51 protein-coding genes and 2 pseudogenes (1 of these 53 running past the window's edge) are annotated in these 57,671 nt (G+C 40.5%); 23 read left to right on the top strand and 30 right to left on the bottom strand.

Going from position 1 to position 57,671, the window contains the following annotated elements:
* On the top strand, window positions 1-342 hold the 3' portion of the coding sequence (locus tag CFY87_RS10145) for a DNA polymerase III subunit psi (protein ID WP_094947386.1). It extends 66 nt beyond the left edge of the window; 342 of the gene's 408 nt are visible here — the last part of the coding sequence; its start codon lies beyond the left edge, outside the window; the stop codon is at window positions 340-342.
* A gap of 2 nt (window positions 343-344) precedes the next feature.
* Window positions 345-788 carry a ribosomal protein S18-alanine N-acetyltransferase gene (rimI, locus tag CFY87_RS10140; protein ID WP_094947383.1) on the top strand — a complete coding sequence of 148 codons (444 nt, stop codon included), beginning with the start codon at window positions 345-347 and terminating at the stop codon, window positions 786-788.
* Window positions 789-836: 48 nt separating this feature from the next.
* Here rimI and CFY87_RS10135 read toward each other — a convergent pair whose 3' ends face one another.
* The 7 genes and pseudogenes from CFY87_RS10135 to CFY87_RS10105 all read right to left on the bottom strand — a co-directional run bounded on the left by CFY87_RS10135 (window position 837) and on the right by CFY87_RS10105 (window position 8,655).
* The gene (locus CFY87_RS10135) at window positions 837-2,174 is read right to left on the bottom strand and encodes a gluconate:H+ symporter (protein ID WP_094947380.1); all 1,338 of its coding nucleotides are present in this window, start codon (window positions 2,172-2,174) and stop codon (window positions 837-839) included.
* Between the two features lie 182 nt (window positions 2,175-2,356).
* Entirely contained in the window at window positions 2,357-2,998 is a 642-nt protein-coding gene (locus tag CFY87_RS10130) for a bifunctional 4-hydroxy-2-oxoglutarate aldolase/2-dehydro-3-deoxy-phosphogluconate aldolase (protein WP_094947377.1), read from the bottom strand.
* 24 nt (window positions 2,999-3,022) lie between these two features.
* Window positions 3,023-3,972: pseudogene (locus CFY87_RS10125) on the bottom strand (sugar kinase).
* Between the two features lie 17 nt (window positions 3,973-3,989).
* A complete protein-coding gene (gene uxaC, locus CFY87_RS10120; protein ID WP_094947374.1) occupies window positions 3,990-5,393 on the bottom strand; it encodes a glucuronate isomerase in 1,404 nt (467 codons plus the stop codon).
* Window positions 5,394-5,404: 11 nt separating this feature from the next.
* The gene (locus CFY87_RS10115) at window positions 5,405-6,829 is read right to left on the bottom strand and encodes a mannitol dehydrogenase family protein (RefSeq protein ID WP_094947371.1); all 1,425 of its coding nucleotides are present in this window, start codon (window positions 6,827-6,829) and stop codon (window positions 5,405-5,407) included.
* Between the two features lie 28 nt (window positions 6,830-6,857).
* Window positions 6,858-8,168: a TRAP transporter large permease gene (locus tag CFY87_RS10110; protein ID WP_094947368.1), complete on the bottom strand. Its 1,311-nt coding sequence runs from the start codon at window positions 8,166-8,168 to the stop codon at window positions 6,858-6,860.
* Window position 8,169: 1 nt separating this feature from the next.
* A complete protein-coding gene (locus tag CFY87_RS10105; protein WP_094947365.1) occupies window positions 8,170-8,655 on the bottom strand; it encodes a TRAP transporter small permease in 486 nt (161 codons plus the stop codon).
* A gap of 357 nt (window positions 8,656-9,012) precedes the next feature.
* Here CFY87_RS10105 and CFY87_RS10100 point away from each other — a divergent pair, with 357 nt between their 5' ends.
* A complete protein-coding gene (locus tag CFY87_RS10100; protein ID WP_094947362.1) occupies window positions 9,013-9,996 on the top strand; it encodes a TRAP transporter substrate-binding protein in 984 nt (327 codons plus the stop codon).
* Window positions 9,997-10,072: 76 nt separating this feature from the next.
* Window positions 10,073-10,846: a GntR family transcriptional regulator gene (locus CFY87_RS10095; RefSeq protein ID WP_094947359.1), complete on the top strand. Its 774-nt coding sequence runs from the start codon at window positions 10,073-10,075 to the stop codon at window positions 10,844-10,846.
* A gap of 158 nt (window positions 10,847-11,004) precedes the next feature.
* Here the strand turns inward: CFY87_RS10095 and uidA are convergent, their stop codons facing one another.
* Window positions 11,005-12,771: a beta-glucuronidase gene (uidA, locus tag CFY87_RS10090; RefSeq protein WP_094947355.1), complete on the bottom strand. Its 1,767-nt coding sequence runs from the start codon at window positions 12,769-12,771 to the stop codon at window positions 11,005-11,007.
* A 46-nt stretch (window positions 12,772-12,817) separates the two neighbouring features.
* Entirely contained in the window at window positions 12,818-14,233 is a 1,416-nt protein-coding gene (locus CFY87_RS10085; protein ID WP_236757417.1) for an MFS transporter, read from the bottom strand.
* 275 nt (window positions 14,234-14,508) lie between these two features.
* Here CFY87_RS10085 and uxuA point away from each other — a divergent pair, with 275 nt between their 5' ends.
* From uxuA to nrdG, 3 genes are all read left to right on the top strand, one after another.
* On the top strand, window positions 14,509-15,693 hold the full coding sequence (gene uxuA / locus CFY87_RS10080) for a mannonate dehydratase (protein ID WP_094947352.1): 1,185 nt from the start codon (window positions 14,509-14,511) through the stop codon (window positions 15,691-15,693).
* 295 nt (window positions 15,694-15,988) lie between these two features.
* Window positions 15,989-18,112 (top strand): anaerobic ribonucleoside-triphosphate reductase, encoded by a 2,124-nt coding sequence (gene nrdD / locus CFY87_RS10075; protein WP_094947348.1) that lies wholly within the window; start codon window positions 15,989-15,991, stop codon window positions 18,110-18,112.
* Between the two features lie 61 nt (window positions 18,113-18,173).
* On the top strand, window positions 18,174-18,638 hold the full coding sequence (nrdG, locus tag CFY87_RS10070; protein ID WP_094947341.1) for an anaerobic ribonucleoside-triphosphate reductase-activating protein: 465 nt from the start codon (window positions 18,174-18,176) through the stop codon (window positions 18,636-18,638).
* Between the two features lie 171 nt (window positions 18,639-18,809).
* On the opposite strand, the gene miaB is transcribed toward nrdG, so the two are convergent.
* Window positions 18,810-20,234 (bottom strand): tRNA (N6-isopentenyl adenosine(37)-C2)-methylthiotransferase MiaB, encoded by a 1,425-nt coding sequence (miaB, locus tag CFY87_RS10065; RefSeq protein ID WP_094947407.1) that lies wholly within the window; start codon window positions 20,232-20,234, stop codon window positions 18,810-18,812.
* A gap of 186 nt (window positions 20,235-20,420) precedes the next feature.
* Between miaB and CFY87_RS10060 the strand changes: the two genes are divergently transcribed.
* Window positions 20,421-21,593, top strand: coding sequence for an FAD-dependent monooxygenase (locus CFY87_RS10060; RefSeq protein ID WP_094947339.1), 1,173 nt, complete (start codon window positions 20,421-20,423; stop codon window positions 21,591-21,593).
* Between the two features lie 59 nt (window positions 21,594-21,652).
* Here CFY87_RS10060 and cpdA read toward each other — a convergent pair whose 3' ends face one another.
* The 11 genes from cpdA to thrA form a co-directional block, all read right to left on the bottom strand.
* The gene (gene cpdA / locus CFY87_RS10055; RefSeq protein WP_094947336.1) at window positions 21,653-22,483 is read right to left on the bottom strand and encodes a 3',5'-cyclic-AMP phosphodiesterase; all 831 of its coding nucleotides are present in this window, start codon (window positions 22,481-22,483) and stop codon (window positions 21,653-21,655) included.
* A 145-nt stretch (window positions 22,484-22,628) separates the two neighbouring features.
* A complete protein-coding gene (nudF, locus tag CFY87_RS10050; protein ID WP_094947333.1) occupies window positions 22,629-23,252 on the bottom strand; it encodes an ADP-ribose diphosphatase in 624 nt (207 codons plus the stop codon).
* A gap of 66 nt (window positions 23,253-23,318) precedes the next feature.
* A complete protein-coding gene (gene psiE, locus CFY87_RS10045) occupies window positions 23,319-23,744 on the bottom strand; it encodes a phosphate-starvation-inducible protein PsiE (protein WP_094947330.1) in 426 nt (141 codons plus the stop codon).
* Between the two features lie 15 nt (window positions 23,745-23,759).
* On the bottom strand, window positions 23,760-24,440 hold the full coding sequence (locus CFY87_RS10040; protein WP_094947327.1) for a M15 family metallopeptidase: 681 nt from the start codon (window positions 24,438-24,440) through the stop codon (window positions 23,760-23,762).
* A gap of 82 nt (window positions 24,441-24,522) precedes the next feature.
* Window positions 24,523-25,653, bottom strand: coding sequence for a succinyl-diaminopimelate desuccinylase (dapE, locus tag CFY87_RS10035; protein WP_094947324.1), 1,131 nt, complete (start codon window positions 25,651-25,653; stop codon window positions 24,523-24,525).
* Entirely contained in the window at window positions 25,650-25,997 is a 348-nt protein-coding gene (locus tag CFY87_RS10030) for an ArsC family reductase (protein ID WP_094947321.1), read from the bottom strand. Before CFY87_RS10030 ends, dapE begins: the two co-directional genes overlap by 4 nt.
* Before the next feature lies 1 nt (window position 25,998).
* A complete protein-coding gene (locus tag CFY87_RS10025) occupies window positions 25,999-26,436 on the bottom strand; it encodes a hypothetical protein (RefSeq protein WP_094947319.1) in 438 nt (145 codons plus the stop codon).
* 92 nt (window positions 26,437-26,528) lie between these two features.
* Window positions 26,529-27,803: a threonine synthase gene (thrC, locus tag CFY87_RS10020; RefSeq protein ID WP_094947316.1), complete on the bottom strand. Its 1,275-nt coding sequence runs from the start codon at window positions 27,801-27,803 to the stop codon at window positions 26,529-26,531.
* Window positions 27,803-28,297, bottom strand: a complete 495-nt coding sequence (locus tag CFY87_RS10015; protein ID WP_094947313.1) for a hypothetical protein — start codon at window positions 28,295-28,297, stop codon at window positions 27,803-27,805. Before CFY87_RS10015 ends, thrC begins: the two co-directional genes overlap by 1 nt.
* A 60-nt stretch (window positions 28,298-28,357) precedes the next feature.
* Entirely contained in the window at window positions 28,358-29,302 is a 945-nt protein-coding gene (gene thrB, locus CFY87_RS10010; RefSeq protein WP_094947310.1) for a homoserine kinase, read from the bottom strand.
* Window positions 29,303-29,316: 14 nt separating this feature from the next.
* Window positions 29,317-31,764: a bifunctional aspartate kinase/homoserine dehydrogenase I gene (gene thrA, locus CFY87_RS10005; RefSeq protein ID WP_094947307.1), complete on the bottom strand. Its 2,448-nt coding sequence runs from the start codon at window positions 31,762-31,764 to the stop codon at window positions 29,317-29,319.
* Between the two features lie 354 nt (window positions 31,765-32,118).
* Here thrA and CFY87_RS10000 point away from each other — a divergent pair, with 354 nt between their 5' ends.
* Entirely contained in the window at window positions 32,119-32,823 is a 705-nt protein-coding gene (locus CFY87_RS10000; RefSeq protein WP_094947304.1) for a YggS family pyridoxal phosphate-dependent enzyme, read from the top strand.
* 89 nt (window positions 32,824-32,912) lie between these two features.
* On the opposite strand, the gene CFY87_RS09995 is transcribed toward CFY87_RS10000, so the two are convergent.
* Window positions 32,913-33,542, bottom strand: coding sequence for a response regulator (locus CFY87_RS09995; RefSeq protein WP_094947301.1), 630 nt, complete (start codon window positions 33,540-33,542; stop codon window positions 32,913-32,915).
* A gap of 15 nt (window positions 33,543-33,557) precedes the next feature.
* Entirely contained in the window at window positions 33,558-36,074 is a 2,517-nt protein-coding gene (locus CFY87_RS09990) for a class I adenylate cyclase (RefSeq protein ID WP_094947298.1), read from the bottom strand.
* Window positions 36,075-36,308: 234 nt separating this feature from the next.
* On the opposite strand from CFY87_RS09990, the gene hemC reads away from it, so the two are divergent.
* The 6 genes and pseudogenes from hemC to CFY87_RS11830 all read left to right on the top strand — a co-directional run bounded on the left by hemC (window position 36,309) and on the right by CFY87_RS11830 (window position 41,788).
* The gene (gene hemC, locus CFY87_RS09985; protein WP_094947295.1) at window positions 36,309-37,241 is read left to right on the top strand and encodes a hydroxymethylbilane synthase; all 933 of its coding nucleotides are present in this window, start codon (window positions 36,309-36,311) and stop codon (window positions 37,239-37,241) included.
* An 11-nt stretch (window positions 37,242-37,252) separates the two neighbouring features.
* Window positions 37,253-38,002: a uroporphyrinogen-III synthase gene (locus CFY87_RS09980; protein ID WP_094947292.1), complete on the top strand. Its 750-nt coding sequence runs from the start codon at window positions 37,253-37,255 to the stop codon at window positions 38,000-38,002.
* 214 nt (window positions 38,003-38,216) lie between these two features.
* Window positions 38,217-39,554 (top strand): uroporphyrinogen-III C-methyltransferase, encoded by a 1,338-nt coding sequence (locus CFY87_RS09975; RefSeq protein WP_094947404.1) that lies wholly within the window; start codon window positions 38,217-38,219, stop codon window positions 39,552-39,554.
* Between the two features lie 12 nt (window positions 39,555-39,566).
* Window positions 39,567-40,847: a heme biosynthesis protein HemY gene (locus CFY87_RS09970; RefSeq protein WP_094947289.1), complete on the top strand. Its 1,281-nt coding sequence runs from the start codon at window positions 39,567-39,569 to the stop codon at window positions 40,845-40,847.
* A gap of 113 nt (window positions 40,848-40,960) precedes the next feature.
* Window positions 40,961-41,278, top strand: a pseudogene (locus tag CFY87_RS09965) (transposase).
* A gap of 258 nt (window positions 41,279-41,536) precedes the next feature.
* The gene (locus CFY87_RS11830) at window positions 41,537-41,788 is read left to right on the top strand and encodes a hypothetical protein (protein ID WP_094947286.1); all 252 of its coding nucleotides are present in this window, start codon (window positions 41,537-41,539) and stop codon (window positions 41,786-41,788) included.
* A gap of 34 nt (window positions 41,789-41,822) precedes the next feature.
* Here the strand turns inward: CFY87_RS11830 and serA are convergent, their stop codons facing one another.
* The 4 genes from serA to rdgB all read right to left on the bottom strand — a co-directional run bounded on the left by serA (window position 41,823) and on the right by rdgB (window position 45,590).
* Window positions 41,823-43,067, bottom strand: coding sequence for a phosphoglycerate dehydrogenase (gene serA, locus CFY87_RS09955; RefSeq protein WP_094947283.1), 1,245 nt, complete (start codon window positions 43,065-43,067; stop codon window positions 41,823-41,825).
* A gap of 19 nt (window positions 43,068-43,086) precedes the next feature.
* Entirely contained in the window at window positions 43,087-43,746 is a 660-nt protein-coding gene (rpiA, locus tag CFY87_RS09950; RefSeq protein WP_094947280.1) for a ribose-5-phosphate isomerase RpiA, read from the bottom strand.
* 76 nt (window positions 43,747-43,822) lie between these two features.
* Window positions 43,823-44,983 (bottom strand): radical SAM family heme chaperone HemW, encoded by a 1,161-nt coding sequence (hemW, locus tag CFY87_RS09945; protein ID WP_094947277.1) that lies wholly within the window; start codon window positions 44,981-44,983, stop codon window positions 43,823-43,825.
* A 10-nt stretch (window positions 44,984-44,993) separates the two neighbouring features.
* The gene (rdgB, locus tag CFY87_RS09940) at window positions 44,994-45,590 is read right to left on the bottom strand and encodes an RdgB/HAM1 family non-canonical purine NTP pyrophosphatase (RefSeq protein ID WP_094947274.1); all 597 of its coding nucleotides are present in this window, start codon (window positions 45,588-45,590) and stop codon (window positions 44,994-44,996) included.
* Window positions 45,591-45,754: 164 nt separating this feature from the next.
* On the opposite strand from rdgB, the gene CFY87_RS09935 reads away from it, so the two are divergent.
* Both CFY87_RS09935 and glmS read left to right on the top strand, forming a co-directional pair.
* Window positions 45,755-46,537, top strand: a complete 783-nt coding sequence (locus tag CFY87_RS09935) for a DeoR/GlpR family DNA-binding transcription regulator (RefSeq protein ID WP_094947271.1) — start codon at window positions 45,755-45,757, stop codon at window positions 46,535-46,537.
* Window positions 46,538-46,565: 28 nt separating this feature from the next.
* On the top strand, window positions 46,566-48,398 hold the full coding sequence (glmS, locus tag CFY87_RS09930; RefSeq protein ID WP_094947268.1) for a glutamine--fructose-6-phosphate transaminase (isomerizing): 1,833 nt from the start codon (window positions 46,566-46,568) through the stop codon (window positions 48,396-48,398).
* A gap of 125 nt (window positions 48,399-48,523) precedes the next feature.
* On the opposite strand, the gene CFY87_RS09925 is transcribed toward glmS, so the two are convergent.
* Genes CFY87_RS09925 through narQ form a run of 3 tightly spaced genes read right to left on the bottom strand, consistent with a single transcriptional unit; the run spans window position 48,524 to window position 51,591 of the window.
* The gene (locus CFY87_RS09925; RefSeq protein ID WP_094947265.1) at window positions 48,524-48,835 is read right to left on the bottom strand and encodes a DUF2322 family protein; all 312 of its coding nucleotides are present in this window, start codon (window positions 48,833-48,835) and stop codon (window positions 48,524-48,526) included.
* Between the two features lie 20 nt (window positions 48,836-48,855).
* Window positions 48,856-49,881: a UDP-N-acetylmuramate dehydrogenase gene (gene murB, locus CFY87_RS09920; RefSeq protein WP_094947262.1), complete on the bottom strand. Its 1,026-nt coding sequence runs from the start codon at window positions 49,879-49,881 to the stop codon at window positions 48,856-48,858.
* A gap of 3 nt (window positions 49,882-49,884) precedes the next feature.
* Window positions 49,885-51,591, bottom strand: coding sequence for a nitrate/nitrite two-component system sensor histidine kinase NarQ (narQ, locus tag CFY87_RS09915; protein ID WP_094947259.1), 1,707 nt, complete (start codon window positions 51,589-51,591; stop codon window positions 49,885-49,887).
* A 375-nt stretch (window positions 51,592-51,966) separates the two neighbouring features.
* Between narQ and CFY87_RS09910 the strand changes: the two genes are divergently transcribed.
* The 6 genes from CFY87_RS09910 to CFY87_RS09885 all read left to right on the top strand — a co-directional run bounded on the left by CFY87_RS09910 (window position 51,967) and on the right by CFY87_RS09885 (window position 57,525).
* Entirely contained in the window at window positions 51,967-52,248 is a 282-nt protein-coding gene (locus CFY87_RS09910; RefSeq protein WP_169711616.1) for a chaperone NapD, read from the top strand.
* Between the two features lie 32 nt (window positions 52,249-52,280).
* Window positions 52,281-54,764, top strand: coding sequence for a nitrate reductase catalytic subunit NapA (gene napA / locus CFY87_RS09905; RefSeq protein WP_094947255.1), 2,484 nt, complete (start codon window positions 52,281-52,283; stop codon window positions 54,762-54,764).
* 61 nt (window positions 54,765-54,825) lie between these two features.
* Window positions 54,826-55,581 (top strand): ferredoxin-type protein NapG, encoded by a 756-nt coding sequence (gene napG, locus CFY87_RS09900; RefSeq protein WP_094947251.1) that lies wholly within the window; start codon window positions 54,826-54,828, stop codon window positions 55,579-55,581.
* Window positions 55,581-56,444: a quinol dehydrogenase ferredoxin subunit NapH gene (napH, locus tag CFY87_RS09895; protein WP_094947248.1), complete on the top strand. Its 864-nt coding sequence runs from the start codon at window positions 55,581-55,583 to the stop codon at window positions 56,442-56,444. Before napG ends, napH begins: the two co-directional genes overlap by 1 nt.
* 4 nt (window positions 56,445-56,448) lie before the next feature.
* Window positions 56,449-56,904: a nitrate reductase cytochrome c-type subunit gene (locus CFY87_RS09890; RefSeq protein WP_094947245.1), complete on the top strand. Its 456-nt coding sequence runs from the start codon at window positions 56,449-56,451 to the stop codon at window positions 56,902-56,904.
* Window positions 56,905-56,919: 15 nt separating this feature from the next.
* The gene (locus CFY87_RS09885) at window positions 56,920-57,525 is read left to right on the top strand and encodes a NapC/NirT family cytochrome c (protein WP_094947243.1); all 606 of its coding nucleotides are present in this window, start codon (window positions 56,920-56,922) and stop codon (window positions 57,523-57,525) included.
* The last annotated feature ends 146 nt before the right edge of the window (window positions 57,526-57,671 follow it).

Here is a 57,671-nt window from a genome sequence, read left to right as displayed (position 1 = left end):
GTCCTAAAAGGGATCATTAATATACCGGTAGTGGCGCATATTCGCTTGATTATTATTGCCGAACAGGAAATCACGTCGCAACCGCTGCTAAGCGATATTTTGCACAGCCTAAATCTGCAAATCAGCGATTGTCTGCGCATTGATTTTGACTTTGTTCCCCATTTAAATTTACAACACCAAGTCGATTATTGGTTATTGAGCGATAATCAAGAAAAAATCGACCGCACTTTAAGCCAATGCCCACAAGCACAGCACCAATGGCAATCTCCGGCATGGCAAACCTTACGCCAATCGCCACAAGCAAAACGCCAATTGTGGAAACAACTGCAAAAAAGTAACTGATTATGTACACCATCTCTTTTATCGCCCCTCAAGATTTCGAGCAACTTTATGCCATAGAACAAGTGGCGCATAGCGTTCCTTGGTCTTTAGGGACGTTAAAAAATAATCAAGGCGAACGCTATCTTAACTTAAAACTTCAGCGACAAAATCAAATTATCGGTTTTGCTATCTGTCAAACGGTCTTAGATGAGGCAACCTTATTTAACCTCGCCATTCATCCTTCGTTTCAAGGTCAAGGCTTGGGAAGCCGATTATTGAGAGAGCTAATTAACCAACTTCAAACTAAAGGCATTGCTACGCTTTGGTTGGAAGTTCGAGAATACAATTTAACCGCGCAAAATCTCTACATTAAGCAGGGATTCCATCTAGTCGACATTCGTAAAAATTACTATCCAACAAAAGACGGTAAACGGGAAAATGCTGTAGTCATGGCATTACATTTATAAAGATGAACTAATTTAGTTTATTAAATCGGTTTTAGTCATCAATTCTCATTAGAGTATAAGACTTAATAATAAAACAATAATTAACCCAACTACGGAGTTTACAGCCTCCAATACGCCCCAAGTTTTAATTGTGTCTTTAATTGAGATCCCAAAAGACTGCTGATATAACAAAAAACCGGCATCCCACATTAATGTTGTGGTATTACTCCCCGTTGCACAAGCAAGCATCATTAACACCGGATTAACATCAAAAGCCTCTACCATAGGAGCAACAATTCCTGCGGCTGTAATTGCTGATACAGCACCTTGTCCCGTCATTAAGCGAATCAAAACGGTAATTAGCCAGCCTAGGATAAGTGGAGAAATAGATAGATTACCAATGAGTCTAACGATTTCTTGTCCTACATTAGCTTCAATAATGACCTCTTTCATTACTCCACCTGCTGCAATTACAATAATCACATTCGAAATGGCTCTTATAGCGTCACTTAAATGATTTGAGATCTCCTCTCCTGATAACCCCTGCTTGTAGCCAAAAAAATAGATCGCTGCCAGCAAGGTGATCAACATACTGATTTCTGCACTACCAAAGAAACTAAAAATCCGATAAAGCGTATCTGTGTTAGAACATAAATTTTTTACTACGGAAGAGATGATTATAATTATTGCCGGCAATAAAGGAACTAAAATGCTTATACCAAATGAGGGTAATTTCGCTTTAGGTAACCTATTTGCTGGTTTCATGACATCGCCTAACGGCATTTGCTCAAGTCCCGGAATAAACCGTTGAACCAAAACCCCTGAGGCAATAATTGTCGGAATAACCACAATAAAACCTAATACATAAACTTGCGACATATCTGCATTAAATGCGGATACCAATGCCATAGGACCGGGTTGCGGAGGAAAAATACTATGTCCCATCGTTGTACCGGCAATTGCAGGAATAACTAATTTCATATAGTGAATATTAGCTTCTTTTGCAATACTTAATACCAAAGGGATAATAATTAAAAAAGCAACTTCATAAAACATTGCCATGCCAAAGAGAGTGCCAATAATTAATAAAGCAAAGGGTAACATTTTTCCCCCCATAGATGAGACTATGGTATCGGCAATTTGCTGAGATGCGCCTGACTCTGTCATAAGTTTGCCGATAATTGCGCCAATGACAACGATCAAAGCTAAAGCTGATAATATCCCACCAACGCCGGTGCTAATGGTCGAGGCAATTTTTTCTATCGGCATACCTTCTGTTAAGGCAATAAAAAGGGCAGAAATTAGCAATGCGACAAAACTATGTAATTTAACTTTAACAATTAAGACAATGAGAAGAAAAATACCAATAAGAACCCATATGAGGGGAGATACAGTTGAAAAAAACATTTTATTAGTACTCCTTTAATACTAAATCATCAATGATTAGTACCAAGTTAGTTTATCACTACAAATATAATTAATTATGATGAAAATCAGCGTGTAAAATATTTCTGGTGTAATTAGAACACCATTAATGCCTTCCAATTACACCAATTATCAAACAATAGTATCTAAAAAATAATCTCTTATTATTTCTGAACTAAGCTTACCGCTTCTTGAACTAACTGTCCGATTTCATTCCATTTCTGACCATTGATCAACGATTTTTCTACAAACCATGATCCTCCGCAAGCAACAACATTCGGAATAGCAAGATAATCTTTAATATTATTTATATTGACACCTCCGGTCGGCATAATATTCAGATCACCATAAGGACCTAATAATGCTTTGATCATTTTTACCCCGCCACTTGCCTCTGCCGGAAAGAACTTAACAGCATTAATTCCCATTTCAAGTGCTGCCTCAATAGACATCGGGTTATTTACGCCAGGCATAACCGGCAACACTAAATCTTGACAAAGTTGTACAATTTTTGGATTAAATCCCGGCGTCACAACACAATCTGCGCCGGCATTTTTAGCGGCAAATAGTTGCTCTGTAGTTAAAACTGTACCGGCAGCAATCAAAATATCAGGATAATGTTGACGGGCTAATCGGATAGCCTGCTCGGCAGCAGCGGAACGAAACGTAATTTCCAACACCGGTAAACCGTTATCGGTTAATGTTTTTGCTAAAGGCAAAATATCTTCTGCTTTATCTAAAGCAATCACCGGAATCACTTTTAATTCTGCTAATTTTTTTACAATTTGTTCTGTTGTATAACTCATTTTTTCCTCTGTAATCCATATTAATTAAGACTGTGTATCATTAAATTGACAACGCAATGTGGCAGTCGCTTCCGGCGCAATAATAGCTCCTTTGTGTTGAATAATAATACCGGCTAATTGATTACCTTGTTGGCAACAATGTATGAGATCTTTACCCAATAAATATCCTTGTAAAAAGCCAGCGTTAAAAGAATCACCCGCCGAAGTGGTATCAACTACATGTTCCACCGGAGTTGTCGGCACAAAAGTTTGTTGTCCTTGTTGGCAAAAAACAGCCCCTGTTTGCCTTGTTTAACAACGATAAGCGGAATAGCAAAAGATTGCAAACGGTTGATCGTTTCCTGCTCATCATTATCGCCCCATAATACGGCTTCATCATCAAAAGTAACCAGCGCAATATCAATTAATGGTAATAATGCTTCATAATATTGTCTAGCTTGCGCCAGATTATCCCAAAGTTTAACACGGAAATTACTATCAAAAGCAATTTTTACCCCTGATTGTTTTAATTCACGCAATTGCTCAATAAATAAAGTGCGGTCATTTTCCGGTAAAATTGCAAAACTAATTCCACTAAAATATACCATGTCCATACTTTTTAATTGTTCAAACACCTTTGGGTAATCCGCATGCTGTAATAAATAACGAGCAGCAGATTGATTACGCCAATAAAGAAAAGTACGTTCGCCATCTGAATCCAGCTGGATTAAGTAAAGCCCGGGTTGACGTTCGGCATCAGTTAATACCCATTCTGTTTTGATGCCGTCTTGCTGCCAATGCTCCCTCATTCTCCGACTTAATTTATCCTCGCCCAAAACAGAAACATAATGCACATCAAGTTGTTCCGATTGGCTAATACGTACTAAATAGGTTGCCGTATTTAAAGAATCTCCACCATAAGTCTGGCGCATATTACCGAAAAGTTCACCATTTAGCTCTATCATACATTCGCCAATCAGTGCAATTTTTTTCATACGATTATCCTGTCGTTTTATTTAAAATAACGTTTCGCGTTGGTATAACAAATATCGCTAACCATGCCGCCAAGTAATTTCATATCATTTGGGGCTTCCCCCCGCTCGACCCAATTACCTAGCATTTCACATAAAATACGACGGAAATATTCATGTCGTGTATAAGACAAGAAGCTACGAGAATCCGTCAACATACCAACAAATTGGCTCAATAAACCAAGTTGGGATAACTGTTGTAATTGACGTTCCATCCCATCTTTTTGATCATTAAACCACCAACCGGATCCAAATTGGATTTTTCCCGAAATACCACCGGTTTGGAAATTACCGATCATTGAACCTAATACTTCATTATCACGTGGATTTAAGCAATATAAAATTGTTTTAGGTAATTGATCGGTTTGATCCATTGTATCTAATAAACGAGACAACGGTTCTGCAAATAAACGATCGCCGATAGAATCAAATCCACTATCCGCCCCCAATAACTTAAACATACGGGTATTATTATTACGAATCGCCCCAATATGCATCTGCATCACCCAATGACGTTTATGGTACTCCGTCCCTAACCACACCAAAAGTGCGGTAGAAAATTGTGCAATTTGCTCTTCACAAAGCACTTGTCCATCTAAGCGTTGCTGCAAAATTGCATCTAATACACTTTCTTCCGGAATTGGGGCGAAGCGGACAATTTCCATGCCATGATCCGCAGATTTACATCCCATTCGATCAAAATGATCCAACCGTTTTGTTAAGGCTTTTTTCAACCCATCAAAAGTCCGTATTTCTATATCGCTGACGTTTTCAAGCGTAGCAATATATTCATTGAATAATGGCAGCTCAATTTTAAAGGCGCGATCCGGTCGCCAACTCGGAACAACTTCTATATTGAAAGAAGGATCCTGTGCAACCTTTTGATGATATTCCAGTGAATCGACAGGATCATCTGTCGTTCCAACAAGCTCAACCTTCATTTGTTGCATTATGCCTCGTGCGGAAAATTCAGGTTGCTGCAACATATCGTTACATTGCTGCCAGATTTTATCCGCATTATTCGGACCAAATAATATATTAGTAATCCCAAAAGGACGACGTAATTCAAGGTGTGTCCAATGGTAAATTGGATTACCGATACATTTAGGCACAGTGTGAGCAAAAGCCAGATATTTACTGTAATTATCAGCTGAACCAGTAATTAGCTCTTCTTGCACGCCAGCTGAACGCATGGCTCTCCATTTATAGTGATCTCCCTCCAACCAAATTTCAGTTAAATCTTTGAATTGACGGTTTTCTGCAATATCTCTTGGATTTAAATGACAATGATAGTCAAAAATTGGCTGTATTTTGGCATAATCATGATAAAGTGTTTTAGCAGTATCAGTGGATAACAAAAAATCTTCATTCATAAACTGTTTCATCATTTCCTCACTTACGCATTAATGTAATTCGCTACCGTTTGTTTCGCGCCAACCTGAAGCAATGATGTAAACGCCGCTCTCACTTCTTCGACAAATAAAGTATTTGATGTTAATTCACTTGGGAAAATAGCCTCCAAGTTTAATAACTCATCTAATGCAGCCAATGTTAAACCGTGTTGAGCATATATTTGCTGAAATTTTTCTACCATAGGATCTTTGACATCAATAGGTTGATTTTGCTCATCAACACCGCTCACATATCTTGCCCAACCGGCAACACCCAATGCTAATAATTTAAATGAGGAACCTTTAGCAAGATGGTAACGAATTGAGGCCAACATACGAATTGGAAGCTTTTGGCTACCGTCCATCGCAATCTGCCAAGTGCGGTGTTTAATATTCGGATTTTCATAACGTTCAATTAATTGATTTGCATAACGGGTTAAATCAATACCTTGTGGCATACAAAGCGTTACCGCTTGCTCATTTAACATCAGTTGATACGCGGCTGTATGGTAATTCTTATCCTGCATACAATCAGAAATATGTGCATACCCTGCTAAATATCCCAGATAAGCTAAGAAAGAATGACTACCATTAAGCATACGTAATTTCATTTCTTCAAACGGACGAACATCTTCTACCAATTCTGCCCCAATTAAGTTCCACTCTGGACGACCGGAAACAAAATGATCCTCGATCACCCATTGGCGGTATTCTTCACAAACGACTCCACAAGGATCTGATTGACCTAAAACATCGGCAACTTCCTGTAAACTGTCGACCGTCATCGCAGGTACAATACGATCCACCATTGTACAAGGGAACGAGCTATTTTGTTCAATCCAATCAGCTAATGCCGGATCAAGATGACCGGCAAATCCTAATACTGCATTTTTCGCCACAAATCCGTTTTCCATTAAATTGTCACAGGACATAACGGAGAACGCCGGAATTCCCCGTTCTTTACGTAATTGTAATGCTCTTACGATATAGCCGATCGCAGAAACCGGAGCTGTCGGATTTTTTAAATCAACTTGAATCTCACGATTATTTAAATCCAATTTGCCGCTGGCAGGATCCAAGCAATATCCTTTTTCTGTGACCGTCAAAGACACAATAACCACTTCAGGATCCGCCATACGTTCTAAAATCGCATCAATCCCATCTAATGTCGGGTGATAAGCATATTCAATAACCGCTTTCACTTCTTTTAAACGTTTATTTTTTGCCCCTTTTTCCAAAACATGTAATTGGTAATTTTGCGCTTTTAATTGTTCAATGATTTCTGAATCATTACGCAAATTCACTTCATAATAACGCCATTGTTGCGTAGCTTGTTGATTCGTCTCTGCGGTATAAAGTAATTGGTGCGCACGATGGAAAGCACCGAAACCGAGATGAACAATTTTATTTGCTGTATTTAATGTAGTCATAATAAATCCTTAATTATCATATGAGTTATTACATTGGAACATAATTTAAAAGATATTTTGGTAAAAATAGGCTGATATCCGGTATATAAGTTACCAATAATAAAGTCGCTATTAATACTATAAAAAACGGCACTATTGGTTTTAATACACGATCAATACTTACGTTACCGACAGAGCATCCTACAAATAATGCACTACCAACCGGAGGAGTACAAATTCCGATACAGAGATTGAATGTCATCATGATACCAAAATGAATTGGATCTACACCTAATTCCGTTACTACAGGTAAAAAAATCGGTGTGAAAATCAATACCGCCGGAGTCATATCCATAAAGGTACCAATAATCAGTAAAATAACGGTAATAAATAATAAGATAACGAACTTACTCTCAGAAAAATACATTAGTGCATCTTGTATCATATAAGGTATATCTGCATTCGCCATTGCCCAAGACATGCCTGAAGAAGCACCAATAAGGAGTAAAACAATTGAAGTTGTTACACTGGATTCTAAAATAATACCCGGCAGCTCTTTTATTTTTACTTCTTTATAAATGCCTACGGCGAGAACCAACGTATATACTACAGCAATTGCGGAAGCTTCTGTTGCAGTAAAAATTCCTGCAATAATTCCACCAATAGCAATGACAATTAGTAATAAAGATGGAATAGCATCCAATGTTTTCATAAAAACATCTTTACAACTCGGTTTCGGAGCAAGTGGATAATTACGTTTTTTAGCCATAAACCCGGCAACCAACATCACTCCTAATCCCATAAGAATTCCCGGTAAATAACCACCTAAAAATAAAGCAGAGATAGACGTACCGCCAGAAACTAAAGAATATACAATCAATGTATTACTTGGAGGAATTAATAATCCTGTCGGACAGGAAGCGATATTCACTGCTGCAGATAGTTCCGGATCATAACCTTCTTTCTTTTGTAATGGTGACATAATTCCACCCATTGCAGCAGCGGACGCAACAGCAGAACCGGAAATAGAACCAAACATCATATTAGCTAATACATTGCAATGAAATAATGATCCCGGAAGTCTTGCCCCCAATACTTTTGCAAGCTCAATCAGACGAATTGCAATTCCACCGCGATTCATAATATTTCCGGCTAAAATAAAAAATGGAATCGCTAATAACGCGAAATTATCTAATCCGGATGCCATTTTTTGAGTAACTACCGTCAACGCACTATCAAGTGGCAAAGTAGTTGCAATCGTAATTAAAGTAGAAATTGCAATTGCAAATGAAATTGGTACAGAAAGTGCCAGCATAACAGCAAAAGTACCAAATAAAACGAGAATGATTGACCATTCCATATTATATTCCTTTTCTTTCAGAACTAAATTTACCAATCAAATCAATTAGTAAATAAAATAACATTATTGCACCTGATACGGGTAAACACAGATAAACCAATCCCATATCAATGCCCAATGAAGGAGATACTTGCCCTGTTAAGTGTGTATCCCACGCAAGATTACCGCCACCGTATAGTAAAATATACCCGGCAAAGAAAATCATCACCAAGAGGATAACCACCTCTAAACCGGTTTTATTTTTACCTTGCATTTTCAATAGCAATAAGTCAATCGCTAAATGACGTTTTAAACCGGTAGCATAAGCTGCGCCGATCAAACCAACCCACATAAATAAAAAACGAGCTAATTCATCGGTTACAATACTTGGCGCCCCCAATACATAGCGAGAAATTACCTGCCAAACAACACAGACAACCAAAACTGCAGATAGCAGCACAGAAAATATCGCCATAACTCGGTTTACCAATCTTACGATTTTACTCATAAAAAATCTCCTATTACAAATTTAAGTGCTAATTTTACGATAAATTCAACCAAAAAAATTAGATCAAGATCACACTTTTTTAAAGTGGCATTCCTATTTTCATATTTTTTGTGACATTGGTCTAACTTTTTGATTAATTGTTTTGACTATATACATAAAATAATGAATGATACGCGTATTGATGTATATCCAATTTAACTTGGATAGATTTGATTCGATATTATTAGTCGTTGCAAAGGCAAGAAACATAAAACACTTTTATTTCTTACTCACACGCAATATACGCAAATTTCTTAACAGCATAGCTGTTATAATATCGGTGTAATTGATTATTTTAAGTACTTTTGAGGACATACTATGAAATTAAAAAACAATTTTCTATTATCAACTTTGGCAGCAGCATTGACATTAAGTTTTTCCATTGCGGCAGATGCCACTACAACACTAAAACTTAGTCACAACCAAAATCGTACTCACCCAGTACATAAGGCATTTGAATTTATGGCAAAACGAGCATCTCAACTATCTGATGGTGAACTGAAAATTAGAATTTATCCGGATGCACAACTTGGTTCACAACGTGAATCATTAGAGCTGGTACAAAAAGGAGCAATTGCATTAGCAAAATCCAATGCGGCTGAACTTGAAGCGTTTAGTAAACCTTATGGAGTTTACAACTTGCCTTACTTGTTCACCAATAAAACCCAATACCATAAGGTATTGGAGAGTGCTGTCGGTAAAAACATCTTAGCCTCATCAAAAGATAACGGATTTATCGGTTTAGCCTATTTAGATGCCGGTGCACGGAGCTTTTATGCTAAAAAAGCAATTAAAACTCCGGCAGATTTAAAAGGGCTAAAAGTTCGAGTTCAACCTAGTCCTACAGCAGTAAATATGGTCAAATTTCTCAGCGGAAATCCAACGCCATTAGCATACGGAGAACTCTATACCGCATTGCAACAAGGGGTAGTAGATGCGGCGGAAAACAATATTCCGTCTTATACGTTAAGCCGTCATAATGAAGTCGCGGGTGTGTTTAGTGAAGATGAACATACAATGGTACCTGATGTTTTAGTCATTTCAACAAAAGTTTGGAATTCGCTCAATGAAAAAGATCAAAAAGCGTTACAACAAGCTGCGGATGAAGCCGCTGTCGAAATGCAAAAGCTTTGGAGTGCCTCAGAAAATGCAGAAAGAGAATCTGCTGTTAAACAAGGTGTGACGTTTGTTGAGGTAGATAAAACCGCTTTTCAAAAAGCAGTAGCACCTATGTATGAAGAATTACAAAAATCAGATCCGGAAATCTATAAAGTGCTAGAAGAAATCAGAAAAATTCAATAAATTATGATATAATCCAGTGGGTCGTCCCAATATTTAATATATTGGGAAATTTGTTAAATATTTTCGGAAATTCATTATGAATGACAATTATTTTAATCGATCATATAAAAAAATAGGAGAACAACTAAAAGAAGAATTACAGCAAGGCTTATATAAAATTGGCGAACGTTTGCCGCCTGAACGCGACATTGCTGAACGCTTTGATGTAAGTCGAACAGTTGTTCGTGAAGCAATTATTATGCTTGAACTTGAAGGATTCGTGTCTGTTAAAAAAGGCTCGGGAGTATACGTTATCGCGTTACCTTGCGCGCAAGCTGACAATTTCTCAGAACCCATTGCGGATGTAGGACCTTTTGAATTACTGCAGGCAAGACAACTTATTGAAAGTAGTATTGCTGAATTTGCAGCAATACAAGCAACGCGTAATGATATTTTAAAATTAAAAGAAATTTTGAATAAAGAACGAATTACACTGGAACAGAATATCAATGATTATTCCGTGGATCAGGAGTTTCACTCTACACTCACTGAAATTACCCAAAATGAAGTATTAATTCAAATCCAGAAAGACTTTTGGAAATATAGAGATAACTCAATGTGGAAAACATTGCATTTACACATTGAAGATCAGCATTATCGTAAACTTTGGCTTGTTGATCATGAAAAAATTTTAAACGCGATTCAGCGTAAAAATCCAGCATTGGCTAAAAAAATGATGTGGCAACATATAGAAAATGTAAAACAAAAATTATTTGAGTTATCTGATATAGAAGATCCAAATTTTGATGGTTTTTTATTCAATGTTAATCCGGTTTTTTTTTTTTTTTTTAAATCAACAATATCTCCGTAAAAACCTCATATTAACGGAGATATTTTTGCATATCTATTGTTAAACATTAAAAATATCACAGATACTTAAAAAAATATACCCGTTTCAAGAATAACTCAAAACAGGTATCAAATAATATATAGATTACAACCGTTTATTCTCTAATACAGGAATGACGACTATTTTTTGTAGTTAAAGTTTGGAATATTGTCCCATCTTTGTTTGAAATAATGAGCTGCCATTTTAGGCATTCTCGCACGAGTAAATAACCCTTTCTTATTTCCTTGTACGCGGAAAATACCATATTTAGTTTGAAAATCAGCAAAATTCCATACTTGTTCACCTACAAAATAAGGTAGTTGATCAATTACTTCATTATTGGCTTTATAATATTCCACTTGGTATTCCTCGGTAAATGGTGTATTAAAGTCCATATCATGTAATCCAGCTACCGTATCCGCACCATATTCAGTAAACATAATTGGTTTGTCAGGATATAATCGATGCCAATGCTCAACTTCTTCTTTTAGTGCTTTTTTCGCTGCATCTAAATCGCCAAGTTGGCGATACCAGCCACAATAACGGTTCAAACAAATAACATCGGTTAAAGGGGTGACAACATCAGTATCCGGTGTCGCTAATAATAAATTAACAAAGCAACACGGACGATTTTGTGGATCCAATTCTCTGGCTAATTTAAATAATGGCTCAAAATACTCATATGCCCCCTCTTCTGCAGTTGAAGCTTCATTAGCAATAGACCACATCACAACGCAAGCATAATTTTTATCCCGTTGAATTAATTCGCGAATAACTTGACGGTGAGCCTCTCCTGTTTTATATATTTTCCAGGTATTATTTGCCGGATCAACTTTCATATCAACTCCGAAATTATACATTAGACCAACCGCTGTTGTTTCATCAATAACAACAAATCCTTCCCGATCAGCTAAGCGCATCATTTCTTCAGAGTAAGGATAGTGTGATGTGCGGAAAGAATTAGCGCCTTGCCATTTCATTAAATTTACATCTAATACATTTGCCACATTATTTAAACCTCGCCCGTTTAGATAGGTATCTTCATGGCGTCCGTATCCTTTGAAGTAAAACGGTTCACCATTAATTAAAAACTGATTATTTTTAACTTCCACAGTCCGCATACCAAATGGTTCGCTATAGCTATCTTCAACAACGTCACCATCTACCAATTCCACAACCGCTTGATACAAGTAAGCATTTAACGGTTGCCAGCGAATAACATTATCAATTTGCACCTGTTGTTTAGCTCCACCGATTGATGTGGCAACCACTTGTGATTGTTCATCAAGTACGGTCACTTTAATCTGCTTAGTTTCACCAACAACTGCAATCGCAAAATTAACGGTTGCTTGGTTATCTTGAAGCTCATATGTAATTGTAATATCTTCAATATAATTTTTTGGTTTACACCACAACATCACCGGACGATGAATACCCGCATAGTTAAAGAAGTCAAAATTTTCGTCTAATTTTTTACGAATATTCCCATTTTCATCTACTGTTTCGGAATAATTTCCTACCGGGAGAGTAGAATTATTCAAAATATTATTTGCATTTACTCGAAGTACATTTCTGCCCAAAATAACAAACTTGGTTACTTCAAATTCAAATGGTGTAAAGCCACCTTGATGCTCACCGATATATTGTTCATTAACAAAAACGGCCGCATAATGGGTTACCGATCCAAAACGGACAAATACGCGCTGATTTAACATTGCTTCAGTAACAAAAAATTCCGTTTGATAAAAGAAATCCCCTACATAATTTTTATATTCACTTAAAATAAGTTGATCATTAAATGAGCCCGGCACCGCCATAGGCTGCCATTGTTGATCCGCTAATTTAAATTGCCAAATACCGCTTAAATCAACTAATTGTCTAGTTTGTGTTGCTATAGGATATAACATAATTTCTACCTCTTAGTGTTAGTTACTCTTTGAAAATAAAATAAATTTATTTCTTAGAAAGTTCTTCCAATGCTTCTGAATTTTTTAACACAACGTCTTTCGAAAGTGGGTAAACAAATTTCAATAAAATAGCAATAATTAAATAGAATATTGCCGGTGCCAAATTAGAAAAACTGTAAATTGAATCAAGTACTTCTTGAGACTGTACGCTGACATGGGATTGATATCCGACTAAAGATAACGCAACTCCCCCCAATCCTCCGGCTAATGCTTGACCTAATTTACGCGCAAAAGAATATGTAGCATAAATAGTGCCATCTTCCCGTTTATTTGTTTTCAAAAATTGCTGATCGATGACATCAGTAATAAATGCCCATACGATGACATTAAAATATCCAACTCCTAATAATGCAACAAAAACGAAAGCAAGATATACCCAAACATTTGTAATATGGAAAAAATATAAGGCAAAATAGATAATAGAACTCATCAATAATGCAACGGAAGCCGATTCTTTTTTACCATAGGCTTTCACCCATCTTTGAGCAAAAGGAGCAATAGCGAAAATTGCAATAGGTGCAAATACTCCCCCAATGGACAACGCAAATTTACTATTAAAATAATCGACGTAAAGATAAGGATTCATGGCATTAACCAACAGCGTTGCCAATAACAAAAAAATTGCAACGAGAATAAAGATCTGCAAAGCAAAATTGCTCACTAAATTACGAAATATTGCCTGTATATCTTCAAAACAATGTTTTTTCTCTTTTGGTGTTTCCGGTTCAAGCTGTATTCGTTCAGTGCTATAACGCCAACAAACTTGATAGAAAATGAAAGCGATAATCATAAATGCCCCCATAATATAGGTGAACATTTCCGGTATAATTTCCTGTTTACCATCAATTTCACGGTAAACCAATAAAGGAATACCAAAAGAAATTACTAACACCGCAATATTCGCTCCCACCGTCCGATATACAGAGAGCGACGAACGATCTTCCACTTTTGCACTAATTACGGTCGCCATTGAACCATAAGGAATATTAACCGCTGTGTAGGCAAAACTTCCCCAAAAAATATAAGTTACAAAAATATAAATGATTTTATAGCTATAATCCCAATCTTTAACGATATGTAAGAATAACAAAAAACCGGAAAAACAGACAAAAGGCGCGGCTCGACGAATTAACCCTCTAAACCGACCTTCAGGATAAGGTTTGATCGTATCAACGATACGCCCCATGCCAATATCGGTAAAACCGTCAACAACCCTTGCCAACAAAAACAAGATACCGACAATATACCCTTCAATTTTTAACACATTGATATAAAACAGCATCAAAAAATTGGCTGACATGATAAAGCTAAAGTCATTTGCCATATCTCCCGCCATATAAGCCAACTTATCTTTCATCCCAAAAGCACGTTGTTGACCGGAAGCTTGATTTGCTTGATTCATAACAAATCTCCTCATATCAAATAAAAAATAAACAAATTTCAAGTAAAAACGAAAATACGCGCTACAATACGATTTGTGTGTTTTCAAATCATACCTTAATAACAACATAAATTAATTTCGCTTATTTAACCCTATTATTCAGTTTCGGTATACCAATTTTTATCAAAAATGTGATACATGTCACACAAATTACACTTTTTAGTTTACCAGTTTCATTTTTTATTTATAATATAGACAGATTTATCCACTAACGAATAACTAACGAGGACATAAAAATGGAACAAACATGGCGTTGGTACGGCCCCAATGATCCCGTATCTCTATCAGATATAAGACAAGCTGGAGCAACCGGTGTCGTTACCGCACTTCATCACATTCCAAATGGTCAGATTTGGTCGATAGAAGAAATCCAAGAACGCAAAGCTTTAGTAGAACAAGCCGGTCTGACTTGGTCTGTAGTAGAAAGTGTGCCGGTACATGAAGAAATAAAAACCCAAACCGGAAACTACAAACAATGGATTGAGAATTATAAAGAAACATTAAGAAACTTAGCTAAATGCGGTATTGATACTGTCTGTTATAATTTCATGCCTGTACTGGACTGGACTAGAACTGATTTAGCATACCAAATGCCGGATGGATCAAAAGCACTGCGTTTTGATCAAATTGCGTTTGCCGCATTTGAATTGCATATTCTGAAACGTCCAAACGCTGAGCAGATTTATACTCAACAAGAGCAGGAACAAGCTAAATGTTATTTTGAAAAAATGACACCGGAAGAAATCCAACAGCTGACTAACAACATCATTGCCGGATTACCGGGAGCAGAAGAAGGTTATACTCTCACCGAGTTTCAAGCACAACTGGATCGCTATAAAGAAATCTCACCTGAAAAATTCCGCGAACATTTAGCTTATTTTTTAAGTGAAATTATCCCTGTTGCACAAGAAGTCGGTATTAATATGGCTGTACACCCTGATGATCCGCCACGCCCAATTTTAGGATTACCGCGCATTGTTTCCACTATTGAAGATATGCAATGGTTTGTTGAAACGCAACCACTACCGGCAAACGGATTTACCATGTGTACCGGCTCTTATGGCGTACGTTCTGATAACGACTTGGTGAAAATGACCGAGAAATTCTCTGATCGTATTTATTTTGCTCACTTACGCTCAACCTGCCGTGAAGATAATCCGTTAAGCTTCCACGAAGCAGCGCATTTGGCTGGTGATGTAGATATGTTTAATGTCGTGAAAGCATTATTAACCGAAGAATATAAACGCAAAGCTGCCGGCAATACACGTCTTATTCCTATGCGTCCTGACCACGGGCATCAAATGCTTGATGATCTACGCAAAAAAACGAACCCGGGCTACTCTGCTATAGGGCGTCTGAAAGGATTAGCTGAATTTCGTGGTTTAGAAATGGCATTGAAAAAAGTCTATTTTGAAAAATAAATTTAAGAAGATACCATTTTTCACTGAAAATATAGTTAAGTAATTACATCAACTTGACTTAATTATTACAAAAAACACCCGCTATCTAGAGGGTGTTTTTTGATCTAAATCAAGAAAAAATAATCTTTTCTTTGTCTATTTTTAGAGCACACATTCCTGCTTATCAAGCAAACCAACGAATCATTAATTACCTTTAAAGATTTTTTAATCAAAGAAATACTATATATAGTGATTGTATTTTCATAAATATCCATATATAGTATTTTAATTTTTAATAAGAAGTCAGAGGTGAAAGATGAGCGGATTTTGGGTCATTAAACGCGACGGTTCACGTAGTGCGTTTGAAATTCAACGGATTATCAATGCAATAAAAAAAGCGGCAAGTGCGGTAGGAATTTCCGACGATTTTTATTGCCATCAAATGGGGCAAGCGGTATGCAACACGATTTTTGCCCGTTACCAGCAAGAAATCGATATTCATCACATTCAGCACATTGTGGAAAATCAATTGATGTCCAGCCAATATCCACAAATTGCCCGCGCTTATATTGAATATCGCCATGATCGAGATTTAGCCCGCGAAAAACGCAGCTCGCTAACCAAAGAAATTGAGGGACTGATTCAGCAAAGCAATGTGGAATTGTTGAATGAAAATGCCAATAAAGATGCCAAAGTCATCCCGACACAACGGGATTTGTTGGCAGGAATTGTGGCGAAACATTATGCCAAATATCATATTTTACCACGTGATGTAGTAGAAGCTCACGAAAAAGGTGAAATTCATTATCACGATTTGGATTATGCGCCATTTTTCCCCATGTTCAATTGTATGCTGGTTGATCTCAAAGGCATGCTCACACAAGGATTTAAAATGGGTAATGCGGAAATTGAGCCGCCAAAATCCATTGGTACCGCCACCGCAGTCACCGCACAAATTATCGCCCAAGTAGCAAGTCATATTTATGGCGGAACCACCATCAATCGCATTGACGAAGTGCTTGCGCCTTATGTGCAGCTAAGTTATGAAAAACTGTTGAAAACTGCCGAACAATGGCAAATTCCGCAACCTAAAGCCTATGCAGACGCTTTAATCGAAAAAGAATGTTTTGATGCGTTCCAATCCTTGGAATATGAAGTCAATACCTTGCACACCTCAAATGGGCAAACCCCTTTTGTCACCTTTGGTTTCGGTCTAGGTACCAGTTGGCAAGAGCGGTTAATTCAGCAATCGATTTTAAAAAATCGCATTCGCGGCTTGGGCAAAAATCACAAAACACCGGTTTTCCCCAAATTGGTATTTACCATCAAACGCGGCGTTAACCAAAGCCCGCAAGATCCGAATTATGATATTAAACAATTAGCGCTGGAATGCGCTTCAAAACGCATGTATCCAGATATTTTAAATTACGATCAAGTGGTCAACGTCACCGGTTCATTCAAGGCACCAATGGGCTGTCGTAGTTTCTTGGCTGCCTATGAAGAAGGTGGCGAATTTATACATGACGGACGCAATAATTTGGGCGTTATCAGCCTCAATTTGCCGCGCATGGCGATTGAAGCAAAAGGAAATGAAGTAAAATTCTATGAAATTTTAGATCAACGCCTTGCTATTGCTAAAAAAGCCTTGATGACTCGTATCGCCCGCTTGGAACACACCAAAGCACGTGTCGCACCAATTCTTTATATGGAAGGCGCATGCGGTGTGCGTTTAAAAGCGGATGATAATATTGCCGGCATTTTTAAAAACGGACGAGCCTCTATTTCCTTAGGCTATATCGGTATTCATGAAACGATTAACGCCTTATTTGGACGTTCAATTTACGATGACGAACAATTGCGTCAAAAAGGCGTTGCTATCGTCGAATATTTAAGCCAAGCCACCAAATGCTGGAAACAAGAAACCGGCTACGGTTTCAGCCTTTATTCCACGCCAAGCGAAAATCTTTGCGATCGCTTCTGTCGACTGGACACCAAACAATTTGGCGTGATTGATGGCGTCACCGACAAAGGCTACTACACCAACAGTTTCCATTTGGACGTTGAGAAAAAAGTCAATCCATACGATAAATTAGACTTTGAAATGCCTTATCCAAATCTGGCAAGCGGCGGGTTTATTTGTTATGGGGAATATCCTAACGTGCAACATAATCTCAAAGCCTTGGAAGATGTTTGGGATTACAGTTATGAGCGCGTGCCTTATTATGGTACCAATACACCGATTGATGAATGTTACGAATGCGGATTTACCGGTGAATTTGAATGCACCAGCAAAGGTTTTACTTGCCCGAAATGTGGCAATCATAACAGCGAAACCGTCTCCGTCACCCGTCGTGTGTGTGGCTATTTAGGCAGCCCGGACGCCAGACCCTTTAATGCAGGAAAACAGGAAGAAGTAAAACGTCGGGTAAAACATTTGTAATTACCGGCTCAAGGTGCGCGCATTTTGTGCGTACCATATTTCAACGGAAAATAAATGATATATGAACTATCTTCAATACTATCCCGTCGATATTGTCAACGGTGAAGGAACCCGTTGTACATTATTTGTCAGTGGCTGTGAACATGGCTGCAAAGGTTGCTACAACCAAAAAAGTTGGTCTTTTAGCGCCGGCGTATTATTTGATCAAACCATGGAAGAGCAAATTATCCGAGACCTCAAAGATACGCGCATCAAACGCCAAGGATTAACTTTAAGTGGCGGCGATCCGCTGCATCCTAAAAACGTGCCAACCTTGCTGACATTGGTTCAGCGGGTAAAATGCGAATGCCCCGAGAAAGATATTTGGCTGTGGACAGGCTATAAACTGGAGGAACTCAATAAGGAACAACAACAAATGCTACCTTATATTGATGTCCTAATTGATGGCAAATTTGTTAAAGCGCTTGCTGACCCGAATTTAATTTGGAGAGGATCGGCAAACCAAGTGGTACACCGATTGAAATAAACTAAAGTGCGATAGAATTTTGCAAGATTTTGCCAATTAAATTTGTCGTTGTCGGAATAATCTGTTGAAGACAGCAGTCGGTTTATTATATAAAATAAACGAAAAAAGCACCGCACTTTGTTTATTCATTTCATTCAAAGTGCGGTACTTCTTTACAATTTTTATCGGCATTTATACCATATATTTACCTACGCCCAGTTCATCTTCTTTGCGAGTACGGTTGATGACAGTTTGTGGGGACTGAACAACACGCAATCCCATTTGATCCTCTGTTCTCACCACATCACCACGAAGCGAGTTGGTGAACACATCCGTGATTTCAATATCCACAAATTTACCTATCATATCCGGCGTTCCAACGAAATTCACAATACGGTTCGTTTCCGTACGTCCGGTTAATTCCATAATGTCTTTTTTCGACGGTCCTTCCACCAACACGCGCTGTTCTGTTCCCAACATGGCGCGACTAAATTGCGCTGCTTGATTGTTGATCCGTTGTTGCAACAAATATAACCGCTGTTTCTTTTCCTCTTCCGGCACATCATCCGGCATATCCGCCGCCGGCGTTCCCGGACGAGCAGAATAAATAAAGCTGAAACTCATGTCAAAATTCACTTGCGCGATTAAATTCATGGTATCTTCAAAATCTTGATCGGTCTCGCCCGGGAAGCCGACAATGAAATCCGAACTAATTTGAATATTCGGACGCACCTTGCGCAATTTGCGAATAATGGATTTATATTCCAAGGCGGTATGATTACGTTTCATCATATTTAGCACGCGATCCGATCCGCTTTGAACCGGCAAATGCAAGAAACTGACCAGTTCCGGCGTATCTGCATAAACATCAATAATATCATCCGTAAATTCAATTGGATGGCTGGTAGTAAAACGCAGGCGATCAATGCCATCGATAGATGCAACTAAGCGTAATAATTCAGCAAAAGAACAAATACCGCCATCATACGTTGCGCCACGATAGGCATTCACATTTTGCCCCAATAAATTGACTTCGCGTACACCTTGTTCGGCAAGTTGTGCGATTTCAAATAAAACGTCATCTACAGGACGGCTCACTTCTTCACCACGGGTATAAGGCACCACACAGAAAGAACAATATTTATTGCAGCCTTCCATAATTGACACAAAAGCGGTTGGTCCTTCCGCTCGCGGTTCCGGTAAACAGTCAAATTTTTCAATTTCAGGGAAGCTGATATCCACAACCGCACTTTTCCCACCACGAATTTGATTGATCATTTCCGGCAAGCGGTGCAAAGTCTGTGGACCAAAAATAATGTCCACATAAGGCGCTCGTGTACGGATATGTTCACCTTCTTGCGACGCCACACAACCACCAACACCAATCACCAAACCCGGCTTTTGTTTTTTTAATTCTTTCCAACGTCCCAATTGATGGAAGACTTTCTCTTGCGCTTTTTCTCTGATAGAACAAGTATTTAACAATAAAATATCGGCTTCTTCCGGAACTTCGGTAAGCTCTAAGCCATGCGTACTATTTAATAAATCCGCCATTTTTGCGCTGTCGTACTCATTCATTTGACAGCCCCAAGTTTTAATATGTAATTTCTGTGTCATAGCTTCAAAATTGTCATTCATAAAAATTTAATGGGCTATTTTACCCAGTTGTGTACACAGTTGCCAGTTAAAATCGGTTTTATTTTGGATAATTAGTCCATTCGGAGTACAATAATCCTCACCTTTCAGCGTTATTCAACGGGGTTTCTCACCACGGAACGCTAAAACGATAAATAGGGAGTTCACATGACCACATACAGAGATATTATTATTGTTGGCGGCGGCATGATTGGTACGGCTTGCGCTGTCGGTTTAGGCAAACTTGGTTTGCAAGTCCAATTGATTGAACGCACGCCATTGCCAACATTTGAAACACATTCTCCCTATGACATTCGTATTTCCGCCATCAGCGTCGCATCAGTGAATTTATTGCGACAACTTGGTGCGTGGCAATATATCGAAAATATGCGAATTTGCCCTTATCGAGCGTTAGAAACTTGGGAAATCGAAGGGTTTTCAACATATTTTCACAGTGACGATCTCAAATTGCCGGAATTGGGATTTATGGTGGAAAATAACGTAGTGCAATTGGGGCTGTGGCAAACACTCACCACGCAGCACAACGTCGCAACAACGCTGCAAGCCAATATTAAAAAGCAAGAAAAGTGCGGTCAAAATCAGCGTATTTTTTTAACCAATGGCGAAAGTTACGAAGCGCCACTAGTGATTGCCGCTGACGGTGCGAATTCGTACTTAAGACAACTTGCCGGTATCGGATTGACCGGTTGGCAATATCGTCAATCTTGCCTGTTGATTTTGGTAGAAACCGAATTGGCGCAACAAGACATTACTTGGCAACAATTCTCTCCTTCTGGTCCGCGCGCCTTTTTACCGTTACTTGGCAATCAAGCTTGCTTAGTGTGGTATGACAGTCCACAACGCCTTACCCATCTCAAACAATTATCCCAAGAAAAACTGGGCGAAGAAATTATGCAAGCCTTTCCTGTGTGCCTTGGGCAAATAAAAGTACAACAATCTGCGTTTTTTGAGTTGACACGTCAACACGCACAGGCGTATTTTAATCAAGGGATCTTGTTGGTTGGAGATGCAGCACACACGATCAATCCGCTCGCCGGTCAAGGCGTTAATTTAGGTTTTAAAGATATTAAAGTGTTGCTAGATGTCATTGAAAGTGCGGTCAAAAAAGACGAAGATTTTTCCACCCCCTCTGTGCTGGCTCGTTATCAGCAACGACGTAAAGCGGATAATTTGCTCATGCAATCCGGTATGGATTTCTTCTACAAAGCCTTTAAAGAAGAGATTTTGCCACTTAAAATTGCCCGCAATTTAGTGTTAATGGCTACCAATAAAGCCACGCCATTAAAAAAACGAGCCTTAAAATATGCGTTAGGATTGTAATCATGTAATAAAAAGGATAGCTCCTGCCATCCTTTTTTAAGGTAGGTATTTTAGACGTATTAATATCCCTCACTAAGCATATTCGGTAAAAAAGTGGCGTTCTGAATTCGTTTCACTTGCGAAACTATTTTTCCATCGGAGTGAAGCGAAATTTCCCGCCAACCAGGTTGCAAAATATCTAATGCAAAATTATTACTATCCGGCTTAAATTGAATACAAGTAGAAGGAGTTGCCATTACTTTGTAACCGTTCCATTCTCCCTCTACTTCTTGATGAATATGTCCATATAAAATGCCTTTAACATTATTAAACGGTGACAGTGCATAAGCTAAATCATAAGAATTACGTAAATTATGCTGATCCAGCCATGCTGAATTAGTTGATAAAATATGGTGATGTAAAACAACCAAAGAATAGCGCTCAGGGTACTCTTTTAATTTTGCTAATAACCAATCCATTTGATACTGCCCAAGCTGTCCATACGATACACCGTAGACTTGGCTATCCAACATGAGTATTTGCCAATGTTTACCAAGCAAAATATGCTTCTTAGAACAAATATTTTCCTGCTCCCGATTTAAAATATCAAACATCTTAGGTTGAAAATCATGATTCCCCGGTATCCAAAAAACCATCTTTCCCAATTGTTTTACGCTCTCACAAAAATGAAAGTATCCCTCATCACTGCTATCTTGTACCAAATCGCCCGTTGCTATCACCAAATCGTAATTAAAATTACTCTGTTTAATTTCGCTTAATACTTGGTTAAAACTAGCTTGTGTATTAATGCCTAACAGTTCACCGTTGATATCTTTAAAAAGGTGAGTATCCGTCACCTGCACCAACCGAATAACCGGCTCTTCGGTTGAATAAACATAGGTATTAAACAAAGTAAACTCCTACTCGAATATGAAACTTTTAAACTTTGTATAAGTTACGTGTTTTACAAATAAATGCACGAGAAAAAATCTAAAAATGTTATCTATGTCATATTTTTATACTTTTTTATTTCAAAAATGAACGTTATGTCACATTTTATTGCCATTGTTTTTGTAGATTTACATAATTAAGTTGTAACCATTGCAATCCCATTACCGCAATACTATTATTAATTTTACCCTCACAAACCCATTGATAAGCGGTTTCACGTTTCACCACATGTACTCGAATATCTTCATGCTCTTCCGCTAATCCGTGAATCCCTTTCGCGGTACGACTATCCACTTTCCCAGCAAACAAATGAATACGTTCAATCACTCCACCCGGGCTATCCCAAACACTTAACGCATGTTGCAAATGACTCACCTGCACTCCTGCTTCTTCTTCACTTTCACGCAACGCGACTTCATTCGGTTTTTCTCCCTGTTCTACCATACCGGCAATCAATTCCAACAACCAAGGAGATTGTGTTAATTCCGGATCATAAGCACCAATACGCACCTGCTCTACTAACACCACCGTATCTACCGCCGGATCATAAGCAATTACCGCAGATGCAGCCCCTTTATACAACACTTCTCGTGTTACTACACCGCTCATACCGCCGGCAAATAACTTATGCTTAAACTGAATTTTTCTTAATTTAAAAAAACCATCATACACTACATCATTCGCAACAATTTGAATATCTTGTTGTGAAAATTGTTGAAAACTATCCATTTTTATCTACCTTTAATTTAACTCGCCCTACTCATTCAACAAGTAAAACTACTTTTATAACTAAAATCAGCTTTTTCTTAAACGCGCCGAATTAACCAAAAACAATGCAATTACCATCACAAAAATAGCGCAGGCGAACAATAACGTACCGATTGGGTCTGAATGATCTACAATAATGAGTCGCACCATAGCGGTAATCCCAATATACAAAAAATAACGCAACGGAAAATGGTAATTAGTCTTAAAATATTTAACAATTAAAGCTAAAAATTCAAAATATAAAAAATACACTACAATTTTTTCGATCACCAAATAAGAGGCTTCTTTCGACCAATCAAAAATCACTAATGCCAACGCATAAGTTTCTTGTCCTAAGAAAATCACCAAAATGCCCGCTAAAATAATCAATGAAATATTCAACACCCATTGCAACAAACTTGCAATGCTTTTTCCAAACTGACTGTGGTTATCTTCTATCCTTGGTTTATCCATCTTTATGTCCCATTATCAAACCATAAATTCACGAAAAATTTGGACAAAATGTTCAACTAAGACTGATTTCCCCGCGATAAGTTCCCCATCCCACGCCCAATTCAAGCAATCAGAGGAAAATTGTTGCTGAGCCATTTCGGCTAGCGGCAAATAGCTAATATGCCAAGGCTCGCGCCCAATTTTTATCTCATCTGCCAATGCTGAAAACGGTAAGGCGAAATCAAAGCGTGCTAAATTTTCTTGCATCCATTGACTTAATTCAAAAAAATAACCACCTTTTTCATATTCCCAAGGCTCCAGTTGCAACGACTGATTCACCGGCAATAGGTCCGGATCAAAAATATCCACCTCCGTTCCCCAATGATGCCGACTTGCGCCCGGCAACGCCGACCAACGTAAAATCGCTTGGCATTTTTCCCAATCAGAAAGTGCGGTCAAATTTAAGGCATTTCCGTTATCATCATGCACTTTGCGCTCGCCATTAAATTTGCCATTCCAAATCATCTGTTGACGTTGGAAATCACGGAAACTACTGGCCGGCTGCAAATTAAAGTTATTTTTCACCGCACTTTTTTGCAATGCTTGGAATGCTTTCATGGCTTGTGGTTGCAGAAAATGGTTTTGTGAATGGGGATAAGGTAATTTCACCAAATGGGTTCGGGATTTACCGGTAAGTTGTGCATTTGTTAGTATCATTATTTATTGTGGGGACACCGTACGTGTATCCTCAAATTATCTTAAATATGGTTATACGGACACTCGCACGGTGCCCCTACAGTTAATCCAAAAGGTTAACCAACATTTGTTTGTAAACCTCGCCTAGCGTCACTAAATCATGTACGCTAACACATTCATTTACTTTATGAATAGTAGTATTTAACGGACCTAACTCCACTACTTCTCCGCCCATTAACGCAATAAAACGGGCGTCTGATGTGCCACCGCCCGTATCAAGTTTGGGTGTAATGCCGACAATTTTCTCAAGGCTGTCTACCACTGCTTTTACTAATTTATTCGGTTTGGTTAGAAATGGCTTACCTGATAAATTCCACTCAATATGATAGTTTAAACCATGTTTTTGTAGCATTTCCGCCACTTTATTTTTGATGATTTCGTCCGTTACTTCAGTGCAATAACGCAGATTAAATTGCACATAAAGCTCGCCGGGGATCACATTATTACTACCTGTACCCGCTTGAATATTGGCAATTTGCAGACTCGTTGGTGGGAAAAATGCATTACCCTCATCCCATTGATATTGCGTTAATTCCGTTAAAAATGGTGCGGCTTTATGCACTGGATTTTCCGCCAAATGGGGATAGGCTACATGCCCTTGAATACCTTGAATATAAAGGTTGCCCGTAATTGAACCGCGACGACCATTTTTCACAATATCGCCCAGCGTTTGGCTGCTGGACGGTTCGCCCACCATGCAATAATCAATCAGCTCACCACGTGCCATTAAGGCATCCACCACTTTAGTTGTTCCATCTTTTGCGGTAGCCTCTTCGTCTGAAGTAATTAAAAAAGCGATTATCCCCTTGTGGTTCGGGTTAGCTTTGATATATTCTTCCGCCGCCACAATCATGGAAGCGAGCGCTCCTTTCATATCTGCGGCACCACGCCCATACAGCATATCGCCTATAATTTCCGCACTAAACGGCGGATATTGCCATTGGTTTTTATCGCCCGTCGGTACAACGTCCGTATGCCCTGCAAATGCCACTAAAGGCTTGGTTGAACCGTGTTTTGCCCATAAATTAGTAGTTTCACCAAAGTTCATCCATTCAATTTCAAAGCCTAATTTTGCCAAACGTTCTGCTATCATTTGTTGACAACCTTGGTCATCAGGGGAAATGGACGGACGACGAATTAGATTTTGCGCGAGATTGATAATTTCGTTTTTCATTTATTTAATTTTTCTTCGTATTCTTTTTCATTAAACCCAATCAAGGCTACGTTAGCTTGCAAAACAATCGGGCGTTTGATTAAGGTCGGTTGCTCTGCAAGCACAGAAAGTGCGGTGGTTTTATCAAGCGTTTTTTTAATGTTTTCATCAAGATTACGCCATGTGGTGCTGCGTTTATTGACCAAAGCTTCCCAACCAAATTGCGCTTCGGCTTGGGTTAAAAATTTCGGGTCTAAACCGTCCTCGCGGTAATCGTGAAGTTTGTGTTCAATATGGTGATCTGCAAGCCATTTTAGGGCTTTTTTCACGGTGTCGCAGTTTTTGATGCCATAAACCGTCATCATTTTATTTAACTATCCTTACTTTTTTTGGTTCATTAGCAAAAGAAATAATTGCCCCTACAATAGCAAGAAGAACAAAAACAACCAATATAGGAAGTAGTGCCGTCAGAATGGCTAATTTAATCAGTAAAATTGCCGTCCCCAATGTACCAAATAAAAAATTCGTATTTTTATAAAGAGTATAAATAACGCCTAAAATAATCAGGGCACCAATCACTATTAATACAATACCGTTTAATGTATCACCTTTTTCTTCTAATGCATTTGAATACCACAGCCAGCCACCCGCACTAAATACAACCCCAATCATTTCAACGGCAATTAATGTTGTTGAAAAAATCGCAAAATCAAATCGCTCCTTATAAGCCTTATTTAATGCAAACAAACCAAAAAGAACAACAGCAATGGCTAAAATACCGCCAATAATTTGTAACACTAACATTTTGATCTCCTAACATAAAGAACGCTCGGTTTGCATCCCGACTTATTCGTTGCGAAGTGAGTATAGGGATGCGCTCTTCGCGTCTATCCGAATTATTTTAACAAATACGCCCGTAATTGTGCGAAATCGGCGTTCATTTCGTCTGAAAGCAAAGGTAATTTATTGTGTTTATCCAAGGCTTCCGGCAAGGGTAATTCAATGTTTAAAATACATTCAACACTTTCCTTAAATTTCGCCGGGTGTGCAGTGCAAAGGAATAAACCGGTTTCGCCCGCTTGAAGTTGATCTTTCAACACTCGGTAGGCGATTGCTCCATGGGGTTCGCATAAATACCCTTTCGCATATTGTACCTTTAAGGCGTCTTCCGTTTCCGCATCGCTTAACGCACCGGCTGCCAAATCACTTAACACCCAACCGTTGCGTTTAAACAACTCCTCCACACGAGGCCAGTTATTCGGGCGACTCACATCCATAGCGTTAGATAAAGTTGCCACTGTTTCTTTCGGCTCCCATTTTCCGCTTGCCAAATAACGCGGCACCGTATCGTTTGCATTCGTGGATGCAACAAAGCGTTTAATTGGCAATCCTAAGGATTTAGCAATTAAACCTGCGGTTAAATTACCAAAGTTACCGCTCGGCACAGAAACCACTAAATTATTACGCTCGGCTTTAGGCAATTGCGCCACCGCCTCAAAATAATAACAAACTTGTGCTAATAAACGACTGATATTAATTGAGTTTGCTGAATTTAAACCGATAGTTTGGCGTAATTCAGTGTCGTCGAAAGCTTGTTTAACTAAGGCTTGGCAAGCATCAAAATCCGATTTAATCGCTACAGTGCGAATATTACCGCCTAAAGTACAGAATAATTTTTCTTGTAACGGACTGATTTTGCCTTTTGGATACAAAATCACCACGTCGATATTTTCTAAACCGTAAAACGCGTGCGCTACCGCCGCACCTGTGTCGCCTGAGGTTGCAGTTAAAATCGTAATTCTTCCATCACCACGCACTGTGGCAAGGGCTTGCGCCATAAAACGTCCACCGAAATCTTTAAAGGCAAGCGTTGGACCGTGGAATAATTCTAAGGCATAAATACCGTCCTCTACTTTTGCCACCGGTGCCGGGAAAGTAAAGGCATTTTTTACCATAGCAGTTAATTTATCCGCTGGGATTTCTTCACCAATTAATGCGCCTAAGATTTTTTGGCTACGCTCTACTAATGGCAAGGCTAATAATTGGTCGATATGACTTAATTGCGGAATAGTTTGCGGAAAAAATAGCCCTTGGTTTTTCCCCAAGCCTTGGCGTACCGCTTGGGCGAAATTCACTTGTTCTTCCGGATGTTTGATATTGTATAAATTCATTATTTACCTTCATCTTTTTGTTGCACCGGCTCAGATACTGATTGTTCTGTTTGAGGTTGGTATTTATTTAACACTATCACAGTAGAATCTTCATTTATCAGTAAATACGTTGCATTCTGTGGTTCGGACAATTTACAAAAGGCAAACTCTTTCACATCCGCACAAGAAAGCGATATTCCGGAAAATTTTTTATCAATAACTTTAATTACGTCCGGATGTTTAGCGAAAAAACGTTTCATTGTTGCCTTTGAACTGTTCGTTAAACGACAGGGTTTATTCTGCGTACAAACAACTTTATTCCATTGATTATTCTGTAAAATATCCGTCGTCCAATATTTTCCCATTGAAGTGAAACGATATCCGACAAGCACATTATCATCCTTATCTGTGACAATATAAATGCCTTGATCGACACTTTCCAATTTAGCTGAGGCGGTTATTGTACAAATAACGCCTAAAATCGTGGTAAAAATGACCGCACTATACTTTTTCATAAGCTCCTCCGGTTATTCAAATTAAAATTCCGACATCAGATTCTGAATTAATTTAATAAGTTAATCAAGTTCTCTTGCTCCTTGATTGTCCACTTGGCAAATATGCACAAATCCTTCATTGTTTTGCAAATAATGATTTTCCAAATACGTGGATAATTTCATGGCAATATTCAGATCCGGCGCAATTGCAAAAATCGTCGGACCGGAACCGGAAATCCCGCAAGCCAGCGCACCCAAATCACTTACTGCCTGCTTGACTTCGGCAAAATTCGGTAACAACACTTCTCGATAAGGCTCGGCGATCACATCTTTCATCATATAAGCGGCTAAAGCTTCCTGTTGTGTATGGCAAGCATGCACAAAACTCCCCAGATGACGACCATGTGCAATAACATCTTGGCGGGTATAATTTTTCGGTAAAATTGCTCGTGCCTGTGCTGTAGAAACTTCAATTCCCGGATACGCCAACACCCAATACCAATGATCAAAAAACGGAAGTGTTTGGCAAATATTGCCGAGAGATTGTACCATTAATTGCACCCCACCTAAATAACAAGGTGCTACATTATCATAATGAATTGAACCGGAAATACGCCCTTCCAATTCTCCCATCATCTCCAATAACTCCATTTTTGAGAAAGGTTCCTCATGGAATTTATTCAACGCAACCAACGCCGCCACAATAGAACAGGCACTCGATCCTAAACCGGATCCGATCGGCATATTTTTCTCCAGCGTTAAACGCAAGGCTTTAACCGCGACATTGCGCAACTTCAAACGCTCACTAAACAGCACATACGCCTGATAAACAATATTTTTTTGCGGTTCTTTTGGCAATTTACGCACAAAATAACCCGCATTTTCTAACTCAAAACCACCGGCAATTTCGTCAATTTGAACCACATCTCCGAGTAAAGAGCCGTTAATGGGGGAGATTGCCGCCCCCAAGGTATCAAATCCGACACTAATATTAGCACTTGATGCCGGCGCATAAATTCTAAGCATTCTCGCTCCCCTCATTAATGTTGTAACGTTCTCAATATGTCGGCAAAAATCCCCGCTGCCGTCACCGCATTACCGGCGCCATAACCACGCAATAATAATGGAATAGGATGATAATAGCGCGTATAAAATGCAAGTGCATTTTCCCCATTTTTCACTTTATATAACGGATCATCTGCATCCACTTCAAGAATGGATACTTTACAATGTCCATTTTCGATTTGCCCCACATAGCGTAACACTTTGCCGGCAGCTTTGGCGTTTGCAACACGCGTTGCAAATTCCGCATCTAATTGTGGTAAAAGTGCCATAAATTCATCCGCACTTTTCCCTTCAGCAAAACCCTGTGGCAATACGCTTTCAACTTCTACATCATCCAATTCGATTTGTAAACCGGTTTCGCGGGCAAGAATTAATAATTTACGCGCTACATCCTGTCCGGAAAGGTCATCACGCGGATCCGGTTCGGTAAACCCTTTCTCGCGAGCAAGTGCGGTCACTTCTGATAAAGATAATCCCTCCTCCAACTTGCCGAAAATAAAGGATAAGGAACCGGATAAAATTCCGTTAAAACGATTTACTTCATCTCCTGCCGCCAATAAATTTTGTAAATTCTCAATGACCGGCAACCCGGCGCCGACATTAGTATCATATAAGAATTTACGCTGATTTTTACGCGCATTGGCACGTACTTGATTGTAATATTCTATCTCGCGCGTGTTCGCTTTCTTATTCGGCGTCACTACGTGGAAACCTTCTTCCAACGCGCGTGCATATAACCCTGCAACACTTTCAGCAGTGGTACAGTCCACAAATACCGGATTAACCACATGGTGCAATTTAATAAAGGAAAGTAATACATCAAAATCTGACGGTTGGGTTGCATTTGCCAATTGCTCTTGCCAGTTGGTCAAATCCAAACCGCGCTCATCTAATAGCATTTTATTTGAATTAGCTAAGGCACAAACACGAATTTCAATATCCTTCTTTGCCAAATATTCTTTTTGATTTTTTACTTGCTCGATCAATTCACCGCCAACACCGCCAACACCCACTAAAAACATATCTACCACTTTTTTGTTATTAAATAACACCTGGTGCGTTGCCTTCACTGCTTCAATCGCTTTATTTTGCGCGACCACAGCGGAAATAGAACGTTCTGATGAGCCTTGGGCAATGGCAACAATACTGATGTTAGCTTGTGCTAAGGCTGAGAAGAAACGCGCTGCAATCCCTTTCGCTTGACGCATCCCATCACCAACCACAGAAATAATGGATAAATCGCGGATCACATCAATCGGCTCTAAGGCATTCGTTTTCAATTCTTGCTCAAATTCCGCTTCCAATGCCGATCTGGCTGTTTCAACGGCTTTGACGGAAACACAAAAACTTACGCTGTATTCTGAAGAAGATTGCGTAATTAAAATCACAGAAACGCCAGCTTGAGACATCGCTGAAAAAATACGGGAAGCCATTCCGACAACCCCTTGCAAGCCGGGACCACTGACATTAAACATCGCCAAATTATCCAAATTGGCAATCCCTTTTACTTGCAGTTTTTCCGATTTGACACTGGCATCAATGATCGTACCGAGTGCACTCGGATTACCGGTATTTTTGATCAAACAAGGAATATTCGTTTGCACTAACGGACCGATAGTACGCGGGTGAATCACTTTCGCACCGAAATAGGAAAGCTCCATGGCTTCACGGTAAGACAGGCTAGGCAACAGTACGGCATCCGGCACCAAACGCGGATCACAAGTATAAACACCATCCACATCCGTCCAAATTTCACACACGCCGGCGTTTAAACACGCCGCCAAACACGCCGCAGAATAATCCGAACCGTTACGCCCCAATAGTACTAATTCACCCTTTTCATTACCGGCGGTAAACCCCGCCATCAAAACAACATTTTTCTTCGGAATAGAAGGAGCATCAATACGCTTGGTTGATTCTTCAATATCTACCGAAGATTCCAAATAACCGCCATGAGCTAACAATTTTTCGACCGGATTAATTAAGGTCACCTCATATCCGCGGGCTTCAAACCAAGCTTTCATCATAGCGATAGATAATTTTTCGCCGCGAGAATCAATAGTTGCCTTAACCGCATCTTCCACCTTGCCATTTTGACGAATTTCCGCCAAAAGCCCTTGAATTTGAGTAAATTCAGCATCAATCAATGCTTTGGTACCGGCTAAATCAAAATTGCTATTTTCTTGATATAATCCATTAATAATATTATAGAAAATGTCTAAAACTTCGTTAAAATGACTGTCGGTAGGTTGGTTTAAACTCGCTTTTTCAGAAAGGGCAACGAGGTGGTTGGTGATTTTGGCGGGCGCGGATAAAACACCTGCCGCTTGTTCTTCCAAATGAGCCTGTTCAATCAATTGGGCGGCTTGTGAAAAGCGTTCCGAGTTGGCTAATGATGTCCCTCCAAATTTAAGTACGCGCATAATAATCTCCTAAGATGTTGTGAATTTTTAAAATTTATCATAAAAAAACCCGCACTTGATAAAATGCGGGTTCGGTGTATTCCTTTTTTAACGCACTAACCCGCTCCATTAAGCATAATAATGGTCATCGTAATAATGGTTGCGAAGGTGGTACGTTGTGCCATAATCCGTCTTACTAATACTTTACAAATAGAATATATGTTAGAAATACCGAAATTTTACATCATTGTCAAATAGAAAATAAAAAAATCGTTTTTTTTCATAAATTTTTCTCAATCCAGTCTATTTCAGGTAAAATTATTTTTCTTAATCCCAAATAATACCCCGATATCATAATCACAGGTAACGCCAGTCATGCAAATAAAAGAAAATTTAATCACTGTTTACCAGCAAATAAAACAAATTTGTGAACACATTCAAAAAGATCCGCAAACTGTCAAATTATTGGCGGTCAGCAAAACCAAACCCGTGGCAGATATTTTGCAAGCCTATCAAGCCGGTCAAACCGCCTTTGGCGAGAATTATGTGCAAGAAGGTGTCGAAAAAATTCATTATTTTGAGCAGCAGCAAATTGCCTTAGAATGGCATTTTATCGGTTCATTGCAATCCAATAAATCTCGTCTTGTGGCAGAAAATTTTGATTGGATGCAAACCTTAGATCGTGCCAAAATCGCTGATCGTCTCAACGAACAACGTCCGCATTATAAAAAGCCGCTAAATGTGTTAATTCAAATTAATATCAGCAATGAAAAAAGCAAATCGGGTATTGCGCCACAAGAGCTGTCAGCGTTAGCAAAACACGTGGAAAACTTACCGCACTTATGTTTGCGCGGACTGATGGCTATTCCGCAAGCTGGCAACGATCCGGCTGAACAAGAAAAGGCGTTCGCGCAAATGTTAACGCTGTTCCAACAATTACAACAGCAATTTCCACAATTGCCGATCGACACGCTGTCAATGGGCATGAGCAATGATATGGCAAGCGCCATAAAATGGGGGGCTACCATGGTAAGAATCGGTACTGCCATTTTCGGTGCTCGCCAATATGATGCACAATAATCAGTAAAAAACACCGCTCTTTTTTTCAGTTTCACCCGCTGTCCCTTTGACAGATAAAACAAAAAAAGTGCGGTCATTTTTTAATAGGGTTATACGCCTTGTTGCTGAAAATATAATACTGTTGCCGCCACGCGGGAATGCACATTTAACTTACGCAATAAATTGCGAATATGCACTTTGACTGTTTCTTCCGAGATAAATAATTGCACGGCAATTTGTTTATTGGATAAGCCGGTAGCAATTAAACGCAGCACATCCCTTTCGCGATCAGTTAATAACTTCATAGGCTCTTCTGCCGAACGTTTTTCCAACAGCAAATCCTTGATGGAATCGCTTAAAATCACCTCGCCTTGCGCAATGCGTTGCAATTGTGACAATAAGGTATCCGGCTCACTGTCTTTCAACAAATAGCCATCTGCACCGGCATCAACCAAAGTAAAAATATCATTTTTCGCATCGGAAACGGTTAAAATCACTATACGCGCATCCACCCCTTCCGTACGCAGCGCTTTTAACGTATCCAACCCGGATAAGCCTTTCATATTTAAATCTAAAATCACCAAATCCGGCGAAGTTTGTAATGCTAAATGAATGCCCTCCGTTCCACTACCGGCATCACCAACCACATCAAATGCGTTTTGTAATTCTAATAATTGTCTAATTCCTCTACGCATTAATGGATGATCATCTATAATGATCACTTTAATTTTATCTGACATATCCTCTCCAAATTATTATGACAATGCCAATCGGCTATAAAATGGTACGATTTTTACACCGTTCCCCTCCGGCAATAATTGATAAAATTGCGGATAATTAAAATTACGTTGTACAATTTTATACGGATTACCGCACCCCTCCAAGCCGGCAGATTGATAAATATGGTTTATTTCGCGGATTTTTTGTTCTTTTGAGCCTTCGCAATGGCGATAAATTTCAATATGGTTTGCTTCGTCTAAGATATAAACATTAAAGGATTTATTCGGATTATCCTCAAAGAAAAATTGCAAAAATCCTTCGCTTGCAAACGCATCAATTTCATAAGGATAATGTTTTTCATTGGCAAGCGCGATTGCCTCATGCTCTTCGATCGTGCCTTGCAAGGCAATATCAAATTCTTGCTTATCCCGTGGTTGAACACTATGCAATTCTTGCAAACTTAACCCGCGCTCTTCAAAAAAGAATTGCCAGTTTTTTCCTGCCACACGCAAGGTATTATTTTGCGGCACATCACTGGTACCGATTTGAATACTCAAGCATTTATTGATAAGTGCGGTCACAATATTACGCAATGTCATCCGATAATGTTGGCTATAACAAAAAACGTTCACCACACGCGGTGGCGTTGAGCCTCTCGAGACTTTATTGGATAATACTTTCAGTGCCAATAAAATCGCATTGGCACCTTCAAAATGCAAAGTACGAATTTCATTCCAAACATTACGATAAGTTAAATCAATACTACCGACCAAACTTTCTTCCGCCGGTCCAAAACTAAATAAATCGCTCGGCACAATATTAGATTTGGCTTGTAATAAATTTTTCGTCGGATCAACAGATAAATTCACCGTCACCACCAAATCGCGAATTTCACAAGAATGACTCAATTCTTCATTGCTCGCCGACGTCAACGAATTCGGGAACGACAAACGTAAATCAGTAACAAATTTACGCAACGTATCCAAGCTGACGTTTTTGCTGGAAATATAAAGTTGGGTTGCAGGCGTTAGCACACGATTAAAATATGCCCACGCTACCAATTTATTCAAACTCTCGGCGTATTCCACATTGCGCGGTGTGGCAAAACTTTCAATGGCGGGTACTTGATTAACCAAATACCAACCGTCTTTGAAAAAGCGATTATTTTTCACTTCAATAAAGGTCAACGATTGCTCACTCAAATTGGCGGAAATCGTCGAATTAAGCAAGGTAATTTTGCCCGGTAATTCTTCAAATGCCGTGTAAAGTTTGCGCGTTAGGATGGATAGATCTTGCGGCATAATACTGGAATTTACTTTATATTTGCGAGCAAAATACACCAAATGACGATAACTGAACATTAAAAATTGAATTAAATCATCATGATTTTCTTTAACCCGTTTAATTTTCCAACGGGAACGTTGGTTTAAATCCTCAATTAATTTTTCCGACCACCCCCATTCTTTTACCAATTTTTGCAAATAATCCAAACGCCAATTGGATTGAGTGGATTGCGGACGGTATTCGCCATAATCCGTTGCTTTAACATAAAAACACAAGCGCGCAAACGCCAAACGTTTAAATTCTTTTCCATTGATTAAATAGCGGGTCACGCGTTCAAGCATGGTTAAATAAGCATCAAAATGATAATCCCGCTCACCTTTTAATAAACGCTGTTTAAATTCTTGTGCAATTAAATGCGTGTGAGGATACTCGCTGGAATACATTTCCAGCAACAAGATTTTTAACGCTGATTTATAAGGCGCATCAATACCTTTATACAGTTGCCATAAGCTGGCACCAAAATATTCATTGGCTGAAAAGGCGCCCAAACCACCAAAATCCACCCAATCATTAGGATCAAGTTGTTTTTCGTCAATCAGACGCGCCACTTCCGTTTCATACAAATGCTCATCTTCTACCGCAAGATGTAACCACAGTAACGGTTTGCCCGCTAAGCGAATGGCGGTGCGATAAAATTCATCCAACAGCAGCATATATTGTGCCGAACCACAATTTTCTGCAGTTAACGGATCAGCATAACGGAAACTGCGAAAGCGTTTTTGATCAATTAAATAAAGATTAATATCAATCCCAAGCACCATTGCCCATTGTTGCAACACAGTTTGTTTTTGTTTGAGTAACTCGCGGGCTTCGCGACAAAGCCCTTCGCGCTGACAAACCCAAATATCCAGATCAGACATGGAGGTTTGGCTGACCGACGCAACGCTCCCCATCACATAAACGCCCCAAATGGCAGCAGAAGTGCGGTCACTTTTATCATTGATTTCACGCTGTAGCGGAACCAATTCGGCAGTGGATAATTTACTGGTCAGATAATTTTTTTGGTATGGGGATAAATTAAAGTCGGCGATCCCTTGCGGTGCCTTTTCAATATAGCCGGGCAACGCAGGATGATTGATATGCAATAACAAGGTAATCAATTGGAAAACTTGCTGAAATTCAGCACTGGATCCGGATAGAGTACGTTCAAAACGCAAATTATCCAGATACGCTACATCGAGCCTTGCTTTATTTAGGTCATAATTCAAACAATATCCTATGATTATTCAGCCAAAACCGACAATAAGATACAGCGGTTATCGAAAACTTATCATTATTCAGCGTCAGCAAGACGACCTCATAATGTAAATGCCTTTCACTCGGCTGCCTACTCTATCACTTGGTTCAAATTAAAGCAAAATGTTTAAATGAAAACTGACTTTTGCAAGCAACAATGATAGGATAAGACAGTCTATTTTTAAGCTAACAAAAAATATATCGCTATGACAAATAACACCCTCTTAAAAATCGCCACCCGTCGAAGCCCATTGGCACTTTGGCAAGCCAACCACATCAAAAACCGCCTTGCCGGCCTTTATCCGGCACTTGAAATCGTTTTAGTCCCAATGGTCACAAAAGGTGATGTCATTTTAGATACGCCCTTGGCAAAAATTGGTGGAAAAGGATTATTTGTCAAAGAGTTAGAAAATGCATTACTCAATGGTGAGGCCGATATTGCGGTGCACTCCATGAAAGATGTCCCCATGCAATTTCCACAAGGATTAACCCTAAGCGTGATTTGTCAACGAGAAGATCCACGCGATGCCTTTGTGTCAAATCACTTTGCCAATTTAGTATCCTTGCCACAAGGAGCAATTGTGGGTACCTCCAGTTTGCGTCGCCAATGCCAACTTAAAGCATGGCGCCCGGATTTAGATATTCGATCCTTACGCGGCAATGTAGGAACCCGCTTATCCAAATTGGATAATGGCGAATATGACGCGATTATCTTAGCTTCTGCCGGACTCATTCGCTTGGGATTAGCCGAACGTATCACAGATTTTGTTGAGGTCGAAACGTCATTGCCGGCGGCAGGACAAGGCGCTATCGGGATTGAATGTCGCGCGGATGATAAACAAGTGCAACAGTTACTCGCCCCCCTTGCCGATATTGACACCACTTATTGCGTTTTGGCAGAACGCGCGCTCAATAATCGCCTGCAAGGTGGCTGCCAAGTGCCTATCGGCTGTTATACCATTCGCCAAAATAACGAACTTTATTTGCGTGCCCTGATAGGTGCGCCGGATGGATCAAAAATTTTACGCGCCGAAGGAAAAAGTGCGGTGGAAAATGCGCAAGATTTGGGCATTCGTATTGCTGAGCAACTATTAGCACAAGGTGGCGATAAAATCTTACAATCCATTTATCAGGACTAGGTGAGAAACTTATGGCGGTATTGGTCACACGCCCCGATACACGGGGAAGACAATTAGTTGAGATGCTAAATAAAGCAGGTGTTGTCGCCATTCATCTGCCTTTATTTTCTATTGAGGCGGGAAGCGAATTAAATCAATTACCGAATAAACTGGTGCAACTAAAAGCGCAAGATTATGTCTTTGCGGTGTCAAAAAATGCCGTGGAGTACGCGGCACAAACCCTAAAACAGACAGGATTTCACTGGCGCGACGATTTGTATTATTTTACGGTCGGGCAACAAACCGCCGAATATTTTACCGCCAATACTGAAAAAATGGTTTATTATCCGTTCCAACAAGAAACCAGCGAAGGCTTACTTGAACTGCCCGCCATGCAAACATTACACGGAAAACGAATCTTAATTTTACGTGGTAATGGCGGACGAGAGTTTTTTGCCGAGCAAGCGCAGCAGCGTGGCGCGGAAGTGGATTATCTCGAATGTTATCGCCGCGTTCCGATTGTTTATCCAAATAATGAGGAACAAGCCGGCTTATGTCAGCGAGCCGGCGTGCAAACCGTTATTGCCACCAGTATAGAAATTTTACTGTCGCTTATGGATTTTGTACCGGAAAAAGAACATAATTGGCTAAAAAGCTGTCAACTGATTACCGTAAGTCGCAGAATTGCGACGTTTGCAAAAGATTTGGGATGGCAACATGTAACAATCTCACCGAAAGCGGATAATCAGGCTTTGTTACACACTTTATTGCAAAATGCCTAGCTGCATTTTATTTTTAACAAAAATCAAGGAATAAATTATGGCTGAGAAGAATACCAAACCAACGGAAAAAAAAGCGTTGCTGCCAAAAGAACTCACTCCAGCTGAAAACGAGCATAACCCAACGTCTTCCGCAGATGACAAAACAAACCACTGCGCTGCCGATAACGTTACCCAAGCTACAAATAGCAAAAAAAAGAAAGAGGAAAAACGCACAATGGATAATGCCGATAAATCCCCTCAAACTGACAACCGCGTTTCAACGGAAAAAACAGTTGAAAAAAGCGTGGAAAAAAATCCTGAAAACAATTCACCAAGTCGGCCTGTCGTCGTGAAAAAAAGCGGCTCCGGCTTGGCACTCTTAGCCATTCTTATTGCCTTAGGAGTTGGCGGTGCCGGTTATTATTTCGGTCAACAACAAATAGTACAAATGCAACAAAAAATGACCGCACTTGAACAACAAGTCAGTGAAAAAGCGCCAAATACGCCACTTGATTTACCGGATTTTAGCCAACAACGCGAACAACTTAGCCAATTGCTGACATTCCAAAAAAATGCGCAACAGGAAATCGCTCAATTAGCCCAAAGCGTCACGAGTAAAAACCAAGAAATTAACGGGTTAAAAACGCAAATCGAACAATTAGCGTCTGCGACTAAAGCGGAACAACCAAATGATTGGCTATTATCCGAAACAGATTTTTTATTAAATAACGCCTTAAGAAAATTAGTCTTAGATAACGATATTGATACCGCAGTTTCTTTACTTAAAATCGCGGATGAAACCTTAGCCAAGGTATCCGATCCAAAATCCGGAGCGGTACGTAGCGCAATCAATAAGGATTTAAAACAGCTTTTATCGTTAAATAACGTGGATCAAAATGCGGTAATGCAACGCTTGTCTCAACTTGCCAATACCATTGATGAACTCACGGTATTAAATGTCAATTTTGATGATCCGAACAATTACGATCAACTAAGTAATTCTATTGAGGATTGGAAACAAAATATTGAGAAAAGTGCAACTTCCTTCTTAAATCACTTTATCCGTATTACGCCACGTAACACTGAAACCAAAGCCTTACTAGCACCGAATCAAGATATTTACTTAAGAGAAAATATTCGTTTACGTTTGCAAATTGCTATTTTGGCGGTACCGCGTCAGCAAAACGAATTATATAAACAATCCTTGGAAACCGTGGCATCATGGATCAGAACCTATTTTGATACTACAACCAATGTCGCAGAGCAATTCCTCAAATCCTTGGATGAATTATTGGAACAATCCATTTATGTGGATACACCAAATCAATTAAGTAGCTTAAATACGTTAGATAAACTGCTTAACAAACAACCATCAGAAATACAAAAAATTGAGCTTTCCGTCGATAAGGACTTAAGCGAAGAAAATGCTCCGGATGCTGCAACAACTGATACGAATACATCAAGTGAATCAAATGCGGCACCACAAAGCAGTACGCAAAATGAGACTACGCCTTTAGAAACAGATACGCCAACAAACACGGAACAACCGGCTAATAACGAGCCTCAACAGTAGAGGAAATAGATTATGTTTAGAACGTTATTTTTAATGCTGGTGTTACTCGCCGGCTTAATCGCAGGACCTTATCTCTCCGGTAAACAAGGTTATGTATTAATTGAAACCGGCAGTTATAGCATTGAAATGTCAATTACTACCCTAGTGATCTTCTTTGTGATTGTGTTGGCAATGATTTACGGAATTGAGTGGATCATTACCCGTTTTTATCGATTAAGCAATAGCACTTACGGTTGGTTCTCCCGCCGCAAACGCCTCAAAGCACAAAAGCAAACCCTCGAAGGATTAATGCGCATGAACGAAGGCGACTATTCTAAAGCGGAAAAATTAATCGGCAAAAATGCCAAACATTCTGATGAACCGGTATTGAACTTTATTAAAGCCGCGGAAGCCGCGCAACAACGTGGGGATGAATTTAGCGCGAACCGCTATTTAATTGAAGCCACTGAACTTGCCGGTACAGACAGTTTGATTGTCGAAATTGCTCGAACTCGCATTTTGTTACAACAGAAAAAACTGCCGGCGGCACGCAGTTCAGTGGATAGCTTATTGGTGATGGCACATAAAAATAAAGAAGTGCTTAAACTGGCGGTGGATATCTATCTGCAATCCAAGGCTTATCAAGCATTAGATAAAATTTTAGATCAAGTAGAAAGCGTTGGCTTATACAACAACGAAAACTTCACCCAATTACAACGTCAAGTGGAAGACGGTTTACTTGATGAAAAAATGAATGAAGAAAGCGTGGATGGTTTACTTGAATGGTGGGAAAATCAACCGCGCAAGCGTCAAAACGATCTGTATGTCAAAACCGGTTTAATTACACGTTTAATCGATAGTAATGATCATGAAAGTGCTTACGAATTAACTCTTGAAGCACTGAAAAAACTAGATGATAGCAACCCATTGGCAAAAGCGTTATATACCCAAATTACCCGCTTACAACCGACAGATAACGGCAAACTGCTTAAATTAGTTGAAAAAAGGGCAAAACAGGCACAAGGCGATCAACGTTGCTTCATTCATCGTGCATTAGGATATTTATATGTGCGCAATAATGAATTCGGCAAAGCCGGCAATGTATTTAAAACCATTTTAGAAAATCACAAACAGCAATTGGAAACCAATGATGCCACCATGGCGGCTTATGTGTTTGAACAAAATGGCGATCATGCCTTAGCCAAACAAGTGCGCGAAGAAAATTTAAAATCGGTGATGTCCGTTCAAGCCTTACAAGTAACGAAAGACGAAAAAACGGAACAAAATTCGACCGCACTTTTAGAAAATAAATAAGTTAATTTCTTCTACCTGAAAAACCTACTTTTTTAAAGTAGGTTTCAGACCGCTGACAAACCTCTAGATATTTATCTGGAGGTTTGAGCTAATAAGCATATCAAGCAGAGGAAATGCTTATGCTCAAAAATACCCAATGCCCTCAATATGAGTTCAAGAGGATAAGTCTTGAACAGCTCGTACCTAAAGACCGCTTTGTCCGTAAAATCAATGAAGCGATTGAGTTTGAATTTATTCGTGATGAAGTCGCATACTTTTATTACCAAGATAATGGTCGCCTGCTGTCGACCCGGTTCGCCTATTTAAGATTATGTTACTAGGCTTTTGGACTTAAAAGCGAACGCCGGCTCGTCAAAGAACTTGAAGTTAATGTTGCTTACCGTTGGTTTGCGCGAATGTCTTTAACAGAAAAATTGATGCAAACACCTTAAGTCAAAATCGCCTCCGTCGTTTTAATGGAACAGATGTCTTCAAACGCCTCTTCACTCAAATTGTGCGGCAAGCGGTTGTAGAGGATTAAGCAAAGTTCAAATGCAATGCTTTTTGGCGAGTATTGCCCAAAATATCAAGAAGATAACCCTTGTTATCCGGGCTATTTTATATTGTTTTATGGCTTGGATAAGGGAATATATTGAGGTATATCGCCGAATACTCGGAATGAGCGTTCTAAAATTAGTAGGGCAAGAATATTGGTTTACAAGCCATCAAATACAAAACAACCCCACTATTTTTTATTGATTGTAAAAATAGTGGGGTTTGTCATTGGTCTGCAAAAGAGTTGGTTTTACCAACTCTTTTTGTTTATTTTTATTGGAGTACAAGTAAATAAAACGGCATTTCATAAAAATGAAGCGGGAAAATTTATTGCCTTTAATCTCGCTAAAGGCAACGGATTTTGGGAACGTGAAAAGAGGATTACGTTTTATACAAAAATAATATAAAAATATTACTGAACCTCTCGTTATTTACTACATATTAATACAGTACACGAGTACGAACAGTTCCGTCGATTTTTTTCAATTCCGCGAGAACTTCGGTGGTATCTTCTGATTCGACGTCAATTACCACGTAACCAATATTCGGATCGGTTTGCAAATATTGTGCGGCGATATTGATATGAGCCTTGACGAAAACTTGGTTGATTTGGTTCAGTACGCCCGGTTTGTTGCGGTGAATATGTAACAAACGTTTTGTTCCACTATGTTCCGGCAAGGACACTTCAGGGAAGTTAACCGCAGAAAGAGTAGAACCGTTGTCGGAATATTTGACAAATTTACCGGAGACTTCAGAACCGATATTTTCTTGCGCTTCCGCTGTAGATCCACCGATATGTGGTGTTAAAATCACATTGTCGAATTCACGTAGCGGAGATAGGAATTCTTCGTCAATGGATGCCGGCTCGGTTGGGAATACATCAATTGCGGCGCCACGAATTTTACCCGACTTTAATGCGCCGGCAAGAGCCTCAATATCCACCACGGTACCACGTGCCGCATTAATCAAAATGGAGCCTTCTTTCAGTTGTGCAATACGTTCAGCGCTCATTAAATTTTTGGTTGACGCATTTTCCGGCACATGCAATGAGATCACATCACAACCAGATAATAATTCTTCCAAGGAACGGACTTGTTGAGCATTACCTAATGGCAATTTATTTTCAATATCATAGAAATACACGTGCATTCCTAGGGATTCAGCGATAATGCTTAATTGCGATCCGATATGACCGTAACCAATGATCCCTAATTTTTTGCCACGAGCTTCATGGGATCCCGCGGCGGATTTATTCCATAAACCGCGGTGCACTTCCGCATTGGCTTTTGGTACATTGCGTATTAAGAGCAAAATCTCACCTAACACCAATTCAGCAACGGAACGGGTATTGGAAAATGGTGCGTTAAAGACAGGGATACCGCGTTCTTTTGCTGCTTTCAAATCCACTTGGTTAGTGCCGATACAAAAACAGCCAATCGCAATTAAACGTTCGGCGTGCGCCAATACCTCTGCGGTTAAATGGGTTCTGGAACGCAAACCGACAAAGTGCGCATCTTTAATCGCCGCTTTTAATTCGTCATCGTCTAAGGCTTTTTTATGATATTCAATATTGGTATAACCGGCGGCTTTTAAGGTATCCAATGCACTTTGATGCACCCCTTCAAGCAATAAAAATTTAATCTTATCTTTACCTAGTGATACTTTATTTTCTGTTATGTTTGACATAATTGCTCTCCGTTTATCATTATTCAATAATTTTGACACCTTGCGGTGTACCAACAATAACGGTATCGGCAGCACGTAAGGCGAAAATGCCATTGGTGACAACGCCGGCGACATTGTTTAATTCTTTTTCCATTTCAACCGGGTTCATCATTTTAAAATGATAAACATCTAAAATCACGTTACCATTATCCGTCACTACGCCTTCGCGGTATTCCGGCGAACCGCCAAGCGCCACCAATTTACGTGCTACTTGCGAACGTGCCATAGGGATCACTTCAACCGGCAGGGCGAAAGTAGAGCCTAGCACATCTACTTGCTTGCTACTATCCACAATGCAGATGAAATTTTTTGCCAAGGCAGCCACAATTTTTTCACGTGTTAACGCCGCTCCACCACCTTTGATCATCATCTTTTGCGGATTAATTTCATCCGCACCGTCCACATAAATATCTAAGCTGGAGACCTCATTGGCGCTAAATACCTCAATGCCTTGCTCGCGCAGTAAAGCTTCGGAATTTTTTGATGCCGCAACTGCGCCTTTAATTTGATTTTTCATGGTGCCTAAGGCTTCAATAAAACAGTTGACGGTCGAACCGCTCCCAACGCCTACAATGGTATCCGGTTTGACATAAGCTAAAGCTGCTTGCGCCGCTTGTTTTTTCATTGTTAATTGATCCATATTTTTCCTTTTTTTGTGACGTAATCGTTTGCGGATAGGCTTAATACTTTAAGCCTATTCCTGTTTGGATACAAGTCTATTCCGGCAAAAACTCCGCTAATAATTCATTTAAAAACAACTTGCCTCGCTCGCTAATTTGCCAAGTGTCATTCGTTTCGGTGATATAGCCTTTTGCCACCGCCCAACTGATTGGTTTTTTTACTGTTTTGACCGATAAGCCCGTCAGTTGCTCAAATTCCCATTTCGGCACCGCCTCCAACAGACGAAAACGGTTCATAAAAAACTCAAAAGGGCGGTCGAAATTTGCCACGTTTTTTTGTTCATATAAATAATCACCGTGCAAATAGCCTTTGGGGTGTTTAGTTTTAGAAAAACGGACAATTTCCCCATCATTTAACGTCAATTTCCCGTGAGCACCGCAACCGATCGCCAAATAATCACCAAAGCGCCAATAATTGAGATTATGACGACATTGATAATCGGGTTTGGCGTAGGCGGAAGTTTCATATTGCACATAACCGGCGTCAGTTAATAATTGGTGCCCTTGGGAAAAAATATCCCATAATTCGTCATCATCAGGTAAATGCGGCGGACGATAAGCAAACAAGGTATTCGGTTCAATCGTTAGCTGATACCAAGATAAATGCGGCGGATTTAAGGCAATGGCTTGACGCAAATCCGACAGCGCCTGCTCCAGCGTTTGATCCGGTAACCCGTGCATTAAATCCACATTAAAACTGCGCAAGCCGGAAATTTTCGCTAAATTGACCGCACTTTTAGCCTCTGCTGCCGAATGAATGCGCCCTAAACGCTGTAATTCAGTATCATCAAAACTTTGGACGCCCATAGAGATACGATTTATGCCGGCGTCGACATAACCGCGAAAACGTTCTGCTTCAACGGTACCCGGATTGGCCTCCAGCGTGATTTCAATCTCTTTGGTAAAGGGCAGCTGTTGCGCAATTCCTTGTAATAAGGCGGCAATATTTTCCGCAGAAAACAGACTTGGTGTACCGCCGCCGATAAAAATCGAATGCAAGGGACGCCATTCGGTTTGCTTTTGAAAACGCTTTAAATCCTGTTGTAAATCGGTTAATAAATGTTGCACATAATCTTGTTCAGGAATAACGCCTTTTTGCGCGTGTGAATTAAAATCGCAATAAGGGCATTTTTGTACACACCAAGGGATATGCACATACAAACTCAACGGCGGTAAAGAACGTGAATAAGAGGGCATAAAACACTCGTTATTTTAACCGCACTTTTAAGACACTCAAGGCTTTGGCGCGGTGGGATATTTTCTTTTTCTCCGCGGTAGCAAGCTCGGCAAATGTACAATGTGCATCGTCAGAGATAAACAGGCTGTCATAGCCAAATCCATTTTCGCCTTTTTCAGTAAAACCGATTTGCCCGAAACATTCGCCTTCGGCAATGATTGGTGATGGATCGGTCGGGTGCTGTAGCAACACAATGCAACTGACGAATTTCGCTTGACGTTGTTGTGGCGGAAGGTCAGCTAATTCCGCTAATAATTTTTGCCGGTTTTTAGCCTCTGCTTCATGCCCGTCCACTCCGGCGTAACGCGCGGAATATAAGCCCGGTGCGCCGCCTAAAGCCGGCACTACCAATCCGGTATCATCAGCAATTGCCGGCAAGCCGGAAATTGTGGCGGCATGGCGCGCTTTGATTAAGGCATTTTCCACAAAGGTTAACCCCGTTTCTTCCGGGCTTTCGATACCTAAGTCCGTTTGCGCCACCACGTCAAAACCAAACTCCGCTAAGACATCTGCCATTTCTTTGACTTTGCCTTGGTTGCCGGTCGCCAATACGATTTTCTGTTTCATTTTCAATCTCCTGTGTTAAAGTGCGGTTAATTATACTCGCAAAATACGAAAGATGTTATGTTTTGTCCGGCATAAAATTTATCCAAATTTGACAAAAATAAGGTTTACATCATAAAGATTACGCTGTAATATTTCGCTTCGAAACTTAATAGTGAAAAAATCTAATGAAACGAAATATTCAAGTCCGCAATACCCGGCAGCGTCGCCACGCGATTATGCAAGTGTTACAAGAACAAGGAGAAGTCAGCGTTGAGCAATTAGTACAATTGTTTGAAACGTCCGAAGTGACCATTCGCAAGGATTTAACCGCGTTGGAAAGTAATGGTTTTTTATTGCGTCGCTATGGCGGGGCAGTCTTGATGCCGAAAGAATTAATTGATGAGTCGCAAGAAGAAAATCTTTCGAACCGAAAGTTAGCGATTGCAAAACTGGCGGCAGAACGGATTACTGATCACAATCGTATTATCGTAGATAGCGGCAGTACAACCGCCGCGCTGATTAAGCAGCTTAATCGTAAACAAGGGTTAGTCGTGATGACCAATTCGCTATCGGTGGCGACACAGTTGCGTGCTTTGGAAAATGAACCGACCCTGTTGATGACCGGCGGCACTTGGGATACGCGTTCCGAGTCATTTCAAGGCAAGGTTGCCGAGCAAGTGTTGCGTTCTTATAATTTTGATCAATTATTTATCGGCGCAGATGGGATTGATTTGGTGCGGGGAAGTACGACCTTTAATGAATTGGTGGGGTTAAGCCAAGTGATGGCGGAGGTGTCTCGCGAAGTCATAGTGATGGTGGAATCACAAAAAATCGGTAGAAAAATGCCGAATTTAGAATTAACGTGGCAGCAAATTAATGTGCTGGTGACGGATGATTTGTTGACCGAAGAAATCAAGCAGGCAATTCAGGCACAAGGTGTTGAAGTGCTTTGTGCAAGTGCGGTCTAAATTTTTACTTTTTAATAAGGAAAAAACCATGTGTGGTATTGTTGGTGCGGTAGCGCAACGTGATGTCGCTGAAATTTTAATTAACGGTTTACACCGTTTGGAATATCGCGGTTATGATTCTGCCGGTGTGGCGGTTGTCAATGAGCAAGGCGAATTACAACGTGTGCGTTGTTTGGGGAAAGTTAAAGCTTTAGATGAGGCGGTAGAAAAAAATCCGTTAATCGGAGGAGCGGGGATTGCGCACACGCGTTGGGCAACCCATGGAGAGCCTTCCGAAGCGAATGCGCATCCGCACGTTTCCGGTAATTTCGCGGTAGTTCACAACGGAATTATCGAAAATCACGAAGAATTGCGTACAGAATTAAAGACGCGCGGTTATGTTTTCTTATCCCAAACCGATACTGAAGTGATTGCGCACTTGGTGGAATGGGAAATGCGCAGCACTTCAAGTTTGTTAGAAGCTGTGCAAAACGTGGTGAAACAATTGACCGGCGCTTATGGTATGGTCGTGATGGATCGTACCGATCCAAGTCATTTGGTTGCGGCGCGTTCCGGCAGCCCATTGGTTATCGGCTTGGGGATCGGCGAAAACTTTTTAGCTTCTGACCAATTGGCGTTGTTAAGCGTAACCCGTCGTTTTATCTTTTTAGAGGAAGGCGATATCGCGGAAATTACACGTCGTAGCGTAGATATTTACAACAAACAAGGGCTGAAAGTTGAGCGTGAAACCTACGAATCTCACCTTGAAAATGATGCGGCGGAAAAAGGAAAATTCCGTCACTTTATGCAAAAAGAAATTTTTGAACAACCGACCGCACTTATCAACACCATGGAAGGACGTATCACCCATCACAATGTGATCGTAGAAAGTATTGGTAACGGTGCCAAAGAAATTTTGGAAAAAGTGCAACATGTGCAAATCGTTGCTTGTGGGACGTCATATAATTCCGGTATGGCGGCGCGTTATTGGTTTGAGGCGCTTGCCGGAGTGAGTTGTGATGTGGAAATTGCTTCTGAATTCCGTTATCGCAAATTTGTGACTCGTCCGAACAGTTTATTATTAACTCTGTCCCAATCAGGGGAAACGGCGGATACCTTAGCGGCACTTCGTTTGGCGAAAGAAAAAGGCTATATGGCGGCAATGACCATTTGTAACGTAGCGGGATCTTCTTTAGTGCGTGAATCCGATTTGGCCTTTATGACCCGTGCCGGGGTAGAAATCGGGGTGGCGTCAACTAAAGCATTTACGACTCAATTGGCAGCAATGTTAATCTTAGTGACCGCGATCGGTAAATTAAATGGCAATATTTCCGAGGAAAAAGAACAAGAAATCGTAAAAGCCTTGCAGTCTGTGCCGGCTGAAATTGAAAAAGCATTAACATTCGAAGCGCAAATTGAAAAATTAGCGGAAGATTTTGCCGAGAAAAACCATGCTTTATTCTTAGGTCGTGGTGAATTTTATCCGATTGCTATGGAAGCCTCTTTGAAATTAAAAGAAATTTCCTATATTCATGCAGAAGCCTATGCCGCCGGTGAGTTAAAGCATGGACCGCTTGCTTTAATTGATGCGGATATGCCGGTGATTGTGGTGGCACCGACCAATGAATTATTGGAAAAAGTGAAATCCAATATTGAAGAAGTGCGCGCACGAGGAGGTCAATTATATGTATTCGCCGACAAAGAAGCGGGTTTTACTGAAACAGCAGGCATGAAAATAGTGACCATGCCAACCGTACATGAATTAATTGCACCGATTTTCTATACTGTACCAATGCAATTATTGGCTTATCATGTGGCGCTAATTAAAGGGACTGATGTGGATCAACCGCGTAACTTAGCGAAAGCGGTAACGGTAGAATAAGTTTTTAATCTTTTGGAGGAATCAAAGTTAACTGCTTGATATCTCATGTCATATTAGGTGTAGTGATGGGTCTTGCCCATCACTTTTTTTGCAAGCTAAATTCGGTGATGAAGGTTTAAGGGAGCTTAACCTTTGGTGATTAATTGATATTCCAAATTTTCCGCGATCACACGCAATAATAAATCAATATTGGGATGTTTCCCCGGGTTTTGTTTGGCATCTTCGGTATGTTCGGCAAAAAGCTGCAAGCCTTTTTCGGCACAAGTGCGGTCTAATTTCCCGTTAAATTGTTGTGCCAATGCGTGATAAACTCGCAATGATCCTAATTTGCCTTGAATAGCGGGTATATGATGAATAACCTTTTCGTTGGAAACAACGTCAAGTCCTTGCAGGTGATCAATCGCCGGCAGGCTGTCTAAAACGGTTTTAAAATCCATAAAATATCCTTAAGTTGAAATTAACTAATGGTTCGTTCGCTATCTACTTCGCCTTGCGCGCCGATAAAACGCACTTCCGGTTGCAAATAAATATCAAATTTAATTGCCACACATTGGCGAACATGATGTGCCAGTTCTACGACATCACTTGCGCTGGCGTGATCTTTGTTAATCAATACAAGGGATTGTTGTTGATGTACTGCTGCGCCGCCGAGTTGATAGCCTTTTAACTGACATTGTTCAATCAACCAGCCGGCAGCGAGTTTTACCTGTCCGTCCGCCTGTGGATAATGTGGAATATCAGGATATTCTTGTTGTAAAAATGCAAAGGTTTGCGCCGAAATAACAGGATTTTTAAAGAAACTGCCGGCATTGCCGAAAATTTTCGGATCGGGTAATTTACTTTGCCGAATGGCACAAACTTCATCAAAAATTTGTTGCGCGCTGACCGTTTCGGTAGCAAACTTGGCTAACGATCCGTATTTCAGCACCGGTTTCCAAGCTTTGGCTAATTTTAAACCGATTGCGGTGATAATAAATCCGTCTTTATATTGATGTTTAAACACACTTTCGCGATACCCAAATTCACATTGGGCGCGGGTTAAGCGCAATTGTTCGTTGGTATTTAAATTGATGATGTCAACATAATCACAAACATCTTTAAATTCAACGCCATAAGCACCGATATTTTGGATAGGCGCCGAACCGGCACAGCCCGGAATTAAGGCAAGATTTTCCAATCCGTAGATCTGTTGTTGCAATGACCATGTGACAAGTTCATGCCAGTTTTCGCCGCCTTGTACATGGAGGAAATGGTATTCTTCATCTTCATGATGCGTAATGCCACGCAATTCATTGATCGCAACAATGCCGGCAAAATCCTCTAAAAACAAAACGTTACTGCCTTGCCCTAAAAATAGAAAGGGGAGATGTTCGCTTTGTGCTTGTTGCCAAGCTTGTTTGAGTTCCTCAAGTGCGGTGATTTTTATCACGTTTTTTGCCTTTGTAGGAATGGCAAAGGTATGCAATGCTTGTAAATTTTTCATTTATTATCCTTGTTGTAACGTATTTGGCAAGGTGAGTTTGACTTCCGTTCCGCCTTGCGCTAAGCGTCGAATATGTAGGGTGGCATTGAGTTGGCGGCTACGTTCCGACATAATATTTAAGCCATAATGCCCGTTCGGTTCTTGTAAACTGGGAATACCTATACCGTTATCCTTAATCGTTAATTCATATTCCCCATCTTGATTCATATAAGCGGAGACATCAATTTGCGATCCCTTCGAATGTTTGATTGCATTTAAACAGGCTTCTCTTACAATTTGCAGCGCATGAACCAATTGTTGCGCATTGAATGTCGTCGAGGGTAGGGTACAGGAAACCGTCATGTTCATATCCGTTTGATTGCGCAATGAATCAATCACTTGTTCCAACGCCAATTTTAAATTAGCTTCTTGGATGGTCAAGCGGAACGTCGCCAATAATTCGCGTAATTGCACATAACCTGTGCTGAGCGCTCGCTCAAAATCAGCAATGATCGCCAAACTTTTTGGCGTTGATTCCGTGGGCGATTGGTTTAAATTATGTTTAAGCAAGGTCAGCTGAATTTGTAAATAGGATAACACTTGTGCGAGGGAGTCATGCAATTCCCGCGCAATAATCGAGCGCTCCTCCATTAATAACAATTGTTGCTGTTGACGTTGGGCGTGGTTGAAATACAAGGCGCGGCTAAGCATTTGCGCAAAATTTTGTATAGCACGTAAATCCGGGCAAGGCAGCCCCGCTTGCCAAGATAATTGTCCTAAAATTTCATTTTTAGCTGATAAGTCAATGTGTTGCAGCGCTTCATGTGTTTTTTTTCCTAAGCAAATGTGCCATTCGGAATCATATACCTGTAATTCAAGATAACGTAAGTGTTCATTTATTTGAATGTGTTTCAACACTTGTTGTAATAATGTCGGAGTAAGATGATTATTGCTCAACAATTGCGAGGCTTGATACAGAGCGGATAGTGCGCGGTTGAGTTGGCTAAGTTTTTGCGTTTTTTCGTTAACTTTATCTTCCAAGCGCGAATACAGCTTGCCTAATTCGCTTGCCATTTGGGTAAACACCAATGATAAGCGCCCAATTTCATTATTTTTTTGTGTATCCAGCGGAATATGCTTGAAGTGACCAAATTGTACTTGTGTGCTGGCGAGCGCGAGTTTTTCCAAGGGTTGAACCACTTGTTTACGCGTAAACCAAATCACATAAGAAACTAACCCGACTATCAGTAGCATTGAACAAAGAATAGTCAATACCGCAATATTGAGTTTTTTCTCGGCAAACGTCTGAAGTGTATTGACGAAGCGATCCACTTGATCCACATAGCTGGTTACTTCTTGGCGATAGGACGTATAATCGCCTTGGCGTGCGTAGTTTTCCATACCTTGCCAACGTTTGATTAACTCTCGATAGGCTTGTTTCACGTTCGCCGGCACAAAGGACTGATGGTTGATTTCAGTTAAGGGCGTGGAATGCAAACTTAAGCGATATTGCCTTAAATGAAAATCCACATTTTGCGGATGATGTTCAATAATATAGAGCAAACGATAGGTTTGCATACGCAGCGAACCGGAAACATTGATCAACTCCGCATCAGATTTATTGCTCAACATAATGCCCAGACTAAGCAGACTGATACAGGCGGCAAAAACGATAATGCTCAATAAATAATGGGCAATTTTTGTAGAGACAGACAGTTTTTTTTCAGCCAAAGGCAACCTCAATAAATCACATCATTTTGGGCATTCTAACAAAAAAACACCGCGCTTTTAGTGTTTAGTGATGATTTTGCAGACAGCGATGCGCTTGATGATGAGTAAAACTTGATTTAACGCAACAAACTTTCATTTCTGCAAAGGAATACTCATTTTAGGTGATTAAAAAATAGTGTATTCAATCGGAAAATAATAGGCTATGAAGCTGATTGTGCGACAGGTAAGGTGTTTTGTGCGAACCTTAGCGGATGTAACGAAACCGTTATTACAAGTGCATCATTGCAATAGGCACTTGTAGTGAACGTTGCCCGGTAAATGCGATAAAAATTTGTCCTCAACAACATGAAGCGGAAAAATTAAAGGAGCGACATCATGCAGGAACAGGAAATTAGTATGGAAAATGCAAAAGATTGGCACGTTTGTAGCTTAATCGTACAGGCAAAGCCGGAAAATATCGAGCAAATTCAAACCGCACTTTTGGCAATTCCACACACGGAAATTCCTGCCGCCGATCATGAAATTGGAAAATTAGTGGTGGTGATGCAGTCTCATCACCATAGAGTGCTGTTAGAGCATATGGAAAATATTCGTCACATTGAGGGCGTGATAGATGTTTCATTAATTTATCACGAACAAGATGAGCAGCTTGCGTAAAGCAATTAATGACTTAAACGAGGGGGAACACAATGGGGTTAAGTCGTAGGGAGTTTATGAAAGCCAATGCCGCCATGGCAGCGATGGCAGTCGCCGGATTAGCCATTCCGGTAAAAAATGTCATGGCGGCTGAAGATACAATTAAATGGGATAAAACCGTTTGTCGTTTCTGCGGTACCGGTTGTGGCGTATTAGTCGGCGTTCGCGACGGTCGCATTGTCGCATCACAAGGGGATCCCAATGCCGAAGTTAATCGTGGATTAAACTGTATTAAAGGCTATTTTTTACCGAAAATTATGTACGGTAAAGACCGCTTGACACAGCCCATGTTGCGCATGAAAGACGGTAAATACGATAAACACGGGGAATTTACGCCGGTATCTTGGGATGTTGCATTTTCCACCATGGCGGAAAAATTTAAAAAAACCTTAAAAGAACAAGGTCCGAACGGGGTAGGGATGTTTACTTCCGGTCAATCAACGATTTTTGAGGGCGTGGCAAAATCTAAATTATTTAAAGCCGGCTTGCGCTCTAACAATATCGACCCGAATGCGCGGCACTGTATGGCATCCGCGGCGGTTGCCTTTGCGCGCACGTTCGGAATGGATGAGCCTATGGGCTGTTACAATGATATTGAACATGCCGACGCGTTTGTGCTTTGGGGTTCCAATATGGCGGAAATGCACCCGATTTTGTGGTCACGTATTTCCGATCGTCGTCTTTCCAATCCGGATAAAGTAACGGTAAATGTGTTATCTACCTTTCAACACCGTTCTTTTGAATTAGCGGATTTAGGGATTATTTTCACGCCACAAAGTGATTTGGCGATTTTAAACTATATTGCCAATTATTTGATTGAACATAATGCCATTAACCAAGATTTTATCAAAAAACATACCAAATTTAAGCGGGGTGAAACCGATATTGGTTACGGATTGCGCCCGGATCATCCGTTGGAAAAAGCGGCAAAAAATGTCAAAACTGCCGGCAAAATGTATGATAGTGATTTTGCGGAGTTCAAAAAGTTAGTAGCGCCTTATACCTTGGATAAAGCCCATGAAATTTCCGGCGTACCAAAAGATCAATTAGAGCGTTTAGCCAAACTTTATGCAGATCCGGAGAAAAAAATCGTTTCTTTCTGGACCATGGGCTTTAACCAACATACGCGCGGTGTCTGGGCGAACCATCTGATTTATAACATTCATTTATTAACCGGTAAGATCTCTTTACCGGGTTGCGGACCGTTCTCCTTAACCGGTCAACCGTCCGCTTGCGGTACAGCGCGCGAAGTCGGTACCTTTATTCACCGTTTGCCGGCGGATTTAGTGGTCACCAATCCGGAACATATTGCAACAGCTGAAAAATTGTGGAAATTGCCGAAAGGCGTCATCCAAACTAAATTGGGGTTACACGCAGTCGCACAAGACCGTGCGTTAAAAGACGGTACCTTAAATGCCTATTGGGTCATGTGTAATAACAACATGCAAGCCGGTCCGAATATCAATCAAGAACGTTTACCGGGCTGGCGTAACGAGCGCAACTTTGTGGTGGTTTCCGATCCTTATCCAACCGCTTCAGCGTTATCTGCCGATTTGATGTTGCCAACCGCAATGTGGGTGGAAAAAGAAGGGGCATACGGAAACGCAGAGCGACGTACCCAATTCTGGCGCCAACAAGTGCAAGCGCCGGGTAATGCAAAATCTGATTTGTGGCAATTAGTGGAGTTCTCTAAATATTTCACCACTGATGAAGTTTGGCCGGCAGAAACGCTTGCTGCGGCGCCCGAATATAAAGGTAAAACCCTGTTTGAGGTCTTATACAAAAACGGTCAAGTGGATAAATTCTCCGTAGATGAGTTGGATCAACGCTTAAATGACGAGTCTTATCATTTCGGATTTTATTTACAAAAAGGCTTGTTTGAAGAATACGCCTCCTTTGGTCGTGGTCACGGACACGATTTAGCCCCATTTGACCTGTATCATAAAGCGCGTGGTTTGCGTTGGCCGGTCGTCGATAATAAAGAAACCCTATGGCGTTATCGTGAGGGTTATGATCCTTATGTAACAGAAGGCGAAGGCGTGGCGTTCTACGGTTACCCGGATAAACGGGCAGTTATTTTGGCGGTGCCTTATGAACCGCCTGCAGAAGCGCCGGATGCGGAATACGATTTATGGTTATCAACCGGACGGGTACTTGAACATTGGCATACCGGTACTATGACGCGTCGCGTACCTGAATTGCACCGTTCGTTCCCGAACAACTTGGTGTGGATGCACCCGGAGGATGCGAAAAAACGCGGATTACGTCATGGTGACAAAGTAAAAGTGATTTCGCGTCGTGGCGAAATGATTTCTAACTTGGATCTGCGCGGACGTAATAAAGTCCCTGTAGGGTTGATTTTTACCACCTTCTTTGATGCGGGACAGTTAGCCAATAAGTTAACGTTGGATGCAACCGATCCGATTTCCAAAGAAACCGACTTCAAAAAATGTGCGGTAAAAGTGGAAAAAGCCTAAAAATAATGCAAAAAAGGACCGCTCTTTTGCTGTTATGACGTAAAAGTGCGGTGAAAAAATCATGAAAAAAACTGTTGTCACACCGGAACGTCGCCGCTTTTTAAAAAAAGCGATCCGAACCGCAGGCGGGCTTGTCGGCGTCGGGTTGCTGCTTGGCTTGCAGCAAAAACAAAGTCTCGCACGCGAAGGCGTAGCGTTGCGCCCTCCCTTTGCGTTGGCGAATGACAACGATTTTACCGCCGCGTGCATTCGTTGTGGGCAATGTGTGCAAGCCTGTCCTTATGATATGTTGCATTTGGCGTCGTTACTTTCGCCTTTGGAAGCCGGAACGCCTTATTTTGTGGCAAGGGACAAGCCTTGTGAAATGTGTGTGGATATTCCTTGTGCGCTAGCTTGTCCGAGCGGTGCATTGGATAACCAAGCCACGGACATTACGCAGGCAAAAATGGGCTTGGCGGTGTTGCTGGATCATGAAACCTGTTTGAACTGGCAAGGGTTGCGTTGTGATGTGTGTTATCGAGTTTGTCCGGTGATTGACAAAGCGATAACCCTAGAAATACAACATAACTCTCGTACCGGCAAGCACGCGATATTTATTCCGACGGTGCATTCCGAGCATTGTACCGGCTGTGGCAAATGCGAAGAGGCTTGTGTGTTGGATGAGGCAGCAATTAAGGTGTTACCGTTGGCATTGGCAAAAGGGATGTTGGGGCGGCATTATCGTTTAGGCTGGCAAGAAAAGGCGAAAGCCGGACATTCCTTGGCGCCGGACGACATTATTAGCCTCCCGACCCGTAAACCGGAAGGAGCACAATAATGGCAAATGCACCGAAAAATGCCGGACGTGAAGCAAGAGAAAAATTAGGTTGGTGGTATGCCAATCGTTTTTTATTTTGGCGTCGGATGATCCAATTGGCGATTTTAGCCATGTTTTTATCCGGTCCTTATTTTCAGATTTGGATCTTAAAAGGCAACTATTCCGGTAGTTTGTTTTTGGATGTGATCCCGCTAAGTGATCCGTTAATTACCGCGGAAAGTCTTGCCACAGGTTATGTCCCGACGCTGACTACCTTGGTTGGCGCGTTGATTATCGTGGTATTTTATGCCTTAGTCGGTAGTCGCATTTTTTGCGCTTGGGTGTGTCCCTTGAACATTGTCACCGATTGTGCCGCTTGGTTAAGACGCAAATTAGGTATTCGCCAAAGCGCGAAATTGCCACGCGGATTGCGCTATGGTGTATTGCTGATGATTTTAGTCGGCAGCGCGGTGAGCGGGGTGTTGTTGTGGGAATGGATTAATCCGGTTTCCGCCTTAGGGCGCGGTTTAATTTATGGTTTTGGCGCGACTATATGGCTCGTGTCGGCAGTTTTTTTATTTGATTTATTTATCGTGGAACACGGTTGGTGTGGGCATCTTTGTCCGATTGGTGCCAGCTACGGAATTATCGGCGCGAAAGGGCTGCTGCGAATTAAAGTCACTGATCGCAGTAAATGTGACAATTGTATGGATTGTTACAATGTTTGCCCGGAAGCGCAAGTAATTCGACCAGCATTGCACGGTAAAAATAATGAAAGTTTACTTATTCTATCAAAAGATTGTATCGGTTGTGGGCGTTGTATTGATGTCTGTGCTGAAAAAGTATTTATATTGACGACTAGATTTAATCATTCGGAGGAGTGATAACATGATGAAAAATAAGGTATTTGCAATAATCGGCGTAATTTTGACCGCACTTTTTGCGACATCCGTTGTTGCACAAACGCCAAAAGCGGTTCAACCCGTGGGGCAAAGTTTACAAGATTCTCCGGAAAATGTGGCGCCAGCCTTTCATGTTCCGGCAAAAGAAAGTGAATTAGCGGCGTTAAATTACGTCAATCAGCCGCCAATGGTGCCGCACAGCGTAAAAAACTATCAGGTGACCAAAAACGCGAACCAATGTTTAGCCTGTCACAGCGTAGAAAATTCGCGTGTTACCGGTGCGACTCGGATTAGCCCTACGCACTTTGCCGATCGCGATGGAAATGTGAGTTCTTCAACATCTCCGCGTCGTTATTTTTGCTTGCAGTGCCATGTATCGCAATCTGATGTGGATCCGATTGTGCCAAACGAATTTAAACCGGAACAAGGTTACGGAAAATAAGCAAAAGGATAGGTTATGACAAAGCAAGAAAAAAAGCTCAATATCATTAAACGCTTTTGGCATTGGTTTAAAAAACCAAGTCGCATGGCGGTGGGGGTTGTGATTATACTTTCGTTTATTGCCGGAATTGTGTTCTGGGGCGGATTAAATACCGCGTTGGAGCGAACCGGTACGGAAGAATTTTGTTCTAGCTGCCATATGAATGACGTGGTGCCGGAGTATCGGCATTCTGTGCATTATATGAACCGCAGCGGTGTGAAAGCGGCTTGTGCCGATTGCCACCTACCGCATGAATTTATCCCGAAATGGACACGTAAAATCAAAGCCGTCGGTGAAGTGTATTCGCACTTAATGGGGCGTGTTGATACCAAAGAAAAATTCGAGGCGGCGCGCCTTGAAATGGCAGAGCGTGAATGGGCGAGAATGAAAGCCAATAATTCGCAAGAATGTCGTAATTGCCATAATTTCACGGACATGGATTTTACCCAACAAAAAACGGTGGCGGCGAAAATGCACGCCTTAGCGGAAGAACGGAATAAAACCTGTATTGACTGCCACAAAGGGATCGCACACCAATTACCGAATATGCGCGAAGTAAAATCCGGTTTTGCGACAGAATAGAACGCTACATAAAGAAGAAAATAATAATTATCCAATAACAAAAATCTGCACTTAACACGCTGTGATAACAGCAAGGTAATGTGCAGATTTTTTTATTTCCTCACCGCCATCGCAACCTGAAAGTCAAGATGTGCGGTGAAGTTGTC

Source organism: Actinobacillus seminis (assembly GCF_002263215.1).
In the GTDB taxonomy this organism is placed as follows: Bacteria; Pseudomonadota; Gammaproteobacteria; order Enterobacterales; family Pasteurellaceae; genus Actinobacillus_B; species Actinobacillus_B seminis.
This window is presented reverse-complemented; position numbering and strand designations above follow the sequence as displayed.

Bases quoted from the DNA above. Each gene is read 5' to 3' on its own strand.
- hemC (WP_094947295.1), top strand. From the start codon at position 36,309: ATGACAAATAACACCCTCTTAAAAATCGCCACCCGTCGAAGCCCATTG.
- CFY87_RS10135 (WP_094947380.1), bottom strand. From the start codon at position 2,174: ATGTTTTTTTCAACTGTATCTCCCCTCATATGGGTTCTTATTGGTATT.
- CFY87_RS09975 (WP_094947404.1), top strand. From the start codon at position 38,217: ATGGATAATGCCGATAAATCCCCTCAAACTGACAACCGCGTTTCAACG.
- CFY87_RS09890 (WP_094947245.1), top strand. From the start codon at position 56,449: ATGATGAAAAATAAGGTATTTGCAATAATCGGCGTAATTTTGACCGCA.
- CFY87_RS10115 (WP_094947371.1), bottom strand. From the start codon at position 6,829: ATGACTACATTAAATACAGCAAATAAAATTGTTCATCTCGGTTTCGGT.
- psiE (WP_094947330.1), bottom strand. From the start codon at position 23,744: ATGGATAAACCAAGGATAGAAGATAACCACAGTCAGTTTGGAAAAAGC.
- CFY87_RS09980 (WP_094947292.1), top strand. From the start codon at position 37,253: ATGGCGGTATTGGTCACACGCCCCGATACACGGGGAAGACAATTAGTT.
- napH (WP_094947248.1), top strand. From the start codon at position 55,581: ATGGCAAATGCACCGAAAAATGCCGGACGTGAAGCAAGAGAAAAATTA.
- uxuA (WP_094947352.1), top strand. From the start codon at position 14,509: ATGGAACAAACATGGCGTTGGTACGGCCCCAATGATCCCGTATCTCTA.
- CFY87_RS10060 (WP_094947339.1), top strand. From the start codon at position 20,421: ATGACCACATACAGAGATATTATTATTGTTGGCGGCGGCATGATTGGT.
- nrdG (WP_094947341.1), top strand. From the start codon at position 18,174: ATGAACTATCTTCAATACTATCCCGTCGATATTGTCAACGGTGAAGGA.
- CFY87_RS10000 (WP_094947304.1), top strand. From the start codon at position 32,119: ATGCAAATAAAAGAAAATTTAATCACTGTTTACCAGCAAATAAAACAA.
- murB (WP_094947262.1), bottom strand. From the start codon at position 49,881: ATGAAAAATTTACAAGCATTGCATACCTTTGCCATTCCTACAAAGGCA.
- uxaC (WP_094947374.1), bottom strand. From the start codon at position 5,393: ATGAAACAGTTTATGAATGAAGATTTTTTGTTATCCACTGATACTGCT.
- CFY87_RS10100 (WP_094947362.1), top strand. From the start codon at position 9,013: ATGAAATTAAAAAACAATTTTCTATTATCAACTTTGGCAGCAGCATTG.
- CFY87_RS10015 (WP_094947313.1), bottom strand. From the start codon at position 28,297: ATGAAAAAGTATAGTGCGGTCATTTTTACCACGATTTTAGGCGTTATT.
- CFY87_RS10040 (WP_094947327.1), bottom strand. From the start codon at position 24,440: ATGATACTAACAAATGCACAACTTACCGGTAAATCCCGAACCCATTTG.
- rimI (WP_094947383.1), top strand. From the start codon at position 345: ATGTACACCATCTCTTTTATCGCCCCTCAAGATTTCGAGCAACTTTAT.
- CFY87_RS10095 (WP_094947359.1), top strand. From the start codon at position 10,073: ATGAATGACAATTATTTTAATCGATCATATAAAAAAATAGGAGAACAA.
- thrC (WP_094947316.1), bottom strand. From the start codon at position 27,803: ATGAATTTATACAATATCAAACATCCGGAAGAACAAGTGAATTTCGCC.
- CFY87_RS09910 (WP_169711616.1), top strand. From the start codon at position 51,967: ATGCAGGAACAGGAAATTAGTATGGAAAATGCAAAAGATTGGCACGTT.
- miaB (WP_094947407.1), bottom strand. From the start codon at position 20,234: ATGACACAGAAATTACATATTAAAACTTGGGGCTGTCAAATGAATGAG.
- thrB (WP_094947310.1), bottom strand. From the start codon at position 29,302: ATGCTTAGAATTTATGCGCCGGCATCAAGTGCTAATATTAGTGTCGGA.
- CFY87_RS10130 (WP_094947377.1), bottom strand. From the start codon at position 2,998: ATGAGTTATACAACAGAACAAATTGTAAAAAAATTAGCAGAATTAAAA.
- hemW (WP_094947277.1), bottom strand. From the start codon at position 44,983: ATGCCCTCTTATTCACGTTCTTTACCGCCGTTGAGTTTGTATGTGCAT.
- serA (WP_094947283.1), bottom strand. From the start codon at position 43,067: ATGTCAAACATAACAGAAAATAAAGTATCACTAGGTAAAGATAAGATT.
- CFY87_RS10085 (WP_236757417.1), bottom strand. From the start codon at position 14,233: ATGAATCAAGCAAATCAAGCTTCCGGTCAACAACGTGCTTTTGGGATG.
- CFY87_RS09925 (WP_094947265.1), bottom strand. From the start codon at position 48,835: ATGGATTTTAAAACCGTTTTAGACAGCCTGCCGGCGATTGATCACCTG.
- napG (WP_094947251.1), top strand. From the start codon at position 54,826: ATGAAAAAAACTGTTGTCACACCGGAACGTCGCCGCTTTTTAAAAAAA.
- CFY87_RS09885 (WP_094947243.1), top strand. From the start codon at position 56,920: ATGACAAAGCAAGAAAAAAAGCTCAATATCATTAAACGCTTTTGGCAT.
- uidA (WP_094947355.1), bottom strand. From the start codon at position 12,771: ATGTTATATCCTATAGCAACACAAACTAGACAATTAGTTGATTTAAGC.
- thrA (WP_094947307.1), bottom strand. From the start codon at position 31,764: ATGCGCGTACTTAAATTTGGAGGGACATCATTAGCCAACTCGGAACGC.
- CFY87_RS09995 (WP_094947301.1), bottom strand. From the start codon at position 33,542: ATGTCAGATAAAATTAAAGTGATCATTATAGATGATCATCCATTAATG.
- rdgB (WP_094947274.1), bottom strand. From the start codon at position 45,590: ATGAAACAGAAAATCGTATTGGCGACCGGCAACCAAGGCAAAGTCAAA.
- napA (WP_094947255.1), top strand. From the start codon at position 52,281: ATGGGGTTAAGTCGTAGGGAGTTTATGAAAGCCAATGCCGCCATGGCA.
- nudF (WP_094947333.1), bottom strand. From the start codon at position 23,252: ATGGATAGTTTTCAACAATTTTCACAACAAGATATTCAAATTGTTGCG.
- CFY87_RS09935 (WP_094947271.1), top strand. From the start codon at position 45,755: ATGAAACGAAATATTCAAGTCCGCAATACCCGGCAGCGTCGCCACGCG.
- nrdD (WP_094947348.1), top strand. From the start codon at position 15,989: ATGAGCGGATTTTGGGTCATTAAACGCGACGGTTCACGTAGTGCGTTT.
- CFY87_RS10105 (WP_094947365.1), bottom strand. From the start codon at position 8,655: ATGAGTAAAATCGTAAGATTGGTAAACCGAGTTATGGCGATATTTTCT.
- CFY87_RS09970 (WP_094947289.1), top strand. From the start codon at position 39,567: ATGTTTAGAACGTTATTTTTAATGCTGGTGTTACTCGCCGGCTTAATC.
- glmS (WP_094947268.1), top strand. From the start codon at position 46,566: ATGTGTGGTATTGTTGGTGCGGTAGCGCAACGTGATGTCGCTGAAATT.
- CFY87_RS10025 (WP_094947319.1), bottom strand. From the start codon at position 26,436: ATGTTAGTGTTACAAATTATTGGCGGTATTTTAGCCATTGCTGTTGTT.
- CFY87_RS10110 (WP_094947368.1), bottom strand. From the start codon at position 8,168: ATGGAATGGTCAATCATTCTCGTTTTATTTGGTACTTTTGCTGTTATG.
- CFY87_RS10030 (WP_094947321.1), bottom strand. From the start codon at position 25,997: ATGATGACGGTTTATGGCATCAAAAACTGCGACACCGTGAAAAAAGCC.
- rpiA (WP_094947280.1), bottom strand. From the start codon at position 43,746: ATGGATCAATTAACAATGAAAAAACAAGCGGCGCAAGCAGCTTTAGCT.
- dapE (WP_094947324.1), bottom strand. From the start codon at position 25,653: ATGAAAAACGAAATTATCAATCTCGCGCAAAATCTAATTCGTCGTCCG.